The organism is Parapedobacter composti (assembly GCF_900112315.1).
Taxonomy (GTDB): Bacteria; Bacteroidota; Bacteroidia; order Sphingobacteriales; family Sphingobacteriaceae; genus Parapedobacter; species Parapedobacter composti.
In genome coordinates, this window is sequence record NZ_FOLL01000001.1 from 634,387 (window position 1) to 689,218 (window position 54,832).

The following is a 54,832-nucleotide window of genomic DNA, read 5'->3' on the forward strand; positions in this document are numbered from 1 at the left end:
TTTTTCAGTCCAGAATTATCTCGTCACAAGGGGTGCTAATATCAGAATTTAATATTAATTTTGACTACGGTTTCACAATAAAGCAAGAACACTTTTATAGGTATGGCGACGAAAAAACAGTTATTAGCGAAGATAGGAGAATTAATCGAAGACATTAATGGTCAATACCAGGAACTGAAGGAAGAGGGTGCGGCCCAGGAAGCCTTAAGAGCGGATCTATTTGAAGCCACAACGAACTATTTTGCAGCCCATGTGGCCGTATACGCTAAATTAATTAAAGACGGATATCATCCGTCGGAGATCAATAAGAGGCATCCGGACGCGGAAGTGCGCCCGGCTGAAGGCACAGTCGCTCCGGAACCGAGCGCGGAATCCAACGGTGCAACTGAAATCACCTTTACCCCTCCAATAGACGGTGACAGGGAGAAGGCATTGCATGCCAAACAACTTAGTGAAGTGAGCGAAAGTGCTGACGAATCTATGGACGAGGTCGATGGGGGAAGCACAGCGGCGGAAATGGAAGAGGGGAGTACGTTCGGTCTCGATGGCGATCGCATTTATCAATCGGACGAACCAGCGAACGAACCCAAGGCCCCCGTGCAGGAAAGTACCGTCCGGGAAGAACGTGTTTCCGAAGGAAACGATGTGCAGAAAAATGCTGAACAGGAAGACCGGGCTAAGGAAAACTTAGCCGAAGCCAAAGAAGAAGAGGTCGTTAAACCGGTTACTATAGCTGAAAAAGCGGTACAGGTAGCTGCGTCGGAGCTGCCCAAGCAATCGCCGGCGGAGCCGGAAAGGCCGGCGCGTCCGCTTACCCTCAATGAAATGATTTCAGCCCAGCGGAAAGCCGGCGCTTCTCCATTTTCTGCGCAACGGAAGGACACCGACCGTGTTACGGATATTAAATCGGCCATTAGCCTCAATGATAAGCTGTTGTTTATAAAAGATCTCTTCAACGGTTACAGTTTAGCCTATAGTGAAGCCATAGAATTGCTTAACCGGTATGACGACTTCTCATCAGCTGACGCATTCTTGCAAACAAACTATGCGAAGAAGAACAATTGGGCCGAGAAACAGGCTACGGTGGATAAGCTCTATGCCATTCTCCGGAAACGGTTTGGATAAAAGGAGAATTACCGCAGGCTTACGGCGCCATAGCGCGAGTTAATGTTTACGGTATTGTTTACCGCTTTATTCCAATAGCCGGAGTAACTCTTGGCGGTATGGCTTTCCGATCGGCTATCGATGCTGATGTGTCGATTGTCATAATTGAAACCGCCGTAGCTGACCGCCACGTTGAAGTTGAACTCAGCGTCAGATGCCGGTTGTATTTCGACGTTGGAATACGCAGCAGACACTTGGGCACTTTTTATTGAAGGCCCCAATCCCATTTTGAATCCCGCGCTGTACCGTAGGCTGACCTCGGCGGTCCGGTTTACCCGGCCAACTTCGCTCCCGCTCGAATAGTTGAGCGCCAGGGTTAGTGTTTCTGCTTCCGCAAGGGTGAATTCGCCATAGCGGACGGAAACATCAGCGGCATTAAGATATTTGATTTTGGCCTTGGAATAAGCCACCGCCACGGAATTATCCCCGCTGTTAAGCCGTCCCGTGCTGAGACTGCCGTAGCTTACGGATATAGCGACCTTGCCATCTCTGTCGTCCAGTTCTATGGCACCATATCGGTTTACGAGCGTCAACTCGTTTCCTTTGGGCAGAAACACCTCATAATCGATCTGCAATGCCCGGTCGCTCACACCGCCGGTGAATGATGTCCACCAATTAGAACCTCCGCCGGAAGAAATGCTCGTTTTGAAAGTGATGTCGTTTCCGTGTTTCGACTCGTCAATGTAGACGCGATCCAAGGCTTCCTGTGCCCGCTTTTCGGAACTTTCAGCGGTACGGACCCGGATGGTAACCTTAGCTTCGTTGCGGTTCCAGTTGTGTACTTTTATTTTACCGTATCGATTGTCAATAGCGAGCCGGTGTTTACTATTGACGGGATAGGATTTCTCGATGACCTTTTCTTTCTGAAACCCGAAAAGATGATCGAGGTCGGGCTGGTCTTGAAGTCGTTGCCAATCCAGTTGTGCCAACTGATCGCCGATTGCCTGCAACTGTTCGGTTAGCATCGGCTCATGAGCGATATCTATGGAAGCCACTGCGTCGGCTACTGCCATATTGATTTCAGCGTTAAGCTGATTAAGGCTTCTATCTAAGGTAGACTGGGCGATCGTTTCGGCACCGGAAATGCCGGAAAGCAATGAAACGATAGTTGCCGATGCGTAAGCACTAAATCTGTTCATTTCTGGCTTGGCTTTTAGTTTGGTTAATGTAATTCAACACTTCAAGTTGCTGGCTGAGTACCTCAATTTGGGCTTGGAGATTACGAATCATGGCTTCCAGCGTAAGCGCTTTGTTAGGGCTTTCCTTGAACTCCAGTTTCAGCGCTTCATAGTTTGCTTCCATTTGGTTGAGCACTTTGGAAAACTCCCCGTATAACGTTGGATTTGACGTGGCAATATACGCTACAGAATCCTTTTTTTGCATAACTAATTGTGCATAAATCTGTTGTTCCGCAGCTAAATCGGGGTTTACTTTGCTATAATCATGGTAAGCCTGCTGTTTTCCATAGAAATAGATGACCATGCCTGCCGTGCCAATCAAAAAAGTGATGGCTGCTACTTTGAGGAGCCGCCTGAGCTGTATCCTTAACGTAGGGGTGTGGCGTTGTGGTTGTTCGTTTTTATCGAGTTCATCGGCGATGCGCTGCCACAGCATGGACGGCGGGTTTACGTCATCAAATGCAGCCCTGTTTTCGGTAATGAATGTTTTCAGATCCTTTTTCATTGCTCCTCCTTTACTCCATTCAGTTTGCTAAATAATCCAGTAATTTCCGTTTTCCGCGAAGGAACTGGCTTCTCGATGTCGCTTCACTGATACGCAGAATATGTGCAATCTCTTCATGGTCATACCCTTCAAGCAAGTACAAGGTAAGTACCAGACGATATCCGTCAGGTAATTTCCCGATAGCGGCCTTGATGGTTTCTACCTTGAATGCCACCACATCTTCCCCCGGTTCTTCCTCTGCCCATGCGTCGCCGTCATCGAGCGGTTGCATGTCCAGTTTCCGCTTACGTAATGCAGATATCGATTTGTTTATTACAATTTGTTTCATCCATAAACCAAACGTACATTCCTGGCGGAAACTGTCTAAGCGCGTGAAGGCATCGAGGAAGGCTTCTTGCAACACATCAGCTGCTTCGGCCTCATCCTGTACAATGCGGAGCGCTGTATTGTACATAGCCTTTGCATACAGATTATATAGTTTGAACTGGGATTGCCGGTCGCCCCGCCTACAGGCCATCACCAGTTCATCGTGCTTGTCGTTAAATTGGGGTTCCAACTGTTTGCTTTGTTTCTGTGGTTTTAAATAGCGCTATTCCATTGCCTCCAGCGACGTTCAATTCAACCTGCTTGACAATAGACGCAAGGAAAGTGCAGGTGTTGCATGGACGTAAAAAAATAATAAGTGTCTGTCGAAAAAAGTATTTTTGCGCAGATGCATAAAATTATATTGAAGAAAGGCAAAGACAAGGCCGCCAGGCAGCTGCACCCCTGGGTTTTTTCCGGTGCTATTGCGGGTTATGAAGGTAACCCGTCTGACGGGGAAGTGGTAAGTGTGGCCGATTGGTCCGGAGATTTTGTCGGCTATGGGATATACAATGGCCAATCGCGCGTGGCCGTCCGTTTAATGGAGTGGGATGAAGCAGCTGTGCCAGACGAACCATGGTGGCGGGTGCGCATCGGAAAGGCTATCGCGGCACGTAAACACCTGATGGGCTCATCAGATACGGATGCCTTAAGATTGGTTTTTGCGGAAGCGGATTTCTTACCGGGACTGGTTGTGGACTATTATGCAGGATTCATATCCATACAAGTGCATTCGGCTGGTGTTGAGCGTATGAAGCGGGTGATTGTAGACGAGCTGAGCCAATTATTGCGCCCACGGGGTATTTATGAGCGGAGCGATGCCAATGCGCGTGCTCATGAGGGGTTGCCGGTGGTAAACGGCAGTTTGTCGGGCGGTCAGCCGCCGGGTTGGGTGGAAGTGAAAGAAAACGGCATCCGCTACGAGGTTAACATCGCTGAAGGGCAAAAATCAGGTTTTTATTGTGACCAGCGAGAGAACCGTTTGTTGACAGCTCGATATGCTGAAGGGCGACGGGTGCTCGACTGCTTTTGCTATTCGGGCGGATTTACGCTTAACGCGCTGGCGCATGGGGCGCAAGAAGTGGTCAGTGTAGACAGTTCAGCCCTCGCCATTGAAGCATTGCAGAAAAATGTATCACTGAATGGTTTTGATAACAACCGGCATACTGCGGTACAGGGTGATGTGAATAAACAGCTCCGGGCATTTGCCGATGCGGGGGAACGTTTTGATCTCATCATCTTGGATCCACCGAAATACGCGCCTTCGCGCGCTGGCTTGGAAAAGGCTGCCCGGGCTTACAAGGATTTAAACCGACGGGGACTGCTGCTCTTAGGGCGTGGAGGGCTGCTGGCTACGTTCTCCTGTTCTGCGGCCATGGATATGGCAACCTTTAAGCAAGTGTTGGCATGGGCAGCATTGGATGCCGGCCGGGAAATTCAATTTATCCGTCAGTTTGCGCAACCGGAAGACCACCCCATCCGTGCTTCTTTTCCTGAAGGGGAATACCTGAAAGGACTATTGTGCCGGGTCGTGTAGGCAGTTGTCCAACGCGGCCCGGATCACATCACACGCTTGCCGGATTTCGTGGTCGTCGATAGTAAGTGGGGGGGCAATACGCAGGGCGGTTTCGCAGTGAAGGAACCAATCGATTATCACCCCGTTTGCCGCGCAGTAAGTACTGACGCGCTCTACCTGGGCGAAGCTATCGAGTTGGAGCGCCATCATCAGGCCGATGCCGCGGATTTCGCGGACAACCGGATGCCGGAGGTACTGGCGGAATAGTTGTGCTTTTCTTTCCGCGTCTGCCGCCAGCCGATTATCCAATATCACATGAAGCGACGCCAGTGCCGCGGCGCAGCTGACCGGGTGGCCCCCGAAGGTAGTGATATGGCCGAGCATGGGATTATCTTTGATGACATCCATCACTTCTTTGCGCGCCACGAAGGCGCCGATAGGCATCCCGCCTCCCATACCTTTGGCCAGCAGGAGGATATCGGGAACGATAGCATAATGCTCAAAAGCAAACAACCTGCCCGTCCGGCCGAATCCGGTTTGTATTTCATCGAAAATAAGCAAAGTCCCCGTTTCGTCACAGCGTTTACGTACAGCCTGTATATATTCCCTGTCGGGAATACGGATCCCTGCTTCGCCCTGAACCGCTTCAAGGACAACGGCGGCGGTGGCGGAGGTTATCCGTTCAACGTCCTTAGGGTCGTTATAGCTTATAAAACGGATTTCAGGTAAAAGAGGGGCGTAGGCCTTATGATATTCCGTGTTGCCGATAAGACTGAGCGCGCCTTGTGTGCTCCCGTGGTAAGCCTTTTCTGCAGCGATGATTTCACGGCGTCCGGTAAACTTCTTGGCTATCTTCATTGCTCCTTCCGTGGCTTCGGTTCCCGAATTGGTGAAATACACGGAATCAAGGCGCCCCGGGAGTACATCCAATAGCTTGGTGGCCAGCATAACCTGAGGAGCTTGTACGAACTCACCGTACACGGTTACGTGAAGATATTTGGCTAATTGTTCAGAAATGGCTTCCAGCACTTTGGGGTGCCGATGACCTATATTACTTACGGCAAACCCTGATACCAGGTCAATATAGGCTTTGCCTCCCGGGCCGTAAAGGTAACAGCCTTCCGCACGTTCAACCTCTATTAGCCGAGGTGAATTAGAAGTCTGTGCCGTATTTAACAGAAAAAGCTGTCGGTTGCTGAGCATTACTCATGATCCTTGTCGCGCCGGCGGTGTTGCAGCTCGCGAAGCAGGTAATTCTTGAACTCCTCCTCCACTTCAAAGAAACGCGATGCACGGGCGTGGCCTATGACATCGGCAAAACGTTTCCGGTAATTTTTTTTCACTTCCAGCTCCTTGGCATCAAAAGCAAGTACATCACGGTTTCCGGGATTAAAGCCATTGCTGTGAAGTTGTTTGTTCTGCAGGTTGTGGCCCTGCATTTTTGCGCCCCGTTTCTCGTTTCTCAGGCGGGATATCGCTCTGAAATACTGGTTATATATCGGGAAAAACTTTTGTGCTTCTGAAGGCGTAAGGTTCAACTCCCGGGTAATGAAAGCAATTTTTTCCGTTTCGATTCGTTCAAATCGTTCCGCCCTGGTTTCCTGTGCCTTGATGGAGACAGCAGAAAGCAGCATAATGGCTATCAGATTTAACTGTTTTTTCACGGTCATTTTAAAGCGTATTATTAAGGTATGCTTCGATATCCTCTTCGTTCAAACCTTCACCGATATTACGCTCCCCAAAGTCTTCGAGGTGCTCCGAGATGTACGTGATGTCACTTGTTGTTCCATACAGCTCCAGGTAATTAATGATGTCCTGGTCAGAAACCAAAGCCAATGGTTCCCGTGTGATGGCTTGATCTTGGCCGGGAAGCCTGAGCAACCCGGTAATGCCCACCGCTAAGGCAATGCAAGCGGCGGCGGCATATGCCACCCACCGGACAGGCGCCAGCTTCCGGGACGTGGCTGGAACTGCCAAGGCGCGCCGCAACGTACGCTCCCGTAAAGCATCGAAATAATTGCCTGGAACCGTAAAGCCGGGGCTGTCGGTTTTTTCCTGCAATTTATACAGGTTAAACGACTGCTCCTCGAGCTTATTAAAGTACCCTTCGGGTGCAATAAACCCAGCTTCACTTACCGCGCTTTTCAGCTTTTGCTCCTTGACATTGGCCAAAATGCGTTGTTCCAACTGCTCGAAATAGCCCGGCGGTACGTCAAAGGCGTCTTCCGAGGCCTTGATAACATTGCATCTTTGCAGGATATACCGCTGCATCTCTTCAAAATATCCCGCAGGTACAGTATATGGATTCACACGTAAAGCGTCTGGCAGAAGGCCTGATGCCTCAGAATCATGGTATGTGTGTTTATCCTTCATGGTACTCCTTAGATGTGCTTGCTGCTTGAAGGTTTAATCGTTTGCCTCAAAAAATTGTGCTATTTTCTTTACAGCCAGATGGTAAGATGCTTTCAATGCGCCTACGCTGGTACCCACAATTTCCGATATTTCCTCATACTTCAGGTCATCAAAATACTTCATATTGAATACCAAGCGCTGCTTCTCCGGCAGCGTAAGCAATGCTTGCTGTAGCTTCAATTGGGCCTGAGTGCCGTTGAAGTATGAGGTATCGGTCAATGAATCTGCCAGGTAAGCTGAGCTTTCGTCATCTAATGAAATATTCTGGCGTTGTTTTTTTTTGTTCAAGAAAGTGATGCACTCATTGGTGGCAATCCGGTAGAGCCACGTGTACAATTGGGCGTCCTCCCTGAAATTCCCGAGGTTTTTCCAGACCTTCACAAAGATATCCTGCACTAAATCATCGGCATCGTCGTGGTCGATGACCAAGCGTCGCACATGCCAATAGATCTTTTGCTGATATTTTTTCAACAACAGTGAAAATGCCTCATCACGTGTGCGTGCATCGGCAAATTTTTCCAATATCTGGGCATCTTCTATCATGTGCCGGGATATCCCCAATCTTTTCCCCTGGACTATTTCCGTTTGATAACGCGTTGCGCCGCAGCGATGATATTTGCTGCGTTCAAGCCATACTTTTCCATTAATTGGGCAGGTGTGCCGCTCTCGCCAAAACTGTCGTCAACCGCTACATACTCTTGAGGAGTGGGTGTATTCCTGGCCAACAATTGTGCAATACTGTCTCCGAGTCCGCCGAGCCTATTATGCTCCTCTGCTGTTACCACGCAGCCCGTTTTGGCCACGGATTTCAATACGGCTTCTTCGTCCAAGGGCTTAATGGTATGGATGTTGATGATTTCCGCATCGATTCCCATTTCAGCCAGTTGCTCACCCGCTTGGATGGCTTCCCACACCAGGTGGCCGGTGGCGAAGATGCTGACATCTTTCCCCTCGTTAACCATCCATGCTTTACCGATTTCGAATTTCTGGTCCGGGTCGGTGAAGATTGGTACTACCGGACGTCCGAAGCGCAGGTATACAGGCCCATCGTGGTCGGCAATGGCAATGGTGGCCGCTTTGGTTTGATTATAATCGCAGGGATTGATAACCGTCATGCCTGGAAGCATTTTCATCAGGCCGATATCTTCCAATATCTGGTGCGTAGCACCGTCTTCGCCGAGGGTGAGTCCTGCATGTGAGGCACAAATTTTTACATTTTTCCCCGAGTAAGCGATAGACTGGCGTATTTGATCATAAACGCGGCCGGTAGAAAAATTAGCAAATGTTCCTGTATAAGGGATTTTGCCGCCGATGGTCAACCCCGCTGCTATGCCCATCATATTTGCCTCGGCGATGCCTACCTGAAAAAAACGATCCGGGAATTCCTTGATAAAATCGTTCATCTTGAGGGAGCCCACCAAATCGGCACAGAGTGCCACTACGTTTTCGTTTTTCCGCCCCACTTCCAGTAAACCGGCACCGAAGCCCGAACGCGTATCTTTTTTATCTGTATAGGTATATTTTTTCATGGTCAATTTAATAATCTCCTAAGGTTTCCTCCAATTGTGCCAGCGCAGCGGCCAACTGTTCATCGTTCGGGGCTACGCCGTGCCATTTATGCGAACCCATCATAAAGTCAACGCCATTGCCCATTTCCGTCTTCATGAGTATCAATACGGGCTTGCCTTTTCCCGTGCGGGATTTCGCTTCGCTCAATCCGGCTACAACCTCGCTCATTGCATTGCCATTCATTTCGAGTACGTCCCAGCCGAATGCGTCCCATTTGGCTTTGAGGTTGCCGAGCGATAGCACGTCTTCCGTGGCCCCGTCTATCTGTTGACCGTTATAGTCAATGGTGGCGATGAGGTTATCCACTTTATTGTGCGGAGCATACATGGCTGCTTCCCATATCTGGCCTTCCTGCTGCTCCCCGTCACCCATCAGAACGTACACGAGGTGATTGTCTTGATTCAGTTTTTTGGCCCGTGCTGCACCGATGGCTACCGAAAGCCCCTGTCCCAACGAACCGGAGGCGACGCGTACCCCGGGTAATCCTTCGTGGGTGGTAGGGTGGCCTTGCAGGCGGGAATTGATTTTACGGAACGTGGCCAATTCGCTGACTTCGAAATATCCTGCACGGGCGAGGGTGCTATAAAAGACCGGCGATATATGTCCGTTCGATAAGAAAAAGATATCTTCTCCTATGCCGTCCATATCAAACCCAGCCTTCCGTTTCATGATGTTGAAATACAGCGCCACGAAATAATCCGTGCAGCCCAGCGAACCACCGGGGTGGCCCGATTGGCAGGCGTGTACCATCCGCACAATATCGCGCCTTACCTGCGACGCAATGTGCTCCAATTTACTGATGTCTTCGCTCATTGTTAATTATAAGTGGTTATAAACAATTCGGCGTTAAAGTTAAGGATTAATTGTGAGATATGGCTCCAGTACCGCCCAGACATTTTCGGCCATGATTTTATGGCCTTCTTTCGTAGGATGGATTCCATCGTCTTGGTTAAGGGTGGCCTCACCCGCCACACCTTCAAGGAGGAAGGGTACAAAAGCCATGTTGTTTTTTTCGGCCAATGTAGGAAAAATGGCACTGAAGGCCCGGCCGTAGTCACCGCCCATGCTGGGAGGTACCATCATGCCCGCCAGTACCAGTTTGCAGCGCGGGTACTTGGCCTTAACCTTGTCGATGATGTGCTGTAAATTCCGTTGGGTTTCGGCTGTGGGTATACCCCGAAGGCCGTCGTTGGCGCCCAACTCCAATACAAAGATATCTATCTTTTCGTTCAGCAGCCAGTCAATCCGTTCATTTCCGCCGGCAGATGTTTCGCCGCTCAGACCGGCATTAATCACACGGTAGGGAAGCCCGAGTGAATCTATACGTTGCTGGATGATGCCAGGGAAAGCTTCGTCCTGGCTTTCCAGGCCCAGGCCTGCCGTCAGGCTATTGCCAAAGAATAAAATGTTTTTGATTGTTTCGTTATTTTCAGTCGCGGTGCCGGAGGGTCTCGCCGAAGTGGTGTCCTGCGCACCATTATCATTACCCGCAGTACCGCAGGCCATAACCAGAAGAAAGCATACCAGGGCAAATGATAGTCGCGCAAACATCGGTTTACATTGCTTCGGCAACCACCTCTTGGACCTCAGGAACCATCCGTTTGAGCAACCCTTCAATGCCGGCCTTCAGGGTAATGGTCGAAGAGGGGCAGCCACTGCATGAACCCCGCAATTCCACGAAGACCGTGCCGCCTTCAAATGACTTGTAGCTGATGGCGCCGCCATCCTGCTCCACCGCCGGACGCACATAATCATGCAAAATTTGCTGTATTTTGATTTCCGTATCCGTTCCCTCAAAGGTCACCTCCTCATCCGGCACTACATCCTGTATCTTGAGTTCGGACTCCACGGCACCTTTTACGAATTCTTTTAGAATGCCTTCAATATCTTCCCACTCAGCGTCATCCGTTTTAGTGACGGTAACGAAGTTACTGGCGAAAAACACGCCGTTTACAAAGTTGAATTTGAAAAGCTCTCGGGCAAACGGCGACTGCTGGGCTTTTTCCCGATCCGGGAAATCCAGACTGCCGTTGATCAATAGCTTGTTGACCAAAAACTTCATGGTCGCCGGGTTAGGGGTATATTCCGTATAAACGTTTATGGTTGCCATCTTTTCTCTTTTTTACAAAAATACCAATAATCCCCAAATTAAGGGTCAGTGTTTCGTCAAAGCTTATACACCTGTATAACTCCACGGGGTGATAGCCTTAAGTTCGGATTTTACTTCCTCACTTACGTTGAGTGTATCTACGAATGCCGCGATGGTCTCTTTCGTTACCGCTTCATTTGTCCGGGTAAGTTCCTTGAGTGCTTCATAGGGTTTCGGATAGCCCTCACGGCGCAGGACGGTTTGGATGGCTTCGGCCACCACGGCCCAGTTCTGTTCAAGATCGGCCTGCAATGCCGTTTCATTGAGGATAAGCTTGTTCAAGCCCCGTACGGTTGACTTAAGTGCAATGATTGTGTGGGCAAGTGGCACACCGATATTGCGGAGCACGGTGGAATCTGTCAGGTCACGCTGCAGACGGGATATCGGCAATTTAGCCGCTAAATGCTCAAACAAGGCGTTAGCAATGCCCAAATTGCCTTCTGCATTTTCAAAATCGATAGGGTTTACCTTATGGGGCATCGCTGAAGAGCCAATTTGTCCCTTGGTTATTTTTTGTTTGAAGTAGTCCATTGAAATGTACGTCCACATGTCCCGGCACAGATCAATCAGAATGTTGTTGATACGTTTCAGTGCATCGCAATGGGCTGCAAAATAGTCGTAATGTTCAATTTGCGTAGTCGTTTGCGACCGGTGTAAGCCCAATGTCTCATTGACAAACGTATTGCCGAATGCAACCCAGTCTATAGTTGGGTAAGCCGCATTGTGAGCATTGAAGTTGCCCGTGGCTCCGCCGAACTTGGCCGCATAGGGAATCGATTTAAGCAGTTCCAACTGGTTGGACAGCCTTTCGGCAAAAACCCTGATTTCCTTTCCCAGGCGGGTAGGCGAGGCGGGCTGTCCATGCGTTCGTGCCAGCATAGGTACCGCTGCCCAATCCTCGGCCAATTGTTCCAACGTGCTAACGAGTGCGGCAGATTGCGGAATATACACTTCAGTGATCGCCTTTTTCCACGAATAGGGAATGGCTGTATTGTTGATATCCTGAGACGTCAATCCGAAATGGATAAACTCCAGCGAATCCACCAAGCCCAATGCCTCAAGCTTTTCTTTCAAAAAATATTCAACGGCTTTCACATCATGGTTTGTTTCTTTTTCCTTCTCTTTAATCCATTCAGCGTCGCTTAAAGAAAAACCTTCATAAATACCCCGTAGCTTGTCATTAAGGCTTCCGTCGAAATGACGCAGCTGCGGTACGCCGGATTCGCATAGGCTGATAAAGTACTCAATTTCGACGAATACCCGGTATTTAATAAGTGCGTATTCGGAAAAATAGTCGGCTAATTCGCGGGTAACATAATGGTAACGGCCGTCCACAGGGGATACGGCCGTAAGTGGTGATAAAGCCATAGTCAATTAATCTTTCCGCAAAAGTAGGCATTTGCCTGCAATCACGGAAACGAGGGGCTCGCCAATGAGTCGGTGGTCATTGTCGTGTCTCCCCATGTGGCGGTGTCATTGGCGATAGAATCGTTGTAAATTGAGTCGGCATTCCTATTGTTCTGTCCATCACGAGCGGTATTGCCGCACGCGGTAATTCCTGCCAAAAAAAGGCATGCTGTAAACATTTTTAACATTTTCATGGTATTCATCTTTTAAATATAAATTAAACAAACATTGATTTGGTACGTCGGGATTATATCGTTATGCGCCCGCCTGTTACCGGCAGTGTCGCCCCAGAGATGTAATTAGCTTCGTCCGAAGCCAGAAACACATAAGCAGGAGCCACTTCGGCAGGTTGGCCAGGTCGCTCGAACGGTGTATTCTCGCCGAAATGTTCATGATCGGGGATGGTTGACGGAATCAGTGGCGTCCATATGGGGCCAGGGGCTACTGCATTTACACGGATTCCTTTGTCCTGTTGGAGCAAAATCTGACTGAGGTTTGCCGTAAAATTCTGAATGGCAGCTTTTGTTGCGGCATAGGGCAGCAAGGTGGGGTTCGGTTCGTAGGCGTTTACCGACGTGGTGTTAATGATGCTCGAACCGGGCGGCATGTGGGGTTCAGCGGCCTTGCAAAGGTAAAACATGCTGTGGATATTTACGGCGAATGTCTTTTCCCATTCCCATGCAGGAATGTCCTGCAACGTTTCACGGGACATCTGGTAAGCGGCGTTATTTACCAGAATGTCTATCTTGCCGAACTCTTTGACAGCAGTCTCGATAATTTTTTGGCAATGCCGTTCTGAGCTGATATCCCCCTTCACCAACACCGCTTTCCGACCCGCTTCCTCCACATATTTAGCGGTATCCTCCGCATCTCTGTCTTCAATGTCATCAAGGTAGCTGATCAGTACATCCGCCCCTTCGCGCGCAAACGCAATGGCTACTGCCTTCCCGATGCCGGAATCGCCGCCGGTTATTACAGCAACTTTACCGGTCAACCGGGCTTTCCCTTTGTACGTTTGTTCACCGTGGTCCGCTTTCGGATCCATGGCGCTTTCTGTACCCGGTACATCTTGGGGCTTTTTAGGAAATGGGGGTTTGGGATATTTGTCCGCCGGATTTTCTTGTTGTTGCCTCGTTTCGTTTTTCATACGATTTGCTTTTTTTCCGTAATGTGGCTAACAATCGGTTTAACCGTTGGTTTTGTTTTTGTCATATTCGCTCGTTTTGTTGAGATTTTTAAACGTAACCAAACATTCCGCCGGTTCAATATGTTGGTCTGCAAAGAACGAATACACATCACAATGGCTATAAAAAAAGAAAATGCGAAGGTGTCTGCCGGCGGCGAGAAGCTGAAAGACAAAAAAGGAGAGGATCTGATCCGTGCGCGGCGTGATCTGAAGGAAAAAAAAGAGCAGAAAAATTATGAAGCAGGCATCGATCCGCAGGTCGATCAACTGAACACTGTTCCTGAGGGAGAAGGGCATGAACGTGGTCGGGCCAAGCCCGGCGGCGGTAATCGCATGCATACTGATAAGCTAAAGCAAGATAAGTAGGTCAGCTAATCCTTCATATCAATGTACTACGCAACAGACTGTCATATTAGCGCCAAAAGCCAAGGGCAGACGCAAGTTTCATCACCGCTGAACGCGCGTGATGAAAACGTAGGTTTTATGGGGCCTTTGAAGAACAACGGTTTTCGAATGAAGAAAAAGAAGATTCTATACATTGAAGACGACACCGATATTGCCGATATTGTAGTTGAGATTATGCGGTTTGAAGAATATGAAGTTATTATAGACAACGGCAAATTAATGTATAAGCATTTGAAGGAGCACGATATTGGCCTGATCTTGATGGATGAAGGCCTGAGCTGGTGTTGGGGCAGCACCCTCTGTAAAGAACTTCGGGAGCGGGATGATACGGCTCATATCCCCATCATTATGATTTCGGCGGTCAGAGAAATCGATGATATAGCACAACATTGCGGAGCGAATGCGTATATCCGTAAACCATTTGAAATTTACGATATCATTGATGCCGTAAATCAATATTATCCGAAAGCGGATCCAACTGTTTGAGTTTAACTAAAAAAGTGTGGCGTATGAAAAGGAATAAAGTAAATCAGGTACATCCACCTGCCTTGCACCACAACCTTCTGCACGACAGAGAAGAAACGGCGGGCGAAGATAAGCGTAATGAGCTGGCGGGAATTCGGATGCTGGAAAACCTGAAAATGGCTTTGTTTTTCAGTCGCATACAGAGCCAGATGGGCAAGGAGCAAAAAGACGGGGATGACTGACTGTGCATGGCGTCTTTTACGTTTGTTGAGACGGTGGGCTACAGGCTCGGTCCATAAGTTTGCTCAAGAGCTAAGCGTGGAACCTCCGGAACTGCTTGAGGCGGTTTCGGAATTGCAGGGGTTTGGGCTTATGGTTGTCTATCCCATGAAAGACGGCGTTTCGTCTACCAATGCCATGTTGGAGATAACACAGGAGGGGCTTGACTTCATTGAAAAGTACGACGGCCAAATCGATTCGGAGACTTAAGCAGGCCAAGCTCCGCTACCTACCGGATGTTATGCCGGGTTACAGCCGCATTAGATGCGGACGGGGATTTTACTACACAGACAGTTCCGGAAAGCGGATAACCGACCCGTTACTGCTGGAACGGTTCCGGGCCTTGGTTATCCCCCCCGCGTGGAAGAACGTCTGGATAAGCCCGAGTAGCCGGGGGCATTTACAGGCTACCGGCATTGATGAAGAGGGCCGCAAACAATACCGATATCATCCCGAATGGACAAAAGATAGGCAGCAGGAAAAACTGGCACGCATGGTTGCTTTCGGCTTTGCTTTACCCCGGATCCGGAAGCAAGTAGCCGCCGATTTTCGGGTTAATGCGTTTACATTGGAGAAGGTCACCGCCGTCGCCCTGAGGGTCATGGAGGCTACGCTGATTCGGGTCGGCAACGAGCAATACCGAAGGAAGTATGGAAGCCATGGACTAACCACATTAAAGAAAAAGCACATCAGCATCGCTCAGAACGAAGTGATGTTCAAATTCAGGGGAAAAAAAGGTGTATGGCAGGAAATTACCGTAAGAAGCGCGAGTCTGGCTGAGGTGTTGAGCATGTTGTGCCAACTACCCGGTGCTGCGCTTTTCCAATACGTGGATGATGCAGGAAGCAGGCATCGCCTGAACCCGGTACTGATTAATGCCTATATTCAACGCTGTCTTGATGGGAGCTTTTCCTCCAAGGATTATCGGACGTGGTATGCCGGGCTTTGGGCGTTCCGTCTGTTTGCCAGGCAACCTGACCCTAAGGACGAAAAAGAATGCAAAGCCATTATTCTGTCGGTGTTGGATGCTGTTTCCAGACGCCTGGGCAACACGCGGACGGTCTGCAAACAATATTATGTACCTGATAGCCTTATCACTGCTTATGAAAAGGGTGTGTTACAGCCCTATTTGCGCAACAGCTTAAACAGCAAAGGCATATCCACGCCACGGCAAACCGAAAACCAATTTCTGGCTTTCCTGAAAGACGCTGCAAAATAGCCAGGTTTGTACTATTTTCTCTCAAATTTTCTTTTCAGTGCCTGAAAATGATGGGTTTTGCCTTTAGGGGAATCGGCTGGGCCGATAAGGATGCCATACGGCTTAAGCTCGGGAACGTTATCACAAATGATTTTGATAATGCCCACCACCGGGATGGCCAGGGCCATGCCCGCGATACCCCATAGTAGCTCGCCGGCCACCAACCCCATGATGGTAAACAGCGGATTGATGTTCACCCGTTGCCCCACAACAAGGGGTTCCAGAATATAGGTTTGCAGAAACTGGACAATCACATATACCGCTACCACACCCAGCACCATGCCTGCGTCGCCGCCTTGGGCCAGTGCTGCGATAAGGGCAATCACGCTGCCGACGAAGTTGCCTAAAAATGGTACAATTTCAAGCAACCCGCAAATCATGGCAAACAGTATCGCCCCCTGTAGTCCGATGATGGTGAAGCCGATGCCGTACATTACCCAAAGGCAGGCCACCATGGCAAACAAACCGATCAAATAGTGACCCGACACAGCTATCGATTTATGGATTATACGGTTTGTGTCTCTTTTTTTGCTCTCGGGAACCATGTGGATAATGGCCTTTTTGAGGTGCGAACGGTAAAATATAAGCAGATAAGTGTAAACCACCACCAGCACGGTATTCACCGCCACGTCCGCCAATGTGTTAACAATGGTAAAAAGCCAGGTCCCCGCCTGATTGGAAGCCTCTTTGCCCTGTTCCTTGACCAATTTTTCCTGTTCGTGGACCGCAATACCGAAGGTGTCGCTTACCCATGCCCGCAACGCCTCCAGTTTGGCTCCAACCTGCTCCTTCATTCCGGCGAAGTCTGCCGTCAGCCGGTTAATCTGCCATGAAAGCACCAAACCAATTACCGTGATTGCGCCAATAAACGCCAGAACAGGGATAAAAGCCGACAGTGCCCTGCCGAGCCCCAATTTTTCCAGCCATTCGCTGGCGCCATTCAGTAGCATGGCCAATAGCCCTGCAAGCACAACAGGAATCAAAAATGAGGCAGCGAAATACAGGCTGGCAATCGAAAGTGTAATAATCAGGATGATGTTAGCGGTACGCGTGGTGGTTGCAGCTGATCCATTAGTTCCCCCTGGCATACGGTTTTAGCTTTTTTTTCAGTTGCTGCCTTGCTACGTGTATCCGGGTTTTGACCGTTCCAATCGGAATCTGGAAGTGCTCGGCAATTTCATGGTATTTATAACCTTCGTAATACATGGAAAAAGGATAATAATACTCTTCAGACAGTTTTGACAATGCCCGCTCGATGTCTTCCATGATAAACTTTCCTTCTGCGGCGTTGCAAAGGGCACTTTTGAATAGATCGGATGATGAAATGGTTTGCGGCTTAATGATAATGGAATTGGTCTTGACTTTTCTCCGGTAGTAATTGATGAAGGTATTCTTCAATATGGTATAAAGCCAAGCCTGTAAGTTGGTGCCCTCTTTGAATTTGTTGTAATAGGAAAATGCCTTGAGAAGGGTATCCTGCACCAAATCGTTTGCGTTCTCTTCATCACGGGTGAAATAAAAAGCGTAATTATTTAACGCGCCGGCTTCCTGTATCACTTTGGAGTTAAATTCGATCTTATTCATAACCTATGGCATTTATCGTTTCAAGTGCGTTTGTGTTAGATAATCTGGCCGGTAAGCTTCGTCACCGAAGTTACGTTTGCTGTTTCGTTTTTTAAGAAGTTCCCGTAAAATTCCAAACGACACAATACGTCGTTTGGAAGCTCAATACTAAAAAAGTTGATAAAACATAAAAACATTATTTATCACGCTATTTTGCATACTTGCAGGCGTTGTTTTTTCTCAGTTTTTATGATCGTTATTTTTTTTAATGAACTGTATTGGACTGTTTGTTTTAATACGCTTGTTTTAATAGCTGCCCAATCGCTGTTAGATGCCAACAACCCGGGGTAGATTTTTGTTTGAAAAATTTTAAAAAAAATCTGAACGCACTCTTTTACTGTTCGTTAGGCGAATATAATGCATTTGTTATATATATCATTGTTTTCTTATTTGTAACAATATTGTTATTGTTTTCCGGCACTGTCCTCGTGCTTTCGGGGAATGTGCTTTACATCAAGCTCGGTTTCCTTTTCTTCCACATGTACTGCAAATTCTGCCGGAGCAATGCGGGTGCCATGAAAGTCTGCATATGCCCGCGTAAAGGATGCCCCAATATAGAGGATGGCGGCCGTATAATAGACCCATAATAACACAACGATCAAGGAGCCCGCAGCACCATAGGCGGATGCCTGCCCTGCTGTCTGAATGTAAAAGCCTATTAGAAACCGGCCAATCATAAACAACACCGCAGTGAACAACGCTCCGGAACGGACATCTTTCCATCGGATACGGACATCCGGCAAAAATTTGAAAATGATGCCGAACAGGATGCTGATAACAAAGAAATTGATGACAAGGTCAATAGTAACAGACAGGTAAACCGCCAGATCAGAAAACGCCTGTCGCACATAATCCATAAAGAGCATCAGCAGTCCGTTAATGATTAACGACACGATAAGCAGAAAGCCAAGCGAAAGTACGATGGAGGAAGAAAGCAGCCTGTCTTGGATGAATTTTAACCACCCCCGTTTAGGTTTCGGCTTAATTTCCCAGATTCGGTTGATGGAATGCTGCATATCGGCAAACACGGTTGTAGCGCCGAGCAGCAGCGTGGCTATGCCGATAACAAGCGCTAAGGTATTACCTCCTTTTAACCGTACATTGCGGAGCATCTCCTGTACCTGAATGGCAGCATCATTGCCGATAAGCCCGTTTATCTCTTGGAAAACCCGCCCTTCCACCGCCTCGCGCCCGAAAAACAAGGCAGCTAATGAAATAACCAATACCAGCAATGGGGCCAATGAAAAAACCGTGTAATAGGCCAGGGATGCACTGAATTTCAAGCCTCTCACTTCCATGAATATGGCAAAGGTATTTTTTAGAATAGTAAACCAGCGTTTAAAAAAGTTCGTAGTTTCCATAATAATCATTTAACGGTTCCTTCCCGGTTGGTCTGGCAGCAACGCTTAATATTCGCTGAAATAAATGGCGAATATGGTTAAAGCTGCCACCACACATACAGCGCTAAGGATAATAAGCACTACCCCGATGGATTCATGGATATATATCCAAGCGAATCTGCCGAACATGGCGGCGAGCGCGGCCAGTACAAGAGCAATCGCCAATTTTTTCCTGTTTTTCATTATTGTAATCAACAGTTAGCGGTCCGGTTTGTTGGTATTTTTTGAAGTTCAAAAAACGATAGTTGACTTATAAACAATGGTTTTAACGCCGAAAGCTGAGTTAACGGAGAATGATATTAAGCGCGGATTGCGCATGGTGATCTGGCTTTTTTAGTGGCTATGGCGCTGCTGCCCGGTGCCAATAATGCGCAGATTGGGTTGCTCGCCGCGCTGCCTATGATTACAATTTTCCAATTGTTATCCATCCTGCTTGTACAGCGATTCAATAACAGGCGTGCGCTGTCTGTAGTTTGTATAGCACTGGCTCGGATTCCATTGCTGGTGGTTGGTATGCTGGTGTACACAAGGACATGCCGGCAGCATATGAAAGACGCGATGATCATCGGCAACCTGATTACATGGAATAATCAGTCGCGGGCCATCCTGAAGCTGAAGCGGAAGTGGTCTGATGTTACCTCCGCCGCCTCGTCCGATAAATGACGTAAGCCAGTATCCCAATAATAAAAACCGCGCCGAATAGTATTGCGAAAAACATAAGGGGTACGTGTTAACTTTGTGTTTCTATCTTACAATGTGCAATCCGTTTGGTTTCATTTTTTTTAACATCCACCTTTTTCATGTGACGGAATCTGATGGAGGCCGCACATGGAATGAACAATTCCTGTGTTGATTTGTATTTTTTTCACATCGACTATAAAAAGCAGCAATGGAGGATGTCATTGTAACCGTTATCGGCTGTGGGGATGCATTTGCAAGCGGTGGACGGCGGCACACGTGCTTCCATATCAAAGCGCCGCATTCCAACTTGCTTATAGATTGCGGCGCAACCGCTTATCAAGGGTTAAAAGAACAGGGTGTATCCCTCGCCGAAATAGACACCGTGGTAATTTCCCATTTTCATGGCGACCATTACGGTGGCGTACCGTTCTTGCTTTTAGAGGAAGCGATCCGGCAGCGGGAAACCCCACTGACGATTATCAGTCCGCCGATGGGCAAAGAGCGGATCAATCAGCTCCTCAGCCAGCTTTATCCCGGCACCGACGTCGTCGGCAAACTGAACTTGTTATTTAAAACCTTCGTTCCGGATGGAGTTGTGCAGACCGATCGCGTCGAAGTGACGGCTTACCCGGTTATGCATACACCGGGTGCCTGTCCTCATGGTATACGGCTTGAGGTCGGCGGGAAGACCATCAGCTATTCCGGCGATACGGAGTGGACGGCTGTGCTGATAACGTTGGCGAGGCATGCGGATCTGTTCATCTGTGAATGTAACTTCTTTGATTCAGAAATCAGCGGACATTTAAACTACCGCACGTTGCAGGTCTATGCAGAACAGTTGCAATGTAAGCGGTTATTACTTACCCATTTAGGGTTGGAAATGCTTCAGCAACAGGGTAACATCCGTTTTCCCTGTGCATACGACGGACAGCAAATCAGGTTGTAATATTTTGCATGAATTACTCAACAATTCCGTGGAGATGGCTGTTACTAACAGCAGTAGGGTTGCATTTGCAGCCATTTGTTCAACGATATAATACCGTAGATTATGGCAACATTAACAGCAAGTAGACTGAACACCGTATTGGGTTACCAAGAGGCGCCTGTATTTTCCCTTTATATGCCTACCCATCGTACACATCCGGACAACGCTACAGATCCAGGGCTGTTCAGGGAACTTGTGCAACGGCTGGGCGCTATGGCTGAGGGTTATCCCAATAGCGAAGAGTCCAGGCCTATCCTTTCAAAATTCGAGGCGCTTGCCAATGATTATCAATTCTGGCAGCATACGCGGGATGGCTTAGCGATTTTTGCCACGAAGAACGCGTTTGATATTTACCGCTTGCGAAAGCCGGTTAGACCACTGGCGGTCGTAGCGGACAGCGCGCACGTTAAACCCTTATTGAAGTATCTCCAAGCCAATGACCGGTATCATCTGTTGGTGCTGACGACCAATACCGCCCAGCTTTTCGAAGGCGATCGTTATCAATTAGACGAAATTGACATATCAGGCGACGACGTACCCGATGCAATGATTGATGCGTTGGATCATGAACTGCGTGATCTCCATGCTACGTTGGCGGCTTACCGTACCGCCACGGGTGAAAAATGGGACACCGGACAGAACCATGGGTTGCGGAAAACGGCAATTGAAAACGATATTGAGCAATTTTTCAGGGCTGTCGACAGAGCCATCATGGCGAAGTATTCTATCCCGACCCGTCTTCCCTTAATTCTTGCTGCCTTGCCGGAACACCATCATATATTCCGGCAGGTGAGCCGCAATGGCCGATTGATGGAGGCTGGTATCAAAGTCGATGCCACCGCGTTAAACACAGCTGAATTGCAACGGCGGGCATGGCAGGTGATGGAGCCCAATTATACACAGCGGCTGGATAGGATCATCAGCACCTACCGGCAGGCAACTGCCGATGGCATGGGAGCCGACCAACTGGAACAGATTGTAAAAGATGCGTTTGACGGTAAAGTAGCTACATTGCTGCTGGAAGAAGACCGGATTATCCCCGGCCGGATTATGGGCCGCGCAGATGTGGTTTATCACACCTCCGGTGAAACGCCAGGAACCATAGACGATGTATTGGATGATCTGGCTGAAGTGGTAATGCGATTTGGCGGTGACGTATGGATCATACCTAACGATCGTATGCCTTCGGAAACCGGGGCGGCAGCCATTAACAGGTTCTAATGGTGCCTTATTTTGTCGATGAGCGCTTTCTTATTCAATTTTAAATATCCCTTGATGCCGATTTTCTTGGCTTCGCGGATAAGTTCATCCTTTGTACGTTCATCCAATTTACTGGCTTTTCCGCCCTTTTGCCCGGCGTTGGGCGTGTTAGCAATGCGAGCAGCCTTTTCTTTACTGGTTCCTTTTTTTCGCAAGGCCTCGTATGTTGCGTCGTCTTTGATTTGTTTACCGTGATCTTTAGCCATAATTTATCATGATAGTGTGTACAGGTTAAAGGATGCAAATGCTGAGCCAAATTGCCCGCGGCGTTGGGAAACAACTGCCATCAGTTTTTTGTTTAGTTCCATGTATCCCGCTAGCTAACAGTATTAAGAATGGGCAAAAAAACAAAGGCAGGCTCGTGGTTTTATCCGGGCCATAAGGTGAGGCTGCTTTCCGGAGGTAAGGCTTATTTTACATTGCTCCTTCAATTGATAGCGAACGCCCGTGATACTATCCATCTCCAGGTCTATATTTATGAGCCGGATGAGACCGGACAGCAAGTGGCGGATGCCCTGATCGCTGCTGCAAAGCGGGGAGTAGCGGTATACGTGCTGGTTGACGGTTATGGCTCACAGGGATTCCCTCATAGTTTTGTGGCCCGCTTCAAGGAACATGGTGTACGCTTTCGGGTGTTTGAGCCCTTGTTTAGGAGCAAACGGTTTTATATTGGAAGGCGGATGCATCAAAAGGTGCTGGTGATAGACAGCCGGTATGCCATGGTAACAGGGGCAAATATCGAGAACAAATATAACGATCTGCCCGGGCAACCAGCATGGCTCGATTTTGCGCTATGCATAGAAGGCTATGTGGCCGCTCAGCTGTGCAGGCTGTGTTGGTCTACTTGGAACGGATTCCAGCGAGCGAGGAAAATACCTGTTCCATGCAGACAGACGGAAACAGCCATTGACTTTGGTCAAGCCTACGACTGTGCCGTGAGGATGCGGCGTAATGATTGGGTGCGCCGCAAACATGAAATTACCCGCTCTTACCGTGAAATTCTCCGTGGCGCTCGCTCGCAAGTGATTATGCTGTCGAGCTATTTTTTGCCAAGTACATCGCTGCGTAAAGCGATCGGCGGCGCCGTAAAACGCGGTGTTGTGGTGAAACTGATTGTATGTAACCACATGGATGTTCCCTTGGTGAAGTCTGCGGAGCGGTATATGTATGGCTGGTTGCTGCATCACGGGGTCGAAATCTATGAATACACCTCAAACATGTTACATGGCAAACTGGCAACCTGCGATGAAGAATGGATGACCCTCGGCTCTTTTAACGTGAATGATCTAAGCGACCGGGTAAGTGTTGAATTGAACATTGACGTGGAAGGTAGGGATTTGGTGAAGCAGGCCATAGTTGAGTTGGAAACCATTATCGCAAACCATTGTTTACGCGTGGATGAAGCCCGATACCAGGCAAGCAGTAACCTGTTGAGAAAGGCACTCCGCTGGTTATCTTACAGGATTCTGCGCCTTGTTTTCTTTCTGGGCACATTTTATATGAAGCAAGAACGGCGGAGCGGTGATTGACGGCTACTGTACTGAAAAGCCAACCTATTGTCCAGAAAATCAGAAGTGTGGTTTGCCTCTAATTACGCCGCTGCTTACCCGCGGTTCGCTGGCATCCATAAGGCTTGTTGGAACAGTTTTATGACAACCATCCTGTGATGCTTTTGTAAGGATAAAACGTTTAACTGGAGGTAACTATGGAACATCATTTTGAAAAGTATGCGGAAGAAGGAAACCTGTTTCTTAAAAAGGTGGCCGCGGAGTTAGGGGCACCGGATGATCGACAGCGGGCATTCCGGTTAATACAGGCGGTATTTCAGGCATTGCGCGACAGGATAACCGTGGAGGAATCCATGCATCTGATAGCCGAACTGCCGATGATCCTGAAAGCGGTATACGTGAATGGCTGGAATATAAGCGAGGAGCGGAGAGGCTCCTCCACGGTGGACGAGTTTCTGAACGAGATTCTCGAAAAAAGCCGTGCACCGGAACGCGACTTCGGCGACAATCCGGAAGAGGGCGTGGCGGCGGTATTCCGGGTAATCCGGAAATACGTGTCGCCCGGAGAATACGCACACGTTAAAGGGCAATTAACGCCAGAAATCGCAACATTGTTGGAAGCCTAAATTTAAGATGTATTATGAAGAAGATAACGGTAAAGGAACCTATCACCGGTGAGACACTTGTCCTTTTAGGGCAACCCGAGGACTATAACGGCAGTCAGGGATGGCGAATCATTACACCGGAAAAGGATTCATTCGTCATGATTGAACAGGATGGAACATGGCAGGTGGTGGATGACGAAATCCATCCTGAAATAGTTGAGGCCATCGGTAAAGCGCTACGGACTTACGCCCGTTATAATTCGTTGAGCTGATCAATTAAGAAATTTTCCAAACAATACCGATAAAGGATTGTCAACATTTATAGCAAGCCCCATGGGCGCAATTGAATGTAAAAATAGCTGAAAAAGGAGACAGGAAAATGGAAGATCTGAGAAAAACCGCCGAAGTGCTGAACGATCTGGTTAAAATTAACAACGACCGGATCGCCGGGTATGAGAAAGCCATAGCTGAATTGCCGGCCGCGGACGTTGACCTGAAAGCGTTGTTCAATAGTCTGATTGAACAAAGCGAGCGTCTTAAAGCCGAATTGCAGCAGCATATCAGTGGATGGCAGAATCGCGTGGATGGGCAAACCACCACTTCAGGAAAGATATATCGCGCGTGGATGGATATCAAGCAGACATTTGCGGTAGATGATCGCAAAGCTGTGCTTGAAAGCTGTGAATTTGGAGAAGATGCCGCACAAAAGGCATACCGTCAGGCGGAGGAGGAAGAAGGGATATCCACCGCTGCAAAGGCACTTATTTCGAGCCAAAAAACACAACTTTTGGCGTCGCACGACCACATCAAGCAACTGAGGGATCGTGAGCGGGTGGGATAAGCACCCGCTCGCATGAATAATCAACAAAACATAATTTCAATAATTATGGAGAACCTAAATATAACGATGGAATGTTTGCATGATCTGGTGGCATTCCATACGGAACGGATTAAAGGGTATGAAACCCTGCTTACCGCCCTGCCACCCGAAAGTCAGCATTTAACCACGTTGTTCGACGCTTTTATCAAACAAAGTGTTGACATGAAAGCGGAACTGCTGGGAGCTGCCGGAGCGGTTTGGGGAGCAGGCGAGAAGCAGGCGCAGCAACAGGGAAAATTCGGGTTGGCGTGGTCGGTGGTGAAAGCTGTTTTTTCAAGCAGGATGCCTACTTATCCGTTGGAAAAGTGCAAATCAGGAGAAAATGCGTTATTGATTGCCTATCATAGCATAGAAGGAACAGAAGGGCTCCATCCTTCGGTCCGGACATTGGTGAACAGGCAGAAACGCGAGGTCATCGATGCCAGAGATTGGATTGTTCCGTTCGAGCGCCGGGGCACGCCGCCTTCGCATCGGCAATTGGCGACAGTCTCGTAAGCTCGCCGTTATAAGTTGGCCATGGAACTTCAGCTATCGGCGAACCTCGGAGTACTTAACGACTTAATTGACGTAAACGGGCAGCGTATCTGGAGTTATCAGGGCTTACTTGCTGGAACGGACGATAAGCGGCGTGATGAGCAGCTGAATCTAATCGTTGAGGAGGTCGTTATCCAGGGGCAGCGTTTGCAGGAGGAGCTGGAACTGGAATATGTAGACCTCGCACAGGATCTTCCGGTAAAGGGGGCCACCTCAGGTACCGTTCTCCATGCTTGGGATCTCGTGATGTCGTTGTTCGCTGACGAACGAAGTAAATCCATCAGGGAATTATTGGGTAAAGGTGAACGTGCTTTCATCACCGCCTACCGCCATGCTGGAGCGCACCCGGCACTGGTGCCGCCTGTCAATAGGCTGATTCAACGGCAAGCACGGGAATTATCGTTGTTTTACAGCCGCTACAAGCGATTTTATCAAAGTTGCCGGCTCATTTGGAGGCGTTAAATATACGGGAATGGTGCGGTTGTAATAAAAAAAAGCCTGAAGCGTTAAATATAGAAGCAAACTCGTAACTTTGTTTCTGGCGTCGTATGGGTAAACGTCATGATGAAGCAATTTTCAAATTTGGATGAGCAGCACGCGGGCAGAGATAGATAACCGTCTTTTCAGAGATTTGTTTTTAGCATCGCCGGTGGCGGGCTATCTTTGTGATAAAGAGGGCTATCTATTGGCTTATAATGACGCTGCTGCGGCACTTTGGGGCCGCCGCCCGGAAATCGGCAAAGAACAGTGGTGCGGATCGTTTGCCATATACGGCACCGACGGGCAGCCCGTTTCTCTGGACACCTGCCCCATGGCAAGGGCTATGCGGGGGATGGAAGTTAAGGAGCGGGAAGAAATAATTGTCGAAACGCCGGATGGCCGGCGCCGGAACGTGTTAGTTTATCCGAGAACGATAAAAAACCACGAGGGTGAGCTTCTGGGAGCCCATAATACCCTGATTGACATTACGGATTATAAGCGCCAAGAGGAGAAGCATGTGATGCTTTCCGAAATCGTCCAATCGTCTGACGATGCCATCGTCAGTAAAAACCTCAACGGTATTATTACCAGTTGGAATGCCGGTGCGCAGCGTATCTTCGGCTATACCGAAGACGAAATTGTGGGGAAGCCGATAAACACGTTAATCCCGCCTTATTTGACAAGCGAAGAGATTATGATTATCGGCGAAATCAAAGAGGGCCGGAAAATTGATCATTACCAAACCATAAGGCTGACCAAATCCGGCAAGGAGATACCCATTTCACTGACAATATCGCCCATGCGCAACAAGCAGGGCCAAATCATCGGAGCGTCAAAAATTGCCAGGGATATATCCGAAAAAGTGCAGCGGGAACAAACCATACAGTTCCATGCCCAGAAATTGGAAACACTGCACGCTATCGGAAAGGTGATTTCAGAGAAGCTGGATACACCGGCCATTATACAAACTGTCATTGATTCAACCACCCATCTGGCTGCTGCGAATGTGGGATTATGTTTTTACCGGGTATCTGACGAACAGGGCAATTCGGTACTTTCCGTAGCGGCTACCCGTCAGGGCGAACGCTTCAAGGAAAGCCGCGATGTGTACCTTGACGACGGGGCCATTCATGCCATATTTTCCGGAAGTGAAGATATTGTGAAATTTGAAGACATGTGCAAGGCACCGCATGTATTGTCGTTGTTTGAAGCAACGGTAGGCATTAAATCCCCACGCATACGGCATTGCCTGGCCATACCTATCCGTTCGTCGGATGGTCTATTGATAGGTGCCATGTTCTTCGGGTATACGCAGTCGGATGTATTCAGTACCGCAGATGAAGATATGATGCGTAGTATCGCATTATTGGTAGCAGTTACCTTAGACAATGCCCGGTTGCTGGAGCAGGTGAACGCGCTGAACCTGAAGAAAAATGAGTTCATCGCATTAGCGAGCCATGAATTAAAAACACCGCTTACCACCGTAAAGGGATACCTGCAGATATTGGAGCGAGCTGAAATAGACCGGATAGGACGCCGTTTTCTGACAAAGGCCCTAAAGCAACTCGAACGGATAAACTCCCTTATCGCTGAGCTCTTGGATATCTCGAAAATCGAGGCAGGCAAGCTGAGTTTTCATTTTGAAACTTTTGACCTGAGCGAGTTGGTGCTCGATATTGTAGAGACATTCCATTTCAGCAGCCAGACCCATACCATTTTCGTAAACAATATCCACGGTGATTATACCGTTGAAGCCGATCGGCAGCGGATTGAACAGGTAATCATTAATTTGATAACCAATGCTATCAAATATTCACCGGATGCAAACAAAGTAACCGTTACGCTGGAGTCATCGCCTGCCGAAGTGAGTGTGCAGGTTATTGACGAAGGAATGGGATTAAGCCGTGAACAGCAGGATCGGGTTTTTACCAGGTTTTACCAGGTCGAGGGCACATCAAAAATGACGGGATTAGGGCTCGGGCTTTATCTCAGCAAGGAAATCGTGGAGCGGCACGGCGGCCATATCGGAGTGAACAGCCAGTTGGGGAAAGGCTCAACCTTTTACTTTTCCATTCCCAGGAAACAAGCGGAATCCGATTTGTAATTAATAGCTTATTTTTTTAAACTTGCAAGGCATGAAAAAAGCAATCCATGTCTTAGAAGATGATGCCGATATCAGCGAGCTCATCGCATTCCTACTTGCGGAATCTGGCTATGAGGCGTCTATTTTTAATAACATTGCGTCGTTTAAACAGCATGGGGGGAAATCAGTGCCTGCTTTGTTGATTATTGACATTATGTTGCCGGACGGTAATGGATTGGATATTTGCAACGCATGGAAAACGGATCCGGCAACGAAGCATATACCTATTCTGTTAATGTCGGCCTATGACGACTACCGGCACGACGTGCGTGCAAGTAAGGCAAATGGATTTATCAGCAAGCCGTTCGATATTGAGGTGTTCATGGACGAGGTGGGGCGGCAGCTCGGTGCATGAAAAAGCCCCGCTTTGCGTGATATGTCGTTGTGTGTATTGAATGGAGATGACGGGCGCAAAGGGGGCTGAAGATAGGTCAATGCCGAGTGTCAGTGAGCCACGTTGGCTTCTTCCATAGCGATTTCCGTTAGTTTGGTGTCGGTGTCTTTTTCTTCTTCCAGCGTCTGGCTTAATAGGTCAGCCGCTTCGCGATGCTCCATCAGGTTTGCGTAGGTAACCAGACATCCATAGCTCGCTATCTCATAGTGCTCAGCCTTTTGCGCCGCGGCAATGAGCGCTGCGTCCAGTACTTCGGCTTCTTCAAAATTCTCCATAATTTCCTCGGCTTCTGCTAATAAGCTCTCCATGGCTTTACACTTTTTTGCCCGCGGCGAAAGCCCTATGGCGGAAAAAACATTCTTCAACCGTTCAATATGTTGTTCGGTTTGGGTGTAATGTTCCTCAAATGCCGAGCGCAGCGTATCGCGGTTTGCCTTGCCGGCCATTTTTTTAAGCCCTTTGAGCAGAAGCTTCTCTGCACTCAACACATCTCTCAGTTCGTCTACAAACAGTTCATGGAGATGGGCGTTGGGCATGTCCTGGTTGTTTTTTCTTGTATTTGCCATAACATTTACTATTATTTGATTGCTAACTAAACTGTATCACTTTTTATGCCGACAGTAACGATAAGCACGATAACGCGACCCATAAAACGGCAACAGGGACAGTGGGGATGGTTAAGGGTAGTTCCGGAATTTTTAATTTTTCGGCCGTTGCCCATGGCGGGTTTCGGGTGTGTCCTATATTTTGGTATACGTGTCTGATTCTGTCTACTCTGATTACACTTTTTGGCATGGGCTTGTCGCGCAGACGTTTCAACATCAAGAGAATAGCATGGGGTAAACCTGGCAATGTTTTTAGTTAATTAACTGAGATGACCAATACGGAAAGGGAGATATCCGCGTTGACGGATTACATGCAGGTGATTAAGTCACTGAAGCGGCAACATACTTGGCCCCGCAACAGTGGTTTTCTTTATCGCGGGCAACCTTCGGATACGCCGCTTATTCCTAAAATCTTGAGGTTAACGCCCCTTGATGGAAATCTTTTGCACACCGAGCGCGCGCTTCTGGAGGAATTCAAGCGCGCTAATCCGTTGCTCATCAACCCATTTCAGGTTAATAACGATTGGGATTACCTGACGCTTGGCCAACATTATGGCCTTCCGACCCGGTTTCTTGACTGGACAGACAACGCCTTGGCTGCGTTGTGGTTTGCCACCAGTTCAGTAATATCAGGTGATTCTCAGGAACCCTACGCTGTCGTCTGGATTTTTATGGCAGAAGACGCGGACTTCCTTGACTACAATATTGATCTTCATCCTTTTGATATTCCCGAAAGCAAGCTGTTCAGGCCGAGGATCATCAAGCAGCGCATAAATAATCAGTCCGGCGTGTTTTCTGTGCATGCTACGGATGCTTTGGAAAACCGTCAGCGGTTTGATGATATACAGAACTACCGCGATAAAATGGTTAAGATTAAAATTCCGCGGGCGGATGCCGCAGCTATTGTGGAAGACCTCCATCACTTGGGCATAGATGCGTTCAGCATCTTTCCGGAACTGGAGGGATTATGCGCGTACTTGCAATGGAGATTTTTCAGGGAAGTGCGGTAAGTTCAATCAGTTTTTTTGCGTTGTCTACCGCGTAAGCGTGTTGGTCGTTGTCGAAATAGAAGAACACGTCTTTTCCAGCTTTCCGCCATTGATGGCAATGCTCCGCCCAGCCAGCCAAAGCCGTATCAGAATAGCTGCCCTGATATTTTTCACCAGGTCCGTGCAATCGTACGTAGACAAAATCGGCCGTGATTTCAATTGGCGATAAATGTCCAGCTAACTCGTATATACAGAAGGCACAGTTATGGCGGCTAAGGATGTCGTAAACCTCGGGAATATACCAGCTGTGGTTTCTGAATTCAAAAACATAACGATGCCCGCGGGGCAGGGTCGTAATAAACGTGGCAAGCCGTTGGGTGTGAACCGTCCAAAAAGGCGGTAGCTGAAACAAGATTGGGCCCAGCTTACGGCCAAGCCGTGCCGCGCGTTGGATAAAACCATCCGTAAATTCAGCTATGCCGCCCAGCTTGCTGTAGTGTGTGATTCGGCGGTTAGCTTTCACTGAAAAAAGAAAATCGCGGGGTGCCGTGGCTTTCCATTTCTCGAACGTCGTTTCCAATGGAACGCGGTAAAAAGGATTGTTCAGCTCAACCGTAGCAAACGAACGGGTGTAGTAAGCCAGTTGGTCTGCGTCTTTAAGTCCTTCGGGGTAAAACACCCCTTTCCAGTGGCGGTAGTGCCATCCTGATGTGCCGATATGGACGGTTCCGTTTCGAGGCATTTAAACTCAGGCTACTTATCCAACCGCTGCTCTTCGATGGCCTTACCGATAAGCCGCACGGTATCGGCAGAAAAATCTCCCCATAGTTGAAGCCATTCGCCAGTGGTTTCCCGCCTTAGCTGGCTGCGGGAACTCCCATCTACATAACAATGGTAAATGGGAATTCCGTCTGTGGTTTCTTCCGGACGCACAAGTAGCGGGGTGTCCGCAAAAGGGCCACTGTTTAGGGTAATCTCAAATATTTCGTCCGACTTTTCCATAATTATCGCCTGTTCCTCAGTTTAAAACTCCCTGTTGCAATGCGATACGGATTACCGTACCAATATCTGAAGCCCCTGTTTTCTGTAGAAGGCTCTCGCGGTATTTCAGGATGGTCCGCTTGTTGGTAAAAAGCTGGTAAGCGATCTCTTGGTTTGAGTATCCTTCCAGGATGAGTTTTAAGATTTGCTCTTCGCGCGGGGAGAACTCAACGGCATGATCTTTCTTCCCAAAGTCGGTTGCGGCAATGCGTTCCAGTACTTTCAGGTACAGCGCCGTGCATATATAGGTGTTGCCGGACAGGATATGCTTAATGGCAAAGACCAATTCGTCTTTATTCGCCTCATTAACAATGTATCCATCAGCCCCTGATTTCATCAGCCCCAGGATGTCCTCGTCATATTCAATGCCTGACAGAACCAATACCTTGATTTGCGGCGCTATTTTTTTCAACATTGTTAGATACCGCTGATCGTCAGGGAGGAAAACATGATCGATAACTAACAGATCTATCGCGGGCTGCGTTGAAAGGGCCGGTATTATGTCGTCCCGTTTGGAAATGATTGCGGCAAAAGCAAAATCGGGCTCTTGGTCCAAAAGGGAGATAATGCCATCACGTGCCAGCGTCTGCGGTGAAGCCCAAATGATTTTTGCTGAATTTTCCATAATATTTAATCTACTGTCCTAACTGATATCTTTAAGTCGCTAATCGTAGAGATATACGTTTCAACTGTTGTAAAGGTTTTAGTTTTTTTAAGATACTTCTCCTAAACCGACAAAAAGTATGGTTTTTAGTACAGCGAAGAACCGTTGGCTGACTTTTCCAAAAGCGATCCAAAAGACAAGGCCGGGTAGTACGCGGTTGCCGGTGGGTGGTCCCAGATGGCGTAATAGCCAGTAAATGAAATCGTTGCTTGGTTTCCGGTTAACGCAGTGATATTTGTGGGTGCGCCGAATACCAAGTGGTATATCGCTTGAACACTATCATATATATCGGATTCGGCGATCTTGTTAAAACTACCTATGGTGCAATCCTTGGCATTGGCAGTTCCATAACGGTTAAGAACCTGTGTTTCGCCAGATAACGCTATTAATCGAAAAATACATATGAACAAGACTATCGCATTAATCAGTGAGCATGCTTCTCCCTTGGCCACGCTGGGCGGGGTGGATAGCGGCGGGCAGAACATCTATGTAGGCGAGCTGGCCCGGCAACTGGCGTCATTAGGGTATCAGGTGGATATTTTTACCCGGCGGGATAACGAGAAATTACCCATCGAGGTACAATGGTTGCCCGGTGTGCGGGTGATACATGTGGATGCCGGGCCAGCGAAGCAACTACCCAAAGAGGCATTATTCCCGTTTATGGACGCTTTTGTAGCATTCATGGAAATGTATATGGCTCGGCTGTCTGAACCGTATCGGCTTTTGCACGCTAACTTCTGGATGTCGGGTTATGTGGCTATGAAACTCAAGGAACGCTTGGGCATACCATTCGTCATCACCTTTCACGCCCTTGGCAAGGTTAGGCTGATGCATCAAGGCGATGCCGACAGGTTTCCGAAGGAACGTTGTGAAGTGGAGTTGAAAACGATGGAAAAAGCCGATGCCATTATTGCCGAATGCCCCCAGGATCAGGCTGATTTGGAACAATTTTACCATATTGGCAATGGCAAAATCCGCATGATTCCCTGCGGCTTCAGTCCGCACGAATTCCACCCCATTGACAAGGCGTATGCGAGAATGTTATTGGATCTGCACCCTACGCGCAAAATTATTCTGCAATTGGGCCGTATGGTGCCACGTAAGGGAGTAGACAATGTTATCCAATCGCTGGCTTACCTATCTGACCGGTACGACACCCAATTGGTGATTGTAGGAGGCGAACAGGATAAAGCCAACCTCACCGCCGATCCCGAATATCAACGGCTCATGGAGCTTGCAACATCGCTGGGTGTTGCAAACGCCATTTCCTTTGAAGGCAGGAAAAGCAGGGAACAGCTCAAGTACTTTTATTCGGCAGCAGACGTATTTGTATCGACACCCTGGTACGAACCCTTTGGCATTACACCGCTTGAAGCCATGGCCTGCGGTACGCCGGTTATCGGTGCCAAAGTAGGCGGAATACAATATAGCGTAGCTCATGGAAAGACCGGGTTCCTGGTGCCTCCCAAAGACCCTGAAGCGCTCGCCCATAAATTGGAATTTCTCCTTACCCATGAGGATTTACGGGTGTATATGCGGCGTAATGGACTAAGGCGTGTCAACGAATATTTTACATGGGAGAAGGTGGCGTTACAGATGGACGAAGTGTACCGTAGCATCACCGACAGGCATAATGGCCTTGTCAACCACGATCGGCAGGTTATCCTCGATGCGTTCGAGGACGCTGCCAGTGTATTCAGGCGTTCCGGTTCAGCACTTGCTGATACCCTGTTGACGGCGGGGGAAACGTTAGCCGACACCTTCCTGAACGGCGGAAAAGTGCTTGTGTGCGGCAACGGGGGTAGTGCAGCCGAGAGTCTTCACTTTTCCGCAGAACTATTGGGGCGGTTTGAACTGCCAAACCGGGTGGGTCTGCCTGTTATCTCACTGATGGCTGATACCGCCATGTTAACCGCCTGGTCAAACGACATTGGCTTTGACGACATATTTGCCCGGCAAGTGGAAGCTTATGGTCGTCCGGGGGATGTGTTATTATGTCTTAGCACCAGCGGTAATTCAAAGAATATCTTGCAAGCAATGGATAAGGCCAAACAATTGGGCATGGTGTGCGTTACGATTTTGGGAAAGGACGGAGGCATGGCGGTAACTAAAGGGGATATTAACCTAGTGGTCCCATCGGAAAATACCCAACGGATCCAGGAAGTACATCTGCATGTGATACACCTGCTTTGCAGTTTAGTGGAACGCAAATTGGCAGACCTTCCGGAAATCGGGCAGGCAGCATTGAACTATCCTCCGCCGGTTGGCAGTCTGGTCACACCGCATCAGCACAACGGAAAAACGAACGGTCATCATGTCGGGCAAAAAAGCAGTATTCTTGGATAAAGATGGTACATTAATACGGGACGTTCCCTACAACGCAGACCCAAGCAAGGTGGAACTGCTGCACGGCGTTGCCAGTGGCCTTCGGCAACTGAGCAACAAGGGATATCTGTTTTTCATCGTTACAAACCAAGCCGGGGTGGCCAAAGGTTATTTTAAGGAGGAGGCACTTACCGCAGTGGAGCATAAACTACAGCTGCTGCTGCATCAAAGCGGTATCGCACTGTCGGGTTTCTACTATTGCCCCCATCACCCCCAGGGTGTTGTGGCAGCTTATGCAAAGGCATGTCATTGCAGGAAGCCTATGCCGGGGATGCTCTTCGACGCAGCCACCCGGCACGGGCTAAGTCTCGCTCAATCGTGGATGGTGGGTGATATCCTTGACGATATTGAAGCGGGCAACCGTGCTGGTTGCAGGACGGTGCTGGTTGACGGCACGGCGAGTGAGAGGGTACAAATATCGGGTGGCTACCGCCGTCCATCGTATATCGCAGACAATTTTAAAGAAGCAGCAAATCTAATCGTGAAAAACACGTGAACATGGAAAAATACAATTGGCGGTTTACCGAGCAGTTCGACCAAAAGACGATTCTTGTGGTTGGCGATCTCATCATCGATGAGTACATAAAGGGAGATAGTACACGGCTATCGCCAGAGGCTCCGGTTCCTGTGGTGGATGTCCAGTCGGATTGCTTCGTGTTGGGAGGAGCCGCCAATGTGGCGGCGAATCTTCGCGCATTGGGCGCTACGGTGATTTTCTGCTCCGTAATTGGCGACGATGCCGATGCCGATCGGGCTTTTGCAATGGTGGCAGATGCAGGCTTTTCGCCGGATTACCTTATCCGCGAGAAGGACCGGGCCACAGTGGTTAAAACCCGGATACAGGCCGATGGCCACCCACTGGCCCGGCTGGATCGGGGCGACGACCGGGCAATCTCACCTGAATCGGAGCGCCAGCTCATCCACCTCCTTAAAACGCATTTTGTATCATGTGACGGTGTTTTGATAGCAGACTACCATAAAGGCATTGTCACTCCCACCATCATAGATGGTTTGGTGCGGATGAAAATGAGCCATCCTAAGTTTGTGGCGGTCGATTCAAAACGGCTTTCACTTTTTAAAAAAATGGCTCCAACGCTTGTGAAGCCTAATTATAGTGAGGCAATGAAGTTATTGGGATGTGAAATAACTCACAAGGATCGAAAAGGGCAGTTGGAAAAATGCGGCAAAGCCATCTTCCGCAAAACCAACGCGCAATGGGTGGTACTTACGCTTGACAAAGACGGATCGCTGTGGTTCGAGCGAGGGAAACTGGTGTTCAACATGGGGGCAATTCCGGTGGCCGTTCCGCATGTATGCGGCGCCGGCGACACCTTCATAAGCGCTTGCACTTTGGCGCTGCTCTCGGGTGCTGATGCTGCGCGCACTGCCCAGGCGGCTACCGCCGCTGCCACGGTGGCCATTGAGAAAGAAGCAACCTCTTTATGTAGTCGCCTGGAATTGCTGGCTAAACTGGACAACGAGCAAAAACTCGTTACCTCAATGAAACGCCTGCAAGAAATCAAAGCCTATTACAAAGGCTTGGGGCACCGAATCGTGTTTACCAATGGTTGTTTTGATATCTTGCATAGCGGGCATGTCAACTACCTAAAGCTGGCGAGGAAATTGGGAGATGTGCTTATCGTCGGTGTTAACAACGATGATAGCATAAGGCGTCTCAAAGGGCCTGCCCGGCCCATCAACGGCTTGGCCGAACGGCTCTCGGTCTTGGCCGGCCTGGGGTGTGTGGACCATTTGGTGGTTTTCGGAGATGAGGCTGACGACACGCCTGCTGAACTCATTAAGGTGCTGGCACCCGACGTATTTGCCAAGGGAGGCGACTATAAAGATAAGGAGTTGCCCGAAGCAAAACTAGTCGAATCACTGGGGGGACAAGTGCAACTGATTCCGTTCACCGCCAACCGGTCCACCACCCGGTTAATCCGCCGCATTTACGAACATACCCATACAAAGAAGGCCATTATTTAACGAGGCGATGGAAAGCTGGAGTCATTGTACGCATCTGCTGGTCATACGTCCGGACAATATTGGCGATGTATTGATGAGCAGTCCCGCCATACGGGCCATTAAGCGATGTTTGGGTAGTAAAATAACCTTGTTGACGTCTGCCGCTGGGGCGGCGGCTTCGGCATTGCTACCGGAAGTAGATGATACGGTTGTAGCTAATGTTCCATGGGTAAAACAACCGACGTCTGTCAATCCCCGCGAGTTTCTGGAGTTGGCAGAGCTGCTTAAGGCCAGGCAGTTCGACGGCTGTATCGTGTTCACCGTTTACAGCCAGAATCCGCTGCCTTCAGCCATGCTGGCATGGATGGCAGGTATCCCCAAACGGCTGGCCTATTGCCGGGAGAATCCCTATGACTTGCTTACGCACTGGATTCCGGATGATGAACCCTATTCCCGTATCCGGCATCAGGTAGCCCGTGATCTGGATCTGGTGGAGCAAATCGGAGCATATACCAATGACGACCGCATCACAATTGCCATACCAGCGGGGGCAGACATCCGTGCAATGGCTAAATTGGCCGGAGCCGGTGTGGATTTGGAAGCACCTTATATGATTCTCCATGCAGGGGTGAGCGAATCCAAGCGGGAGTTCCCGGTTAATAAATGGGTAGCCATAGCCAGGCGCCTGCTTGCGGCACGCCCGGAGCAGCTGGTTTTTACGGGCAATGCACAGGAGGCAAAGCTGACTGATTATTTGCGGGATGCATGCGGCGGGCGCACCTTTTCAATAGCGGGCCTGCTGGACATCACCGAGTTTGCCGCAGTTATCCGGCAGGCGGCCCTTGTGGTTTCGGTAAATACGGCAACCATTCATTTGGCCGCTGCCTTAGGCCGACCCGCGGTCGTACTTTATGCGCTGACCAATCCGCAGCACACTCCATGGCGGAGTCCGCATGTGCTCTTCCCGTATAGTGTAGCCGATGGACAAGCGCAAAGTAGAAACGAAGTAATCCGTTACGTGAACCAGTCCATGTTCGAGAAAAAAGTCGAGCCGCCCGCAACAAATGATGTACTAAGCGCTGTCAATGAGTTGCTCAAGGGCCACGGGGAAGGCCAGCCGATCTACCAAGGCTTTTTCAACTGATGCCAGGTCGGATGTCCGCTTCCCATCTATGGTGGTCAGTACAGATTTGTTTAAGGGCCGCCAGCGGTTGGGTTCGCCGTCCATGCTTACAATGACGCCCGGCGTACCCAATGCCGAAGCAATATGGGAAACACCCGTGCAATTGGAAAGGACGGCTTTTGCCTGTTTGACGAGCACGGCCATTGTGCCCAATGAGGTCTTGCCGGCAACCACGATGGCCTGGTAACGCATCAAGCGCGCAACTTCTTCAACGATGGGCAGCTCTTCAGTTGTACCGGTAAGCGCAACGTCGTACCCCAATTCAATGCATCTATCGGCCATGCAAGCGAAGGCCGACGGCGGCCACCGCCGCCATGCCGCCCGGCTACCGGGGTGTACGCAGACGTACTGACCGGGTTGCAGCGGTAAGTTAAGCGATTCAAAATCCGCATAATCCTGCTCGGTAATAGGAAACTCAAGGTGTATGCCCTGATGTGGGATGCCAAGATGCTGTACAAGCAGCAGATGGCGGCAGATTTCATGAACGTGGGAAGGGTAGGGGATAAAGAGATCGTTCCCGGGGTGATAATGCCCTTCGGCATAGAAACCTGCAGTATAGGTGGCACCAAACAGTTCAACCAACGGGTTGACTATGGTGCCGTTTCCCTGCATTTGCAGCATCAAATCAAATTGTTTGGCTTGCATGTCTGCGATAAACCGTGCAATGTCCTGTACTGCAAACGACTGTTCGGGGAGTCCGGGATAACCGGGGAAGAGTTCCAGCCCATCGAAATACATCGGAAACCGGTTTGTCAGTTCCTTCGCCCCTGGTAATCCGATCAAGGTGATTGACGCCTGGGGAAACTGGTGGCGCAGGGCGCGCACCGCTGGTATGGCGCATAGCAGATCACCTAATTGCAATGCTCGGAAAACGGCGATTTTGCGGATGTCCTGAATTTTCATGCACGTATATGTTAAAACAGCAAAGCCCTGTATTTGACCGCACCATAATATTGCCAGTAAATGGAGAGAAACGGGATAAGGGCAGATGTGAGCGCCATTTCAGCAATATGGGAGGCAGACTTGCGCGTCGGGAGCAGGCGTTTCCAGGTCAGAAGCCCCACGCCGACGAACCATCCGATCGAGGCAACCGCCGAAAGCGCCGGATAGTCCAGCACCAACGCAGTGACAGCCAGCACAAACAACGACACGGTGGTGTAGTAATGCCAGTTCGGTTGTTTTCGGATTCTTTCGCGGAATAAACGAGGGTACCTTTTGTAGAGTAAGGCATTGTACTGTCCTTTCTTCTGCTCCCGTAAGCTGATGCCCCACGGAGCGTCTCGCACCGGATGACGCACTACGGCCTCATCCACCCGGGTAATGGGGATGCCGTGCGTGATTAGCCTGAAGTGTAGATCGCTGTCCTCTCGCCAGGCCATGCCGAATTGTTCATCGAACCCTCCCGTAGCGAGCAAGGTCTCCCGGGTGCAGCAACAGTTAGCCGTTACGAATTCCGCGGTTTGCAATTGTGCGGTATTCCACTCGTAATCGGTAGGCCGTAAGGGTATAGGGACCTCTACCTTACCTGTCATCGCCCATAACGGCTGACCCGGATAGGCTTGGCAAAACGTGTCGAGCCACGTAGACATGGGCCGACAGTCATCGTCGGTAAATGCAATCAAAGGCGATTTCGCGCTCCGCCATCCCAGATTTCTGGCGGCTGCCGGCCCTTTCTTCTTAGGCAACGACAAAAAGGAAAAAAGCAGTTCAGACTTTCCCTTATGCCAATCCATGAGTGCATCGCGGGTAAGCCCGTCAGGCCCGTCGCTCACCACAATAACCTCAAAAGCCGTTTTGTTTAGCGTCTGGCGGTAAAGCGCGTCCAGGCATTTAACCAACAGCTGTGGTCGCCTGTAAGTGGGAATGACTACTGATATCCTTGTTTCCATAGTTTTTCGAAATTAAGAAAGAACCGATAATCAATACGTCAAATGGCGACGTCCAGAAGCACTCCACGGCGTCCCGGGGGGTGCATACGATTGGCCTGCCGATGGTATTGAATGAAGTATTGATGAGTACCGGTATCCCGGTTATCCGCTCAAACGCTTTCAGCAGATCATAATATAGCGGATTTTGCTTCCGGTTTACGGTTTGGATGCGGGCGGTTCCGTCAACATGTTTGACAGCAGGGATCAGACCTGCTTTCTCCGGTGCCACCTGGTTGACAAACAGCATGAACGGTGACTGGCCGGCATCGGTAAACCACGATGGCGCGGCTTCCTCGGTAACCACAGGCGCCACGGGCCGGAAATCCTCCCGGTCTTTCACTTCGTTGAGCCATGCTTGCATTTCCGGTAGGATGGGCGACGCCAAGATGGAGCGGCTGCCCAAAGCACGCGGGCCGTATTCCATACCACCCTGGAACCACCCCACAATACGATTGGCCGCCAGCAATTGGGCCGTTTCTTCAGCAACGTTTTCCATCTTCGTAAAAGGCACCTTGGCTTTCTCCAGGAAGGCGGCAATGTCGTCGTCGCTGTATGCAGGCCCCCAATAGGCGTGTTCCATCACGAAGGTCTTCTGGGTTTCACCGCGCAACTTATTGTCAACCCAATGGGCGGCTCCTAAAGCAGTGCCGGAGTCGCCCGCTGCAGGTTGCACCCAGACTTCGCTGAACGGGCCGTCATCACGAATACGGGCGTTAAGCACACAATTCAGGGCCACTCCGCCTGCCATTGTCAAGTTTCGCTGCCCCGTTTCGTCATGAAGCCAGTGTGCGAGTTCCAGTACAGTTTCTTCCAAAACAAACTGAAGCGACCGGGCAATATCGAAGTGATGGCCGGTAAACGGCTCATGGCGAAGCCGCGCGGCGCCGAAACGGGCTTCCAGCGACGTCCGCTGAATGCGGTATTGACCATTTTCACCTATCCATACCATATCGCGGAAATCGTTTACATAAGTAGGCTTACCATACGAGGCTAATGCCATTACTTTGTATTCATCTGACGAGTGAAGAAACCCCAGGTAGGTGGTTACTTCTTCGTATAGCAATCCCAGGGAATGGGGGAAATTTACCTGTCCTATCCGGGTCAGATCATTCCGCATCCCTGTGTGGTATGACGTTGTAGCCAGTTCGCCCCGTCCGTCAAGTACCATTACCGCGGCATCTGAAAAGGGCGACGGCAAGTATGCACTTGCGGCATGAGCCAGATGGTGTTCAATGAAATGCCATTCCCAATCCGCCTGGGTAACTCCTTTAAACCGTTTTTGTAAATGATGGGGATAGCCGCTCACCAATTGCGCCGGAGCGTTGATGATGGAGGAAAGGAACAGCTGCTGTTGCGGCTGGCCATCGGTTGCGGGCCGATCCGGCTGATGGTAAGGGGTACGGCTGTCCATACCAGTGGGTTGCTTTTCATCCATCAGCAGATAAGGATCGAACGAATAAGCAATGTGGTCCACTTCACTGAGGTGGATGCCGGCAACCTGTAAGCAGTAATCTATCGCATGAAAAGGGAGTTCGTATGCTGAAAAAGGAATAGGTCGTTTGCCGTGCTTAATATGCGTGAAGCGTTCGTCTTCTGCGGCTGCCAGCAGTTGCCCGTCTTTGACGATGCTGGCGGCCGAATCATGGAATGCAGCATTTATTCCGAGTGTATACATGATAAGAATGGATCTTTGGCGTTGTTACCGTGGCTTTCGTAATATGAAAATGCTTACCGCGGTCAAAAAAATTAACTGGATGGCGGCATCCAGTAGATAAACCCGGGGAATCACTCCGCTGGTCACGTATATGACATCCATAACAAGGAAACTCACTGCCACGGTATATCCGAGAACGATAGGAAGTGGAGCATTGCGCAGGCTGGCTACCAAAAACGTTAGGCCGATGGAGATGGACAGTAGGCCGACCATCTCCACCAGCCACGTGTCTTGCTTGGGGCCTGTGGCTAAAATGAAACTCTCCATATTAATAATGGGCCAGATACCGGCAATCACAAAGTATATTCCCTGAGAAAGGAAAACATTGCTTAGGGCCCTGTTGGTATGTGGCGGTCTGTCCATTCCGTCTCCTTATATATCTGTGTCCTGCTTGTCGTGGCCATGGGTTTTCACAATCTTATTATAGGTGCCCAAAAGCAGGAACGGAGCTGCCCATTGGCCAACAAATAGCGCGGTGTGTTTATGCCCCAAGCATTTCAGGGTCAATGACACCGCCATTGAACCCAATGCGGCACACAAAAATAACTTGGATGGGAGTTTAGCGGTTTGCGATTCAATAGCCTTGGTGGTTTCGCCTTCGCGGTGTTGCTGATTTTCATTTTCTGTCATTGCCATAATCAAATCTCCTTTCTAAATTGTTTGTTGAAATTGTTGAAGTGAGTGCATAGACGATGCCATGATTGCCGTTATCGTGTTTTTAGCCTATGGGTGGTACGGTATGCGGCGCCCCCCTGTATTTCGGAACAGCCCCTTCCGTATTACCGCACATTTTTTTCGAAAATAGAGACAGCGGTATGTAGTATTTAGTACAGCCCCGCAATTTGCCTGCAGCACCGGTAGACTTTTTGTACTAAACGCCTATACTTCTATACTTAGTTGGCTATGGGTTTCGATAAATTTTATTCCCGTTTCATGGAGTGGCTTGTTCATCAGGCGCCGCGCATCGTTATCGGACTGGTGGTGTTGGTGTTGGGCTTATGGTTCATCCGGTTGGTGGCAAGCTGGATAAAACGGAAAATACAGCAGAAGAATTGGGATCCCACCCTGGAAGTGTTTTTATCAAGCCTGATTGTGTTAGCGCTTCGGGTGCTGCTCATCCTGCTCGTCATACAGGTTATGGGCTTGCAAATGACGCTGTTCGCAGCGTTGGTAGGTGCATTCGGCGTTGCTGCGGGACTGGCGTTATCCGGTACTTTGCAGAACTTTGCCAGCGGTGTGCTCATACTTATCCTTAAGCCATTCCGGGTGGGGGATCACATTTCCACGCAAGGGCAGGAGGGCGAGGTGGTTTCTATCCAACTGTTCTATACGGTTATCCTGACACGCGACTACCGCACGGTGATTGTACCCAATAGCAAGCTGTCAAACGAGGTCATCGTCAATATGAGCCGGGCAGGAAAGCGCCGGCTGGACGTGGAACTGAAAGTGAAGTACGACGTTGATTTCGATCAGGCAAAGCGTGTAATCCTTGAGGCCGTTCATGCGGCGGGCAAATTACTGCTCACCACGGACCATGTGATAGGAATCAGCCTACTGGAGCCTGACGGCTACCGGATTACCATATCGGTATGGGTAGACGAAGCTGGATATCCCGATACGCGGCTGGCTGTGCAGGAAAAAATGCTCCAGGCCGTTAAGGCCCTGGGCTAAGGGTGTGCGCTTTTGTAAACACGGGAATCACAAAAGCGAACAGTATGTCTGCAATACCTAATCATCAAGGGAGCACATCAACGGCGGTATCTTTCCGAACGGCTAGCACAGCAATGAAAACGGCAACTGGCGCAGTATATGAAAGACGATATAATAAAAAAGGAGAATTATTATGGATCCGAATAAAAAGTCGCCTCCCGTGGTTCCACTCGATGTAGAAAATACCGATGAAACACGGGAGCCAACGGGCGAAAATCTGAAGTTCAATGAAGAAGAAAACAGCTTCGAACTTGATACAGAAACGGAGGATAGCGAATACCAGCATCCCGAACCTTATGATACTACGGCCCCACTGGGGGAAGATGACAACTCTACGTATGATGAGGAAAACCCCTACACGGCGGGCGAGTATCGGGATAAACAGCGTGAGGCGGACAATGAACTGGAAGAGCTCGAAACGGTAGACGACGGACTGCTGCAGTTGGACGACATCGACGAACAGCTTGCGGCTACTCCTGAAGATGAACGTAACGATCTCGATGAAGAAGGGTATCCTTTGCGCGACAATGCCGGCGGCGATGATAACCCGATAACGGCAGACTTGGACGCGGATGATGGCGACGGCGGTCCGGAGGAAGAGGATGATGTTGACGTGGAACTGCCGCCATTTGACGACCCGCGGCGCGACGACGATGAACCGATTGGGGATGACCCGAACAGCCCCATACCACCGGCAGACGTGCCGCCGGTGGATGAACGCGACCCCTTAGGGGACAAGCAAATCCAATCGGACGACCCTACAGAAACCCGAGGCTGAATTTGATAACCGTATAAAAACAAAACGTATGGCTATAGATCGCAAAACATTGGTGTCGCCAGAAGTACCACCGCAGTATACCGGAAAGCCGTTGGATTTGGAATCACGTACATCACTGCCCGATGAAAGTAGCGCCCGAATGTTTTTTGAAACAGCAAAGCGCCGGTTGTTGGATGTAAACCACTGGTATGAAATAGCCGAACTGCCCGTGGCGGTGTTTGTGCTTACCGACGAGCATGGGGGTGAAGCGGTGAAATCACGCGCTGCTGAGGGAGACAAAGTACGCATTGATATTCCGGGACCGGGGCCGTCAGTAGGCGATGGATACGACTGGGTTGCTGTCGAGCAGATTACCGAAACGGCCGGGCCGGAAACGGAACGCTGCTCAATAACGCTCAGGCCAACCGCTAATCCGCTGAAGATGGAAACGGATACCGCACACTTTTTCAAAGATGCTGCCACGTCTACACTGATAGTGGAACGGAACGGCCGGGAAGTGATCGCACGTTACCACGGGCGGAACGAAGTGGCCAACACCGAAACGGAATCGACTATTGACAATGTACGGAATGCCATGGTGGGTGCGGGAGCAAAACTGGGGCTTTCATACCCCCAGTGGAAGAGTTTGGTGGAGGGGCTAGTGAAGCCGGAAAAAAAAACATAACAAAACACATAGAAAACTTAATCAAAATCGGAGACAATATGAAAACAGCAAATTTTTTTATCGGATTAATGGCGGTCATGTTTGTATTTGCCTGTAACATGGATAACAGACGCACGGCAGATGACAGCGTAGACCAAGCTATGGATGTGAATGATACCACGGCAATGGTCGAAGATGACGATGCCGAATTCGCCGTCAAGGCGGCCGATGCCGGCCTTGCGGAAATCGAGTTGGGTAAATTGGCAATGGAAAAAGCATCAGACCAGCGGGTAAAGGACTTCGCCCAACGGATGGTTACGGATCACCAAAAAGCAAATGATGAGCTGATGACCATCGCTACGCGGCATAACATTACGCTGCCTCCGGTAGTCAGCGAAGAGCACACCGATAAACAGCGGAAGCTCCGTGAAAGATCAGGCCGCGATTTTGACCGCGAATACATCGACATCATGGTACGGGATCACGATAAGGTCGTTTCCTTATTCGAAGACGCAGCTTCAGATGCAAGGAATGCCGACCTGAAGGCCTTTGCCAGCAAAACACTGCCTACCTTGAAAGATCACCATGAAAAAGCCCGCGCATTGCGCGAGTCGCTGGGCGGTGGCCGGACGGGGACGGATACCACGATGGTAGACCACCGGGTTATGCCGTAGTACGTCTTATTACGAATAGGCCTTCCACGAAAGCGGGCGGCTAAGTGATAAAGTAACCTGCATGAACGTCCCTTGGGGCAGTAATGCGGGTTTCTTGTTTATGGCTGCTTGGTTTTCGAAAAGCAGGGCATAGTGCTTACCGATTATCGGCCAACGCAGGGAAAGCCCATACTTGAATGCATGCTGCTTCAATTGGTTCAGTTCCGATGGGTTGCTCAGCAGGCCGTTAACGATGGTTGCAAGCTGTTCACTGTTATTGAAATCAAACAGCTTTCCCCTGCCGCGCAGCAATTCACTGGCATGCCAGTAAGGCGTAGAAACTACCGCCGCGCCGGCACCCACCGCATAAGAAAGGGTGCCGCTGGTAATCTGGGCCTCGTTAGGATAAGGCGTAAGGTAAATGTCGCAGGCCGACAGGTAGGCATGCAAATCCCCTTCATTGACAAATTCCGAGATAAATACCAGGTGTTCTTCCACATTTAGTTGCCGTGCAAGCTGATGGAGGCTCTCCCGATAATCCTCGCCGGAAGTCCGGCGGATGCCGGGATGGGTCTTACCAAGTATAATATACCGGACATCCGGGTGCTGTTTACAAATCGCTGGTAACGCCCGGATAGCGGTTTCCAGCCCTTTATTGGGGCCAAGCAGGCCGAACGTAAGCAATGTTTTGCCAGCAGGGAAGTTAAGCGAACGCTTTATCGCCGCCACATCAGGCCGGTCAAAGTCTGGCACCCCGTGCGGGATGCGCTGGATCTTATTTGCCGGGATATGGTACACTTCACGCAGCAATTGCACCGCTTTTTTGCTCATCACCACGGCCTTGGCAGCGCCGTCGGCCAATGCTTGCGTAACGGAAAGCTGCATGGTATCCGGGCGCTGCAACACCGTGTGGAATATCACGGTATAAGGCACGTTCAATGCCCGCGTCAAAGCCAACAGATGGGAACCGGCCGAACCCCCGAAAATGCCGAACTCGTGCTGTATGCAACACATGTCCACCCCACTGCGGTTGATGAAAGCCGCTGCAGACTGATAATCTGCAAGCTGTTCCTGGCTAATGACAAACCTCACCCGCTCATCGTAATCATACTGGTATTTGTCGTCCGAGTCGTTGAGGGCAACCATAAAGCTGCCGGATGCGGCAAAAGGTAGGTACCGATCAACCGCTTGAACCAGATTTTCGTTGAACGTGGCCAGGCCGCATTCCCGGGGCCGACAGGTGGAGATGTATGCTATTCTCATTGGTTAAGTATTAACAATAAACGTTTCAAATAAGTAGCCTGTACTGTAAGGTTTGGGTGTAATCTGCTCGGCGGAATCTACCGTACACTTCCCTACTGTGAAGATACTAACACGGTAACTTGGCGATTGTTTGGACAGCCAATATTTCCGGTATGACAAAAAAATAATGCTAATTTAGGGTGATATTCCACTGCTGGAACACACATCTATTAAAAACGACTGGTGAAAATAATAGAAAAGTTGTATGAGCGTATATTTCCCGCGGTGGCACGGCACGTAGCCGGAAAAGGCGGTAGCTTGGAAGAGGCAAAAGATGTATTTCATGATGCCCTGCTGGTTTACGTTGAAAAAACACGCAGCGGCACGTCAGACATGCGGCAAAGTGAGGCTTATGTCTTTGGCGTGGCACGCTATCTATGGATAAAGCGGTACAAAGAAAATTTGCGGTATGCGTCGCTGGATCAATTGATGGCCGGGTATGATCAAGAGGACCCAGGCGCTTACTGGACGCAAGAATTCCAGCCGCAGGACGAACTTGTATCAAGCGGCCGCGTTTTCCGGCTACTGCAGGCCGCAGGCCGGAAGTGCATGGATGTGCTTGCCGCGTTTTATTACGAAAAGCTGGATATGCAGGAACTGGCAAACCGCTTCGGGTTCGCAGGCACACGATCGGCAACCGTGCAGAAATTTAAATGCCTGCAAAAGGTTAAACAAGTAGTCAAAGAAAAATCGCTCCGCTATGAAGACTTTGTTGGATGAATTGCAATGGAAAGAAGACTGCCTGCTGGGTCGCGCGCCCGGTGAGCAGCAAACGCTTTTCCAGGCCAGATTGCTCGCCGATCCGGAATTTCGGAAAGATATTCACTGGCAGTGCCAGGCATACGGCTATATCCGTGAATATGGTCGGCGGCAATTGCGGGACGAGCTTGAAGGCATACACCGGATGTTATTCACCGAACCACAGCATCGGCTGTTCCGTAACCGGGTAATGGCCTTCTTCCGTCGCTAATAGCAAAAGCATAACGGTGTTGTAACATGCCCGGCTATGGGCGTGCAGGGATAACTATGTCACTATAAAACCAATATGATATCATGACCAGCTATAGCAATGAATTTCGCCGGTATGCGGTGCACCACCGCGGCATCAACGGCATGTATGTAGACCATTATGTTTCACGTGCAACGGCCATGCCCGCGGCCATGACACCTTACATCACCGAAGAGCGGCAGCTCAATGTAGCCCAGATGGATGTGTTTTCAAGGCTGATGGTTGATCGTATCATCTTTCTCGGCGAACCGGTGGACGATCGGGTGGCCAACATCATCCAGGCGCAGTTGCTTTTTCTGCAATCGGCCGACCCGAAGAAAGACATCCAGCTGTATATCAATTCGCCGGGAGGCGCTGTATATGCCGGACTGGGGATCTATGATACCATGCAGTATATCGGCCCAGATGTGGCCACCATCTGCACGGGCATGGCCCTGTCCATGGCTGCGGTGCTGCTATGTGCCGGAGCCGGAGGCAAGCGGGCGGCACTTCCGCATGCCCGCGTGATGATACACCAAACCTCCGGCGGTATGCAGGGCACGGCGGCGGATATGGACATCAGTATCCGGCAGACACTTAAAATGCAGCAAGAGTTGTATGCAATCATCGCTGCCCATAGCGGACAAGATTACGATGTGGTGGATAGGCTGTCAGATCGGGACCATTGGATGACGGCCGCCGAGGCTAAAGAATTCGGTATGGTGGACGAGGTGTTAGGCACCGGTATTAACCGCTGATATTTCCCTGCTGCTCTTCTGCCGTTTTTTCCTGCCGTGGTGCGGCGTTCCCGCGGGGCGTTCCGCACATGCACGGGCAAAGCGCGAAGTTAATGGCTGCCTTTCGTGCCCGCCCCGATTTTTTCCTCTAGCGCCCTGATGTATTTTTCCTGAACTTTAACCAGCTTCTGCAGCGACTCCAGGGTCAGTTCCTCATTCGGCTCTGCACGATGATATCTTTCATTTCCCGGATCGGCCGCGCCCATAGGAGAAAGCGGCATTGCCTCAAGATCTCTTTCTACCAGGTGGTTTAATTCGATGTGAAACAAATTCACGATTTTGACCAGCACTTCCAACTTCGGGATAGACCCCCGTTCATAGGAAGCCACATTATCACGGGTCACATTCAACTGCCTGGCCAATTCAGCTTGGCCCCATTTCCGCTCCTCCCGAAGGAACTTTATATTTTTAGAAAAATAGTTCATTGTGAAAATAAATCACAAATTATTTGTAAATATGAAAAATATTCACAAACTTTGCTCATGTATTCACAAAAGTAATAAAAAATGAAGAAAGCGAGGTATCCCGAGAATTTGCCGCTGAAGCTTGAAATTGTGAAATCCCGGCGCACCATCAAAGAGATTGCCGAGAAAATCGGCGTCAGCAGGGAAGTGCTGACAAACACCGTGAATGGACACTATAAAGGTGTCGAGGTGATTAAGAAACTGAAGTCTGAACTAAACATCAACGATTGACGAAAATTTTACGCGCCATGCACGCATCGATCTACCGTACCAAGAAAAACGCCGAACGATTTTTCGACGCGCTCAAAGCTGGCGATGAAGCCGGGCTGAATTATTTCTACCGGGCCTATTATAACTACTATGCCTGGCGTGCCGAGCGGTTCGTCAAAGACGACGTCATAGCCCATGTTATCGCACAGGAAGCGTTTCTCCGGCTGTGGCTCATGCACGATATCATCCGCGACGTACCGCACCTGCACGAATTCCTCGGCAGCCAGCTTCGCGAAGCCGGCATGGCGTATTACCGCAAAACCGCCAACCGCTTCCACCGGAGTATGCTGCGGCTGGATGGCATCGAAGATTTTCAGGAGTTCATGCTGGGTTATGAAATAGAGGGAGAAGAGGAGGCAGATGTGGTCTACCTCGAACAGCTGGAAGCGGAAAAACAGCGGCAACTGGAGCAAATCAATGGGCTGTTGCCCAACCTGACCGCACAGCAGCAGTTGTTTATCCGGCTGTGCCTGCGGTACGGATTCAACTACGAGCGCATCGCCTACCATTTGGGTGGCATCTCGGATTACGAAGTGGCCCAGCGTGTGGAGCAGTGCATCGCCAACCTGAAAGCCGCACTGTCTGGCACGACCAAACTGGACAGCGCCGCCCGCACCAAGCCGCTCGTCGCCGAAGGCATGCTCAGCGATGAGCAGGCGCAGGTACTGGCCATGCGGTATGACCTGCAATATTCCTTCGAGGAAATCGCCGAGGCGCTGCAACTGGACGACGCCAAGGTGAAATCATTGTTTGTACAGGCACACGCCGCCATTAAGAAGGGGAGACAATCGGCCTGACCATGGAAAAGAAGACCATCATCCTGACACGGAAAATACAGATATATGTAGACTGCGAAGACAAGGAGCAGAAAGATGCACACTACAAACAGCTGTACGAATGGCAGTTTATGGCTTTTCAGGCCGCCAACCTGATTTTCACCCACCTGTATGTACAGGATCGGGTAAAAGACCTGATTTACTTTACCGATGAGGTGAAGGTAAAGCTGGCCGACCGCGCCAAGGATGCCGGGGGCGTTTTGAATACCTCGCGGATGAGCACCACCTACCGCGTGCTGTCCGCCAAGCTACTGGGCAAGATGCCCTCGGACATCTTTTCCAACCTGAACAATTCGCTTCACAGCGTTTACAGCAGCGAGCGCAGTGCGTACTGGAAAGGGGAGAAGTCGCTGCGCAACTATAAGCGCAGCATCCCGCTGCCCTTTTCGGGCAAACTGCTGAAGTTCGTGGCCGACGAGAAGCACCGGGAATTCCGGTTCACGCTGTTCAAAATCCCTTTCAAGACCTACCTTGGCAAAGATAAGACGGACAAGCGGGTGCTCATCCAGCGCCATATGGCGGGTACGCTGAAGCTTTGCACCAGTTCCCTAAAAATCGATAAAGGCAAGCTGTACCTGCTCGCGGCCTTTGAGATGGAGCGCGACGAGCACCGGTTGAAAGATACGGTAATCGCCGAAGCGTCGCTCTCCATCGAACACCCCATCGTGTTGCAGGTAGGGAAGGCCCAGTTCCAAATTGGCAACAAGGAGGAATTCCTGCACCGTAGGCTGGCCATTCAGGCCGCGCGGCACCGCCTGCAGCGGGGCTCCACGTACAACCGCCCGGGCAGAGGCCGCCGGCGCAAGCTGAAAAGCCTCGATGACTGGGATGCGAAAGAAAAGCGGTATGTCGACAACCGGCTGCACCTGTACAGCCGAAGGCTGATTGACCTGTGCGTGAAGTCTGAGGCAGGCACATTGCTTTTGGTAAACCAACAGCAGAAAGAGGAGGTGGCGAAGGACGAGGAGTTCTTGCTCCGCAACTGGAGTTATTACGGGCTGAAGGAAAAGATTGCCTATAAGGCGAAGAAGGCGGGGATAAATGTGATTGAGGAGTAGGCAGACACGAAGTTCTTTGAAATTTTAGAGGCTGCTTGTACAGCCGCAGGGTGAGGTCAGGTTGACACTCACTGAATACTTTTTATTTACAACAGAGTCTCGTTTGCGAAAATATTTGAGGGTGTATACGACGGCCGCTTGCGATTTGCCGTATATGTAATTATCGGCCTTAGAACTTATGTTAAAGATGTATACAACAATGATGTCTCTCGTTTAGAGTTTTGGAGTATCCATAACCTTTCGGTTGTCAAATTGATATCGCTTTTGGAAAGATATACAAATGAGACGAGTTTTTTATAGTAAGTCCACTATCGTTGCTGGCCCGGATTTGAAAGGTGTATACAACATATAGATTTCATCGGCAACGCTTGTTGACTGTTGTTGCTGATCTCAATCTCAAATTGAAATGTATATGCAACAGCCATAAATTACGGCTTTACAAGGAACGGCACTATTAATCCAATTTTGAAAGGTATATACAACGTTACTATGCAACAGCTAAAAGTAGACGCTGTTGTTGGTGATCACAATTTGAAAGGTATATACAACAGGGCCTCTGTAATTATTATTACCGGGCGCGTTGTTGGTGATCACAATTTGAAAGGTATATACAACTTGTGCATTGTTATGGAAATGCAAGTTTTGTTGTTGGTGATCACAATTTGAACGGTATATACAACTGATGTATGGAATGGATGGCGTGCCGCTTAGTTGTTGGTGACCACAATTTGAAAGGTATATACAACGTTCGGAAACATCTTAAAAGAAATGGTTACGTTGTTGGTGATCACAATTTGAAAGGTATATACAACTAAGCGACAACATCGGTCAGGTCATCTGGGGGTGTTACAGATCCAAATTTGAAAGGTATATACAAGGCACAATACTTTAGGCTGGTTGTCCATCGAGGTTGCAACCCGCAATTTGACAAGTATATACACCCCCCAAGGCCCATCACAGCCATAGCAGTATGCTGGCACGCCAGCTGGGGTTCGGTAGTCGCGCCCACACAGTGTTACCTCTGCTGTACTGTTTTCCTATCCATCCCTTATAGATACCTTTTACTCGTTCGGAGTTTGCTCGGTTGTTAACTGATAAACTAAAAAGAAAAGGCTGCTTATATTCATGCAAGTATACTGTTTTATGTGAATTTGGGGGAAGGTTGGCCTAAGTTAAACATGGAGATAGGCCCAAATTGGACAAGTGCCCAATAAATTCCTTTGAAATCGCGTTGATTGTGATGTTGGTTTATCGACGATTGTTTACGGAGATTTATGCCTATTTAAACTGTAAATACAAATAGTCGCTTGTTACCAGTTCTCCGGCTTCGTTATATGAGGTCCAGGGAGATAGCGTAATTTCAATGGTATATCGCCCCGGTTTCAACGCAGATTTCTCCGTGGCGCACCAGAAAAACCTGGAAACTCCCTCCAATAGCTGGTCGTCCACTGTTGCTTCGATTTGACAGTCCGGCATTCCGGAATCCATGCCGAATGTGTCAAACCGCCTGACACCTGAAGACTTGCCATTCGAAAGGGTGCCTAAAGGCTGGCCATTGACAGATAGATTGTTCAGCGTTTTGCCGCTTACATTGCGGAAATCGATGACGATACCGTCCAATTCGGTCTTCTGGCAACTGGTAAGAAAAAGGGCTGAACCGATGAAAAGTAGGGTGCTCCAACTATATAACCGTTGTTTCATTGTGCCGTAGTTTATTTCTGTTAGTTGATTCGTATAACGGAATAAGCCTCGTAATCGCTACACCCGTTTATTGAAAAAAATATTGTTTATCTTTGACCATGGCACGAATACACTTCAAAAGCCGGAGAGATCCGTTGTTCGGAGTGGTTATCCTGGGCACCGTATTGACGATGCTCTTTGTATTGGTTGCCGAGCTAAACCGTATCACGCAGCCGGGCAACGAAGTAGAGGTTTTAGGGCTCATTATATTGGGACTTGTAATAGGTCTTATGTTTTGGTTGTGGTTTGATACCCGCTATTCTGTAGACGAAGCCTTTGTCTATTTCCGGTCAGGTCCGATCCGCGGGAAAATCCGCGTCACAGCGATACGCGAAGTCGTCATAGGAGAAACCATGTGGTCCGGACTCAAACCCGCCCTGGCGCGGAGAGGGGTAGTTGTGAAATATAACCGGTATGACGAAATCTATTTTTCGCCAGACAGTAATGAAGCGTTTGCCGCAGCGTTGCGTGATGTAAATCCTGATATCCAAATCGTTGGCAAGGAAAAAATCAAGTCTTTATAGCAGCGTCGTAGAATTCGTCCGTCCTACCGGTTCGCAAACGTTCCGAACCGAGTCTCCGGAGTTTTGGAATGGATGGCGAATTCCCTGCGTGTTCAGCAAACGTTTTCCAACAGCTTTTTCCGGGGTTTTAAATGTTGTTTCAAAAATGATACCGCTTGCAGAAATTTTGCAGAAAATAAGATGGGGGAGGTGTAGCATTTTGTTGCCCAAATCCGTCTATCCTGTAAAACAACACCAATGATGAATCGATTAATCACCTACAGAACAGCTTTGTCGGCCATTGCCATGCTTGGCTTTGCCTCCTGCGATAAGGCGGCGCCGGAAAAACTGGGGCCGGGCAAGGATTTGGTACTTACAGCTGCAGAACAACAAAAAGCGGGGAATGACAATCGGTTTGCTTTTGAGCTGTTCAGAACGGCAACAACAAACCTGAAGGCCAATGAAAATGCACTGCTATCGCCTTTGAGCGTGGGTGTTGCTTTGGCGATGACCAATAACGGGGCGGTGGGTGAAACACGCCGAGCGATTGAACAAACGCTGAAGTTTGACGGGTTCGATACGGAAACCATTAACGCTTATTACCAGAAGTTATTGACTGACCTGCCCGCTCTCGATCCGAGAACTACGCTGGACATTGCTAACTCCATCTGGTACAGACAGGGCTTCCACGTATTGCCGGATTTCTTGAATATCAACGGTACGTTCTACAATGCCAATGTGTCGGCGTTGGATTTTGCCGACCCCGCTGCCCGGGATGTGATAAATAACTGGGTAAGCAATAAAACAAGAAAGAAAATACCGACCATCATTGACAACGGTATTCCTGCCGATATGGTTATGTACCTCATCAATGCGGTTTATTTCAAAGGTACATGGGAGCAGCGTTTCAAAAAAGCGGATACCAAAAGAGGCGTGTTTTCGCTACCAGATGGTAGTACATTGCAAACGGATTTTATGCAGGTGAGACATAAGTTCAATCTGGCGGCGACGGATGAAGCGGAGGCCATAGAACTCCCTTATGGCAATAGAAAATACAGTATGGTGGTATTGATGCCGAGAGGAGGAACCACACCGGCGCAATTGGCGGAAAAATTGGTCGGCCCAGAAGCGTGGGCATCGGTGGTAGGCGCCTTTCGCACCGCGGAAGTCCAATTGGCGCTGCCAAAATTCAAATTCAGTTATGAAAACAAGTTGAATGATGAGTTGAGCGGCATGGGGATGGGGATAGCATTCAGCCCACAAGCGGATTTCTCGGGAATTGGGGGAGGACGGAACCTCGTCATCAGCGAAGTGAAACATAAGTCCTTTATCGAAGTGAACGAAGAGGGTACGGAAGCGGCAGCGGTTACCTCGGTAGGTGTCGAGCTTACTTCTGTTGGGCCAAGTGTTTATACACTTAACGTAAAACGCCCTTTCCTTTTCGCAATCCGGGAAATGAATACCGGGTTAATCTTGTTTTTAGGGCAGGTGAACAACCCATCAATTGAAGAAACCAAGGCGATATAGATCGTTGCAGTCGGGAGCAAAAACAAAAGGGAAGCGTTTGGGCTTCCCTTTTGTTTTTTCAATCGGTTTTTCTTACAAAGAATCTTGAGCTAATGAATCAAGCGAATCTACGGCAGCGTCGCCGATAGAGTCGATAGAATCGGTAGTTGCATTAACATCCGCTTCAATTTCATTTGTCAATGAATCAGCGGTGTTTTCACCGTTAGAAGTGCCTGAGTTACAAGCTGCAACGGCAACAGAAAGCGCTAAGCCTAAAAAACCGAATTTAAATGCGTTTTTCATTGTTAATTTCCTTTTTTGGTTAAAACAAATTTGTTTATTTACCCTTTAATACAGCGGCCCTGAAAAAGGTAACCCAAAAATTTTAAATAATTTAAAGGAACCCGTATCTTGTGGACGATGATAGACCTTGAGTTTAACCAAAATGAGGATCTGAACAGGCAGGCGGTTTCCGAGCTCAAAAATCGGCTGAAAAAAGTGTATGCCGGAGGCGGAGACAAGGCGGCTGACAAGCAGAAAGCGAAAGGTAAATTGTTGGCCCGCGAACGGATCGCTTACCTGCTGGATAGCGATAGGCCCTGGTTGGAAATCGGTGCACTTGCTGCAGCAGGGATGTATGCCGAGCATGGTGGCTGCCCCTCGGCAGGTGTAGTGGCGGGCATCGGCTATGTATCCGGCCGGCAATGCGTGGTGGTGGCTAATGACGCTACCGTAAAGTCGGGAGCTTGGTTTCCGATGAC

At 49.4% G+C, this 54,832-nt stretch carries 68 protein-coding genes (1 of these 68 cut by a window edge); 36 read left to right on the top strand and 32 right to left on the bottom strand.

Annotated elements, in window-relative coordinates; all coding sequences use genetic code 11:
• Positions 1-102: 102 nt before the first annotated feature.
• On the top strand, positions 103-1,125 hold the full coding sequence (locus BM030_RS02355; protein ID WP_090970638.1) for a prolipoprotein diacylglyceryl transferase: 1,023 nt from the start codon (positions 103-105) through the stop codon (positions 1,123-1,125).
• Positions 1,126-1,133: 8 nt separating this feature from the next.
• Here BM030_RS02355 and BM030_RS02360 read toward each other — a convergent pair whose 3' ends face one another.
• The 3 genes from BM030_RS02360 to BM030_RS02370 are packed head-to-tail and all read right to left on the bottom strand — an operon-like array spanning position 1,134 to position 3,403.
• Positions 1,134-2,303, bottom strand: a complete 1,170-nt coding sequence (locus BM030_RS02360; RefSeq protein ID WP_090970640.1) for a hypothetical protein — start codon at positions 2,301-2,303, stop codon at positions 1,134-1,136.
• A complete protein-coding gene (locus BM030_RS02365) occupies positions 2,290-2,847 on the bottom strand; it encodes a hypothetical protein (protein ID WP_090970642.1) in 558 nt (185 codons plus the stop codon). The genes BM030_RS02360 and BM030_RS02365 overlap by 14 nt, the downstream gene beginning before the upstream one ends.
• 19 nt (positions 2,848-2,866) lie before the next feature.
• The gene (locus BM030_RS02370; RefSeq protein WP_090970644.1) at positions 2,867-3,403 is read right to left on the bottom strand and encodes an RNA polymerase sigma factor; all 537 of its coding nucleotides are present in this window, start codon (positions 3,401-3,403) and stop codon (positions 2,867-2,869) included.
• A 156-nt stretch (positions 3,404-3,559) separates the two neighbouring features.
• Between BM030_RS02370 and BM030_RS02375 the strand changes: the two genes are divergently transcribed.
• Positions 3,560-4,747 (top strand): class I SAM-dependent rRNA methyltransferase, encoded by a 1,188-nt coding sequence (locus tag BM030_RS02375; protein ID WP_090970646.1) that lies wholly within the window; start codon positions 3,560-3,562, stop codon positions 4,745-4,747.
• Here BM030_RS02375 and BM030_RS02380 read toward each other — a convergent pair.
• The 11 genes from BM030_RS02380 to BM030_RS02430 form a co-directional block, all read right to left on the bottom strand.
• Positions 4,727-5,929 carry an aspartate aminotransferase family protein gene (locus tag BM030_RS02380; protein ID WP_090970648.1) on the bottom strand — a complete coding sequence of 401 codons (1,203 nt, stop codon included), beginning with the start codon at positions 5,927-5,929 and terminating at the stop codon, positions 4,727-4,729. The genes BM030_RS02375 and BM030_RS02380 overlap by 21 nt on opposite strands.
• A complete protein-coding gene (locus BM030_RS02385; protein WP_090970651.1) occupies positions 5,929-6,396 on the bottom strand; it encodes a hypothetical protein in 468 nt (155 codons plus the stop codon). Before BM030_RS02385 ends, BM030_RS02380 begins: the two co-directional genes overlap by 1 nt.
• A 1-nt stretch (position 6,397) precedes the next feature.
• Positions 6,398-7,099 (bottom strand): hypothetical protein, encoded by a 702-nt coding sequence (locus BM030_RS02390; protein ID WP_139215785.1) that lies wholly within the window; start codon positions 7,097-7,099, stop codon positions 6,398-6,400.
• Between the two features lie 33 nt (positions 7,100-7,132).
• On the bottom strand, positions 7,133-7,678 hold the full coding sequence (locus BM030_RS02395; RefSeq protein WP_090971029.1) for an RNA polymerase sigma factor: 546 nt from the start codon (positions 7,676-7,678) through the stop codon (positions 7,133-7,135).
• 35 nt (positions 7,679-7,713) lie between these two features.
• A complete protein-coding gene (locus tag BM030_RS02400; protein ID WP_090970655.1) occupies positions 7,714-8,667 on the bottom strand; it encodes a transketolase family protein in 954 nt (317 codons plus the stop codon).
• A gap of 7 nt (positions 8,668-8,674) precedes the next feature.
• A complete protein-coding gene (locus tag BM030_RS02405) occupies positions 8,675-9,520 on the bottom strand; it encodes a transketolase (protein WP_090970658.1) in 846 nt (281 codons plus the stop codon).
• Between the two features lie 39 nt (positions 9,521-9,559).
• Positions 9,560-10,258 (bottom strand): arylesterase, encoded by a 699-nt coding sequence (locus tag BM030_RS02410; protein WP_090970661.1) that lies wholly within the window; start codon positions 10,256-10,258, stop codon positions 9,560-9,562.
• A gap of 4 nt (positions 10,259-10,262) precedes the next feature.
• Positions 10,263-10,817: a NifU family protein gene (locus BM030_RS02415; protein WP_090970663.1), complete on the bottom strand. Its 555-nt coding sequence runs from the start codon at positions 10,815-10,817 to the stop codon at positions 10,263-10,265.
• Between the two features lie 63 nt (positions 10,818-10,880).
• A complete protein-coding gene (purB, locus tag BM030_RS02420; RefSeq protein ID WP_090970665.1) occupies positions 10,881-12,224 on the bottom strand; it encodes an adenylosuccinate lyase in 1,344 nt (447 codons plus the stop codon).
• 41 nt (positions 12,225-12,265) lie between these two features.
• The gene (locus tag BM030_RS02425; protein WP_139215786.1) at positions 12,266-12,457 is read right to left on the bottom strand and encodes a hypothetical protein; all 192 of its coding nucleotides are present in this window, start codon (positions 12,455-12,457) and stop codon (positions 12,266-12,268) included.
• Between the two features lie 53 nt (positions 12,458-12,510).
• Entirely contained in the window at positions 12,511-13,410 is a 900-nt protein-coding gene (locus tag BM030_RS02430; protein ID WP_090970669.1) for an SDR family oxidoreductase, read from the bottom strand.
• 153 nt (positions 13,411-13,563) lie between these two features.
• Here BM030_RS02430 and BM030_RS02435 point away from each other — a divergent pair, with 153 nt between their 5' ends.
• The 5 genes from BM030_RS02435 to BM030_RS02450 are packed head-to-tail and all read left to right on the top strand — an operon-like array spanning position 13,564 to position 15,817.
• Positions 13,564-13,815: a hypothetical protein gene (locus BM030_RS02435; RefSeq protein ID WP_139215787.1), complete on the top strand. Its 252-nt coding sequence runs from the start codon at positions 13,564-13,566 to the stop codon at positions 13,813-13,815.
• A 21-nt stretch (positions 13,816-13,836) separates the two neighbouring features.
• Entirely contained in the window at positions 13,837-14,340 is a 504-nt protein-coding gene (locus tag BM030_RS02440; protein ID WP_090970673.1) for a response regulator, read from the top strand.
• A 23-nt stretch (positions 14,341-14,363) separates the two neighbouring features.
• Entirely contained in the window at positions 14,364-14,561 is a 198-nt protein-coding gene (locus BM030_RS02445; protein ID WP_090970675.1) for a hypothetical protein, read from the top strand.
• Positions 14,554-14,808, top strand: a complete 255-nt coding sequence (locus BM030_RS19600) for a hypothetical protein (RefSeq protein WP_139215788.1) — start codon at positions 14,554-14,556, stop codon at positions 14,806-14,808. Before BM030_RS02445 ends, BM030_RS19600 begins: the two co-directional genes overlap by 8 nt.
• Positions 14,762-15,817, top strand: coding sequence for a DNA topoisomerase IB (locus BM030_RS02450; protein ID WP_139215789.1), 1,056 nt, complete (start codon positions 14,762-14,764; stop codon positions 15,815-15,817). Before BM030_RS19600 ends, BM030_RS02450 begins: the two co-directional genes overlap by 47 nt.
• Before the next feature lie 11 nt (positions 15,818-15,828).
• On the opposite strand, the gene BM030_RS02455 is transcribed toward BM030_RS02450, so the two are convergent.
• The 4 genes from BM030_RS02455 to BM030_RS19785 form a co-directional block, all read right to left on the bottom strand.
• The gene (locus BM030_RS02455) at positions 15,829-16,944 is read right to left on the bottom strand and encodes an AI-2E family transporter (RefSeq protein WP_090970678.1); all 1,116 of its coding nucleotides are present in this window, start codon (positions 16,942-16,944) and stop codon (positions 15,829-15,831) included.
• Positions 16,928-17,440: an RNA polymerase sigma factor gene (locus BM030_RS02460; RefSeq protein ID WP_090970680.1), complete on the bottom strand. Its 513-nt coding sequence runs from the start codon at positions 17,438-17,440 to the stop codon at positions 16,928-16,930. Before BM030_RS02460 ends, BM030_RS02455 begins: the two co-directional genes overlap by 17 nt.
• A 443-nt stretch (positions 17,441-17,883) precedes the next feature.
• Positions 17,884-18,840, bottom strand: a complete 957-nt coding sequence (locus tag BM030_RS02465; RefSeq protein ID WP_244518615.1) for a YihY/virulence factor BrkB family protein — start codon at positions 18,838-18,840, stop codon at positions 17,884-17,886.
• A gap of 45 nt (positions 18,841-18,885) precedes the next feature.
• The gene (locus BM030_RS19785) at positions 18,886-19,062 is read right to left on the bottom strand and encodes a hypothetical protein (RefSeq protein WP_170845608.1); all 177 of its coding nucleotides are present in this window, start codon (positions 19,060-19,062) and stop codon (positions 18,886-18,888) included.
• 159 nt (positions 19,063-19,221) lie between these two features.
• On the opposite strand from BM030_RS19785, the gene BM030_RS02470 reads away from it, so the two are divergent.
• From BM030_RS02470 to BM030_RS02480, 3 genes are all read left to right on the top strand, one after another.
• Positions 19,222-19,542, top strand: coding sequence for a hypothetical protein (locus tag BM030_RS02470; protein WP_090970685.1), 321 nt, complete (start codon positions 19,222-19,224; stop codon positions 19,540-19,542).
• A 226-nt stretch (positions 19,543-19,768) separates the two neighbouring features.
• Positions 19,769-20,506 (top strand): MBL fold metallo-hydrolase, encoded by a 738-nt coding sequence (locus BM030_RS02475; protein WP_090970687.1) that lies wholly within the window; start codon positions 19,769-19,771, stop codon positions 20,504-20,506.
• Positions 20,507-20,608: 102 nt separating this feature from the next.
• Positions 20,609-21,766, top strand: coding sequence for a baeRF3 domain-containing protein (locus BM030_RS02480; RefSeq protein ID WP_090970689.1), 1,158 nt, complete (start codon positions 20,609-20,611; stop codon positions 21,764-21,766).
• Here the strand turns inward: BM030_RS02480 and BM030_RS02485 are convergent.
• The gene (locus BM030_RS02485) at positions 21,763-22,011 is read right to left on the bottom strand and encodes a DUF7218 family protein (protein ID WP_090970691.1); all 249 of its coding nucleotides are present in this window, start codon (positions 22,009-22,011) and stop codon (positions 21,763-21,765) included. The two genes, BM030_RS02480 and BM030_RS02485, sit on opposite strands and share 4 nt — an antisense overlap.
• 129 nt (positions 22,012-22,140) lie before the next feature.
• Here BM030_RS02485 and BM030_RS02490 point away from each other — a divergent pair, with 129 nt between their 5' ends.
• The 8 genes from BM030_RS02490 to BM030_RS02525 all read left to right on the top strand — a co-directional run bounded on the left by BM030_RS02490 (position 22,141) and on the right by BM030_RS02525 (position 28,310).
• On the top strand, positions 22,141-23,334 hold the full coding sequence (locus BM030_RS02490) for a phospholipase D-like domain-containing protein (RefSeq protein WP_090970693.1): 1,194 nt from the start codon (positions 22,141-22,143) through the stop codon (positions 23,332-23,334).
• A 176-nt stretch (positions 23,335-23,510) separates the two neighbouring features.
• On the top strand, positions 23,511-23,939 hold the full coding sequence (locus tag BM030_RS02495; protein WP_090970695.1) for a DUF2267 domain-containing protein: 429 nt from the start codon (positions 23,511-23,513) through the stop codon (positions 23,937-23,939).
• Between the two features lie 14 nt (positions 23,940-23,953).
• Positions 23,954-24,190 (top strand): hypothetical protein, encoded by a 237-nt coding sequence (locus BM030_RS02500; RefSeq protein WP_090970697.1) that lies wholly within the window; start codon positions 23,954-23,956, stop codon positions 24,188-24,190.
• Between the two features lie 107 nt (positions 24,191-24,297).
• A complete protein-coding gene (locus BM030_RS02505) occupies positions 24,298-24,759 on the top strand; it encodes a PA2169 family four-helix-bundle protein (protein WP_090971031.1) in 462 nt (153 codons plus the stop codon).
• A 45-nt stretch (positions 24,760-24,804) separates the two neighbouring features.
• The gene (locus BM030_RS02510) at positions 24,805-25,293 is read left to right on the top strand and encodes a hypothetical protein (RefSeq protein WP_139215790.1); all 489 of its coding nucleotides are present in this window, start codon (positions 24,805-24,807) and stop codon (positions 25,291-25,293) included.
• A gap of 21 nt (positions 25,294-25,314) precedes the next feature.
• A complete protein-coding gene (locus BM030_RS02515; protein ID WP_090970701.1) occupies positions 25,315-25,794 on the top strand; it encodes a hypothetical protein in 480 nt (159 codons plus the stop codon).
• A gap of 124 nt (positions 25,795-25,918) precedes the next feature.
• Positions 25,919-27,916 carry a PAS domain S-box protein gene (locus BM030_RS02520; RefSeq protein ID WP_090970703.1) on the top strand — a complete coding sequence of 666 codons (1,998 nt, stop codon included), beginning with the start codon at positions 25,919-25,921 and terminating at the stop codon, positions 27,914-27,916.
• A gap of 31 nt (positions 27,917-27,947) precedes the next feature.
• On the top strand, positions 27,948-28,310 hold the full coding sequence (locus tag BM030_RS02525) for a response regulator (protein WP_090970705.1): 363 nt from the start codon (positions 27,948-27,950) through the stop codon (positions 28,308-28,310).
• 89 nt (positions 28,311-28,399) lie between these two features.
• On the opposite strand, the gene BM030_RS02530 is transcribed toward BM030_RS02525, so the two are convergent.
• Positions 28,400-28,915 (bottom strand): YciE/YciF ferroxidase family protein, encoded by a 516-nt coding sequence (locus BM030_RS02530; protein WP_090970706.1) that lies wholly within the window; start codon positions 28,913-28,915, stop codon positions 28,400-28,402.
• Between the two features lie 308 nt (positions 28,916-29,223).
• Here BM030_RS02530 and BM030_RS02535 point away from each other — a divergent pair, with 308 nt between their 5' ends.
• Positions 29,224-29,964, top strand: a complete 741-nt coding sequence (locus BM030_RS02535; protein WP_090970708.1) for an FRG domain-containing protein — start codon at positions 29,224-29,226, stop codon at positions 29,962-29,964.
• Here the strand turns inward: BM030_RS02535 and BM030_RS02540 are convergent.
• From BM030_RS02540 to BM030_RS02550, 3 genes are read right to left on the bottom strand one after another with little or no spacing between them, the layout of a single operon-like run.
• Positions 29,948-30,685 carry a DUF72 domain-containing protein gene (locus BM030_RS02540; protein WP_090970711.1) on the bottom strand — a complete coding sequence of 246 codons (738 nt, stop codon included), beginning with the start codon at positions 30,683-30,685 and terminating at the stop codon, positions 29,948-29,950. The two genes, BM030_RS02535 and BM030_RS02540, sit on opposite strands and share 17 nt — an antisense overlap.
• Positions 30,686-30,696: 11 nt before the next feature.
• On the bottom strand, positions 30,697-30,945 hold the full coding sequence (locus BM030_RS02545; protein WP_090970713.1) for a hypothetical protein: 249 nt from the start codon (positions 30,943-30,945) through the stop codon (positions 30,697-30,699).
• A 16-nt stretch (positions 30,946-30,961) separates the two neighbouring features.
• Complete coding sequence (locus tag BM030_RS02550) at positions 30,962-31,609, bottom strand: LuxR C-terminal-related transcriptional regulator (protein WP_090970715.1); 648 nt, start codon at positions 31,607-31,609, stop codon at positions 30,962-30,964.
• A 441-nt stretch (positions 31,610-32,050) separates the two neighbouring features.
• Between BM030_RS02550 and BM030_RS02560 the strand changes: the two genes are divergently transcribed.
• From BM030_RS02560 to BM030_RS02575, 4 genes are read left to right on the top strand one after another with little or no spacing between them, the layout of a single operon-like run.
• Positions 32,051-33,994, top strand: coding sequence for a glycosyltransferase (locus tag BM030_RS02560; protein ID WP_090970720.1), 1,944 nt, complete (start codon positions 32,051-32,053; stop codon positions 33,992-33,994).
• Positions 33,963-34,529: a D-glycero-alpha-D-manno-heptose-1,7-bisphosphate 7-phosphatase gene (locus BM030_RS02565; protein ID WP_090970722.1), complete on the top strand. Its 567-nt coding sequence runs from the start codon at positions 33,963-33,965 to the stop codon at positions 34,527-34,529. Before BM030_RS02560 ends, BM030_RS02565 begins: the two co-directional genes overlap by 32 nt.
• Before the next feature lie 2 nt (positions 34,530-34,531).
• The gene (gene rfaE2, locus BM030_RS02570; protein WP_139215791.1) at positions 34,532-36,019 is read left to right on the top strand and encodes a D-glycero-beta-D-manno-heptose 1-phosphate adenylyltransferase; all 1,488 of its coding nucleotides are present in this window, start codon (positions 34,532-34,534) and stop codon (positions 36,017-36,019) included.
• Between the two features lie 7 nt (positions 36,020-36,026).
• Positions 36,027-37,142 (top strand): glycosyltransferase family 9 protein, encoded by a 1,116-nt coding sequence (locus tag BM030_RS02575; protein ID WP_090970726.1) that lies wholly within the window; start codon positions 36,027-36,029, stop codon positions 37,140-37,142.
• Here BM030_RS02575 and BM030_RS02580 read toward each other — a convergent pair.
• The 5 genes from BM030_RS02580 to BM030_RS02600 are packed head-to-tail and all read right to left on the bottom strand — an operon-like array spanning position 37,071 to position 41,459.
• A complete protein-coding gene (locus BM030_RS02580) occupies positions 37,071-38,084 on the bottom strand; it encodes a glycosyltransferase family 9 protein (protein WP_090970728.1) in 1,014 nt (337 codons plus the stop codon). The genes BM030_RS02575 and BM030_RS02580 overlap by 72 nt on opposite strands.
• An 11-nt stretch (positions 38,085-38,095) precedes the next feature.
• A complete protein-coding gene (locus BM030_RS02585) occupies positions 38,096-39,070 on the bottom strand; it encodes a glycosyltransferase family 2 protein (RefSeq protein ID WP_090970731.1) in 975 nt (324 codons plus the stop codon).
• Positions 39,012-40,784, bottom strand: coding sequence for a carbamoyltransferase family protein (locus BM030_RS02590; RefSeq protein ID WP_090970733.1), 1,773 nt, complete (start codon positions 40,782-40,784; stop codon positions 39,012-39,014). The genes BM030_RS02585 and BM030_RS02590 overlap by 59 nt, the downstream gene beginning before the upstream one ends.
• Before the next feature lie 24 nt (positions 40,785-40,808).
• Positions 40,809-41,186, bottom strand: coding sequence for a hypothetical protein (locus BM030_RS02595; protein ID WP_139215792.1), 378 nt, complete (start codon positions 41,184-41,186; stop codon positions 40,809-40,811).
• 9 nt (positions 41,187-41,195) lie between these two features.
• Positions 41,196-41,459, bottom strand: coding sequence for a hypothetical protein (locus BM030_RS02600; protein WP_090970737.1), 264 nt, complete (start codon positions 41,457-41,459; stop codon positions 41,196-41,198).
• 267 nt (positions 41,460-41,726) lie between these two features.
• Between BM030_RS02600 and BM030_RS02605 the strand changes: the two genes are divergently transcribed.
• The 4 genes from BM030_RS02605 (at position 41,727) to BM030_RS02620 (ending at position 44,628) form a co-directional block, all read left to right on the top strand.
• Complete coding sequence (locus tag BM030_RS02605; RefSeq protein WP_090970739.1) at positions 41,727-42,494, top strand: mechanosensitive ion channel family protein; 768 nt, start codon at positions 41,727-41,729, stop codon at positions 42,492-42,494.
• Positions 42,495-42,666: 172 nt separating this feature from the next.
• The gene (locus tag BM030_RS02610) at positions 42,667-43,311 is read left to right on the top strand and encodes a hypothetical protein (RefSeq protein ID WP_090970741.1); all 645 of its coding nucleotides are present in this window, start codon (positions 42,667-42,669) and stop codon (positions 43,309-43,311) included.
• A 28-nt stretch (positions 43,312-43,339) separates the two neighbouring features.
• Positions 43,340-43,975: a hypothetical protein gene (locus BM030_RS02615; RefSeq protein ID WP_090970743.1), complete on the top strand. Its 636-nt coding sequence runs from the start codon at positions 43,340-43,342 to the stop codon at positions 43,973-43,975.
• A gap of 38 nt (positions 43,976-44,013) precedes the next feature.
• Positions 44,014-44,628, top strand: coding sequence for a DUF4142 domain-containing protein (locus tag BM030_RS02620; protein WP_090970745.1), 615 nt, complete (start codon positions 44,014-44,016; stop codon positions 44,626-44,628).
• 9 nt (positions 44,629-44,637) lie between these two features.
• Here the strand turns inward: BM030_RS02620 and BM030_RS02625 are convergent, their stop codons facing one another.
• Positions 44,638-45,870, bottom strand: coding sequence for a glycosyltransferase family 4 protein (locus BM030_RS02625; RefSeq protein ID WP_090970747.1), 1,233 nt, complete (start codon positions 45,868-45,870; stop codon positions 44,638-44,640).
• A gap of 222 nt (positions 45,871-46,092) precedes the next feature.
• On the opposite strand from BM030_RS02625, the gene BM030_RS02630 reads away from it, so the two are divergent.
• From BM030_RS02630 to BM030_RS02640, 3 genes are all read left to right on the top strand, one after another.
• Entirely contained in the window at positions 46,093-46,629 is a 537-nt protein-coding gene (locus tag BM030_RS02630; protein ID WP_244518616.1) for an RNA polymerase sigma factor, read from the top strand.
• Positions 46,610-46,879 (top strand): hypothetical protein, encoded by a 270-nt coding sequence (locus BM030_RS02635; protein WP_139215793.1) that lies wholly within the window; start codon positions 46,610-46,612, stop codon positions 46,877-46,879. The genes BM030_RS02630 and BM030_RS02635 overlap by 20 nt, the downstream gene beginning before the upstream one ends.
• Before the next feature lie 83 nt (positions 46,880-46,962).
• Positions 46,963-47,655 carry an ATP-dependent Clp protease proteolytic subunit gene (locus BM030_RS02640; RefSeq protein ID WP_090970752.1) on the top strand — a complete coding sequence of 231 codons (693 nt, stop codon included), beginning with the start codon at positions 46,963-46,965 and terminating at the stop codon, positions 47,653-47,655.
• Positions 47,656-47,744: 89 nt separating this feature from the next.
• Here the strand turns inward: BM030_RS02640 and BM030_RS02645 are convergent, their stop codons facing one another.
• Entirely contained in the window at positions 47,745-48,119 is a 375-nt protein-coding gene (locus BM030_RS02645; protein WP_090970754.1) for a helix-turn-helix domain-containing protein, read from the bottom strand.
• Between the two features lie 81 nt (positions 48,120-48,200).
• Between BM030_RS02645 and BM030_RS02650 the strand changes: the two genes are divergently transcribed.
• From BM030_RS02650 to BM030_RS02660, 3 genes are read left to right on the top strand one after another with little or no spacing between them, the layout of a single operon-like run.
• Entirely contained in the window at positions 48,201-48,389 is a 189-nt protein-coding gene (locus BM030_RS02650; RefSeq protein ID WP_079718167.1) for a hypothetical protein, read from the top strand.
• The gene (locus BM030_RS02655; RefSeq protein ID WP_139215794.1) at positions 48,386-49,225 is read left to right on the top strand and encodes a sigma factor-like helix-turn-helix DNA-binding protein; all 840 of its coding nucleotides are present in this window, start codon (positions 48,386-48,388) and stop codon (positions 49,223-49,225) included. The genes BM030_RS02650 and BM030_RS02655 overlap by 4 nt, the downstream gene beginning before the upstream one ends.
• Positions 49,226-49,227: 2 nt before the next feature.
• Positions 49,228-50,322, top strand: coding sequence for a hypothetical protein (locus BM030_RS02660; protein ID WP_090970758.1), 1,095 nt, complete (start codon positions 49,228-49,230; stop codon positions 50,320-50,322).
• 1,278 nt (positions 50,323-51,600) lie between these two features.
• On the opposite strand, the gene BM030_RS02665 is transcribed toward BM030_RS02660, so the two are convergent.
• Positions 51,601-52,023 (bottom strand): hypothetical protein, encoded by a 423-nt coding sequence (locus tag BM030_RS02665; protein WP_090970760.1) that lies wholly within the window; start codon positions 52,021-52,023, stop codon positions 51,601-51,603.
• Positions 52,024-52,121: 98 nt separating this feature from the next.
• Between BM030_RS02665 and BM030_RS02670 the strand changes: the two genes are divergently transcribed.
• Entirely contained in the window at positions 52,122-52,586 is a 465-nt protein-coding gene (locus tag BM030_RS02670; protein WP_090970761.1) for a PH domain-containing protein, read from the top strand.
• Between the two features lie 237 nt (positions 52,587-52,823).
• Positions 52,824-54,092 (top strand): serpin family protein, encoded by a 1,269-nt coding sequence (locus BM030_RS02680; RefSeq protein WP_244518617.1) that lies wholly within the window; start codon positions 52,824-52,826, stop codon positions 54,090-54,092.
• 72 nt (positions 54,093-54,164) lie between these two features.
• Here the strand turns inward: BM030_RS02680 and BM030_RS02685 are convergent, their stop codons facing one another.
• The gene (locus BM030_RS02685; RefSeq protein ID WP_090970765.1) at positions 54,165-54,374 is read right to left on the bottom strand and encodes a hypothetical protein; all 210 of its coding nucleotides are present in this window, start codon (positions 54,372-54,374) and stop codon (positions 54,165-54,167) included.
• A gap of 120 nt (positions 54,375-54,494) precedes the next feature.
• On the opposite strand from BM030_RS02685, the gene BM030_RS02690 reads away from it, so the two are divergent.
• A protein-coding gene (locus BM030_RS02690) for an acyl-CoA carboxylase subunit beta (protein WP_090971035.1) crosses the window boundary here: on the top strand, positions 54,495-54,832 show its 5' end (the start). It continues 1,291 nt past the right edge of the window; the window shows 338 of its 1,629 coding nt (coding positions 1-338); the start codon lies at positions 54,495-54,497; the stop codon falls past the right edge of the window.

Bases quoted from the DNA above. Each gene is read 5' to 3' on its own strand.
- BM030_RS02355 (WP_090970638.1), top strand. From the start codon at position 103: ATGGCGACGAAAAAACAGTTATTAGCGAAGATAGGAGAATTAATCGAA.
- BM030_RS02360 (WP_090970640.1), bottom strand. From the start codon at position 2,303: ATGAACAGATTTAGTGCTTACGCATCGGCAACTATCGTTTCATTGCTT.
- BM030_RS02365 (WP_090970642.1), bottom strand. From the start codon at position 2,847: ATGAAAAAGGATCTGAAAACATTCATTACCGAAAACAGGGCTGCATTT.
- BM030_RS02375 (WP_090970646.1), top strand. From the start codon at position 3,560: ATGCATAAAATTATATTGAAGAAAGGCAAAGACAAGGCCGCCAGGCAG.
- BM030_RS02380 (WP_090970648.1), bottom strand. From the start codon at position 5,929: ATGCTCAGCAACCGACAGCTTTTTCTGTTAAATACGGCACAGACTTCT.
- BM030_RS02385 (WP_090970651.1), bottom strand. From the start codon at position 6,396: ATGACCGTGAAAAAACAGTTAAATCTGATAGCCATTATGCTGCTTTCT.
- BM030_RS02390 (WP_139215785.1), bottom strand. From the start codon at position 7,099: ATGAAGGATAAACACACATACCATGATTCTGAGGCATCAGGCCTTCTG.
- BM030_RS02400 (WP_090970655.1), bottom strand. From the start codon at position 8,667: ATGAAAAAATATACCTATACAGATAAAAAAGATACGCGTTCGGGCTTC.
- BM030_RS02405 (WP_090970658.1), bottom strand. From the start codon at position 9,520: ATGAGCGAAGACATCAGTAAATTGGAGCACATTGCGTCGCAGGTAAGG.
- BM030_RS02410 (WP_090970661.1), bottom strand. From the start codon at position 10,258: ATGTTTGCGCGACTATCATTTGCCCTGGTATGCTTTCTTCTGGTTATG.
- BM030_RS02415 (WP_090970663.1), bottom strand. From the start codon at position 10,817: ATGGCAACCATAAACGTTTATACGGAATATACCCCTAACCCGGCGACC.
- purB (WP_090970665.1), bottom strand. From the start codon at position 12,224: ATGGCTTTATCACCACTTACGGCCGTATCCCCTGTGGACGGCCGTTAC.
- BM030_RS02425 (WP_139215786.1), bottom strand. From the start codon at position 12,457: ATGAAAATGTTAAAAATGTTTACAGCATGCCTTTTTTTGGCAGGAATT.
- BM030_RS02430 (WP_090970669.1), bottom strand. From the start codon at position 13,410: ATGAAAAACGAAACGAGGCAACAACAAGAAAATCCGGCGGACAAATAT.
- BM030_RS02435 (WP_139215787.1), top strand. From the start codon at position 13,564: ATGGCTATAAAAAAAGAAAATGCGAAGGTGTCTGCCGGCGGCGAGAAG.
- BM030_RS02440 (WP_090970673.1), top strand. From the start codon at position 13,837: ATGTACTACGCAACAGACTGTCATATTAGCGCCAAAAGCCAAGGGCAG.
- BM030_RS02445 (WP_090970675.1), top strand. From the start codon at position 14,364: ATGAAAAGGAATAAAGTAAATCAGGTACATCCACCTGCCTTGCACCAC.
- BM030_RS19600 (WP_139215788.1), top strand. From the start codon at position 14,554: ATGACTGACTGTGCATGGCGTCTTTTACGTTTGTTGAGACGGTGGGCT.
- BM030_RS02455 (WP_090970678.1), bottom strand. From the start codon at position 16,944: ATGCCAGGGGGAACTAATGGATCAGCTGCAACCACCACGCGTACCGCT.
- BM030_RS02460 (WP_090970680.1), bottom strand. From the start codon at position 17,440: ATGAATAAGATCGAATTTAACTCCAAAGTGATACAGGAAGCCGGCGCG.
- BM030_RS02465 (WP_244518615.1), bottom strand. From the start codon at position 18,840: ATGGAAACTACGAACTTTTTTAAACGCTGGTTTACTATTCTAAAAAAT.
- BM030_RS19785 (WP_170845608.1), bottom strand. From the start codon at position 19,062: ATGAAAAACAGGAAAAAATTGGCGATTGCTCTTGTACTGGCCGCGCTC.
- BM030_RS02470 (WP_090970685.1), top strand. From the start codon at position 19,222: ATGGCGCTGCTGCCCGGTGCCAATAATGCGCAGATTGGGTTGCTCGCC.
- BM030_RS02475 (WP_090970687.1), top strand. From the start codon at position 19,769: ATGGAGGATGTCATTGTAACCGTTATCGGCTGTGGGGATGCATTTGCA.
- BM030_RS02480 (WP_090970689.1), top strand. From the start codon at position 20,609: ATGGCAACATTAACAGCAAGTAGACTGAACACCGTATTGGGTTACCAA.
- BM030_RS02485 (WP_090970691.1), bottom strand. From the start codon at position 22,011: ATGGCTAAAGATCACGGTAAACAAATCAAAGACGACGCAACATACGAG.
- BM030_RS02490 (WP_090970693.1), top strand. From the start codon at position 22,141: ATGGGCAAAAAAACAAAGGCAGGCTCGTGGTTTTATCCGGGCCATAAG.
- BM030_RS02495 (WP_090970695.1), top strand. From the start codon at position 23,511: ATGGAACATCATTTTGAAAAGTATGCGGAAGAAGGAAACCTGTTTCTT.
- BM030_RS02500 (WP_090970697.1), top strand. From the start codon at position 23,954: ATGAAGAAGATAACGGTAAAGGAACCTATCACCGGTGAGACACTTGTC.
- BM030_RS02505 (WP_090971031.1), top strand. From the start codon at position 24,298: ATGGAAGATCTGAGAAAAACCGCCGAAGTGCTGAACGATCTGGTTAAA.
- BM030_RS02510 (WP_139215790.1), top strand. From the start codon at position 24,805: ATGGAGAACCTAAATATAACGATGGAATGTTTGCATGATCTGGTGGCA.
- BM030_RS02515 (WP_090970701.1), top strand. From the start codon at position 25,315: ATGGAACTTCAGCTATCGGCGAACCTCGGAGTACTTAACGACTTAATT.
- BM030_RS02520 (WP_090970703.1), top strand. From the start codon at position 25,919: ATGAGCAGCACGCGGGCAGAGATAGATAACCGTCTTTTCAGAGATTTG.
- BM030_RS02525 (WP_090970705.1), top strand. From the start codon at position 27,948: ATGAAAAAAGCAATCCATGTCTTAGAAGATGATGCCGATATCAGCGAG.
- BM030_RS02530 (WP_090970706.1), bottom strand. From the start codon at position 28,915: ATGGCAAATACAAGAAAAAACAACCAGGACATGCCCAACGCCCATCTC.
- BM030_RS02535 (WP_090970708.1), top strand. From the start codon at position 29,224: ATGACCAATACGGAAAGGGAGATATCCGCGTTGACGGATTACATGCAG.
- BM030_RS02540 (WP_090970711.1), bottom strand. From the start codon at position 30,685: ATGCCTCGAAACGGAACCGTCCATATCGGCACATCAGGATGGCACTAC.
- BM030_RS02545 (WP_090970713.1), bottom strand. From the start codon at position 30,945: ATGGAAAAGTCGGACGAAATATTTGAGATTACCCTAAACAGTGGCCCT.
- BM030_RS02550 (WP_090970715.1), bottom strand. From the start codon at position 31,609: ATGGAAAATTCAGCAAAAATCATTTGGGCTTCACCGCAGACGCTGGCA.
- BM030_RS02560 (WP_090970720.1), top strand. From the start codon at position 32,051: ATGAACAAGACTATCGCATTAATCAGTGAGCATGCTTCTCCCTTGGCC.
- BM030_RS02565 (WP_090970722.1), top strand. From the start codon at position 33,963: ATGTCGGGCAAAAAAGCAGTATTCTTGGATAAAGATGGTACATTAATA.
- rfaE2 (WP_139215791.1), top strand. From the start codon at position 34,532: ATGGAAAAATACAATTGGCGGTTTACCGAGCAGTTCGACCAAAAGACG.
- BM030_RS02575 (WP_090970726.1), top strand. From the start codon at position 36,027: ATGGAAAGCTGGAGTCATTGTACGCATCTGCTGGTCATACGTCCGGAC.
- BM030_RS02580 (WP_090970728.1), bottom strand. From the start codon at position 38,084: ATGAAAATTCAGGACATCCGCAAAATCGCCGTTTTCCGAGCATTGCAA.
- BM030_RS02585 (WP_090970731.1), bottom strand. From the start codon at position 39,070: ATGGAAACAAGGATATCAGTAGTCATTCCCACTTACAGGCGACCACAG.
- BM030_RS02590 (WP_090970733.1), bottom strand. From the start codon at position 40,784: ATGTATACACTCGGAATAAATGCTGCATTCCATGATTCGGCCGCCAGC.
- BM030_RS02595 (WP_139215792.1), bottom strand. From the start codon at position 41,186: ATGGACAGACCGCCACATACCAACAGGGCCCTAAGCAATGTTTTCCTT.
- BM030_RS02600 (WP_090970737.1), bottom strand. From the start codon at position 41,459: ATGGCAATGACAGAAAATGAAAATCAGCAACACCGCGAAGGCGAAACC.
- BM030_RS02605 (WP_090970739.1), top strand. From the start codon at position 41,727: ATGGGTTTCGATAAATTTTATTCCCGTTTCATGGAGTGGCTTGTTCAT.
- BM030_RS02610 (WP_090970741.1), top strand. From the start codon at position 42,667: ATGGATCCGAATAAAAAGTCGCCTCCCGTGGTTCCACTCGATGTAGAA.
- BM030_RS02615 (WP_090970743.1), top strand. From the start codon at position 43,340: ATGGCTATAGATCGCAAAACATTGGTGTCGCCAGAAGTACCACCGCAG.
- BM030_RS02620 (WP_090970745.1), top strand. From the start codon at position 44,014: ATGAAAACAGCAAATTTTTTTATCGGATTAATGGCGGTCATGTTTGTA.
- BM030_RS02625 (WP_090970747.1), bottom strand. From the start codon at position 45,870: ATGAGAATAGCATACATCTCCACCTGTCGGCCCCGGGAATGCGGCCTG.
- BM030_RS02635 (WP_139215793.1), top strand. From the start codon at position 46,610: ATGAAGACTTTGTTGGATGAATTGCAATGGAAAGAAGACTGCCTGCTG.
- BM030_RS02640 (WP_090970752.1), top strand. From the start codon at position 46,963: ATGACCAGCTATAGCAATGAATTTCGCCGGTATGCGGTGCACCACCGC.
- BM030_RS02645 (WP_090970754.1), bottom strand. From the start codon at position 48,119: ATGAACTATTTTTCTAAAAATATAAAGTTCCTTCGGGAGGAGCGGAAA.
- BM030_RS02650 (WP_079718167.1), top strand. From the start codon at position 48,201: ATGAAGAAAGCGAGGTATCCCGAGAATTTGCCGCTGAAGCTTGAAATT.
- BM030_RS02660 (WP_090970758.1), top strand. From the start codon at position 49,228: ATGGAAAAGAAGACCATCATCCTGACACGGAAAATACAGATATATGTA.
- BM030_RS02665 (WP_090970760.1), bottom strand. From the start codon at position 52,023: ATGAAACAACGGTTATATAGTTGGAGCACCCTACTTTTCATCGGTTCA.
- BM030_RS02670 (WP_090970761.1), top strand. From the start codon at position 52,122: ATGGCACGAATACACTTCAAAAGCCGGAGAGATCCGTTGTTCGGAGTG.
- BM030_RS02680 (WP_244518617.1), top strand. From the start codon at position 52,824: ATGATGAATCGATTAATCACCTACAGAACAGCTTTGTCGGCCATTGCC.
- BM030_RS02685 (WP_090970765.1), bottom strand. From the start codon at position 54,374: ATGAAAAACGCATTTAAATTCGGTTTTTTAGGCTTAGCGCTTTCTGTT.